Consider the following 57,671-nt stretch of genomic DNA (forward strand, 5'->3'; position numbering starts at 1 on the left):
ACCTGGTCGACGATGAAGGCATTCGGTGCATACAGCACCAGGCTGTCCACGCGCAGATCGGCCTGCAGCGGCTTCAACCAGGTATGAACGTCTTCCGGCGGGAACTCCGCTTCGAGGCGCTCGAGACTACGGGACCAAGCATCCATCAGCAATAATCGTCCGGTGGCCGGGGCGTGGACGCGACAAGGCGCCCAAACACAGGCCGGAAAGGGGGGAAATGGATGGCTCAGACTACCACCGAGCGCCCGCCTTCGGAATGCTTGTCCCCTACTTATTCACAAAAACATCCACAGCTATTGCACAGGGCAGTGAATTGGCGTAGCTGCCAGGGCTTGACTTGGGCCGGGGTACCTCTCTAGAATTTCCGGTTCTTTCCGTCCCATTCATACGAGAGGCCCCCAATGGCCACGAAGCGCACCTACCAGCCCAGCAACCTCAAGCGTAAGCGCGACCACGGCTTCCGTGCCCGTATGAAGACCGCTGACGGCCGCAAGATCCTGTCGCGTCGCCGCGCCAAGGGCCGCAAAGTCCTGAGCGCCTGATTGCCATGCCGCACCTCGCGGCAGACGCAATCCCTTCGACAGTGAATACTGCAGACCCGCGCAAGCGATTCCCTCGCTCTGCGCGGGTTCGCACGCGTGCCGAATACTCAACGGTCTTCAACGGCGCCCGCCGTGTGTCCGATCCGCTGATGACCCTGCACTGGCTGCCGGCTGACCGGCCGGCCAGGCTGGGTCTGGCGGTTTCCCGCAAGGTTGATCCGAACGCCGTCGGGCGTAACCGGATCAAGCGCGTCCTGCGCGACATCCTGCGTCAGACACGTACCGAAATCCAGCCAGGCGACTTCGTCGTCGTGGCTCGTAGTGCTGCGCGTTCTGCCAGCAACGACGAGATCCGCCAGGCCTTCCTGCGCCTGCTGCGTCGCCTGCGTGCATTGCCCACGCCGGGCGTGGACGGCACAATGCCGCCGCCTGATGGCATCGCAACTCCTTCTTTGACCGAGCCGGCATCGCGTCCCGGCCCCGCCGAGCCTGTCCGCTGATGAACCAGACCCGCGTATTCCTCATTTTTGCCTGGCTGATGGTGGCCGTGCTGCTGTGGATGGAGTGGAGCCGTGAAAAGGCTGCTCCGACCCCGGCCCCGACGACCACGTCGGCCCCGGCCGCCGCACAGAGCGTTCCGGGTGCAACCCCGGGCGCCATCCCCAGTGCCCAGGTCCCGGGTGCCCCCGGCCAGGCCGCCGTGCAGGCCCAGGCCAGTGCCACCCCGGCCAGCCAGCGCGTGACCGTCACCACCGACGTGCTGCGCCTGGTGCTCGATGGGGGCCGCGTGCTCGATGCCGAGCTGCTGCAGTTCCCGCAGACCAAGGACGAAGGCAGCCCGCCGGTGCGCCTGCTGACCGAAGATCCCGCGCATCCGTACAGCGCGATCAGCGGCTGGGCCAGCGAGGACAAGAACACCCCGGTCCCGGGCGCTGACGGCTTCAAGCTGGTCGGTGACACCAACGACTTCGTGCTGGCCAAGGGCCAGAACGAGCTGCAGATCCCGTTCGTGTGGACCGCCGACAACGGCGTGACCATCAAGCGCACCCTGACCGTCTCGCGCAACGAGTACGCCGTGCGCTTCAAGGACGAAGTCAGCAACACCGGCACCGCGCCGTGGAACGGTTACGTCTACCGCACCCTGGACCGCACCCCGACGATCCTGTCGCGGAGCATGACCAACCCGGACTCCTTCAGCTTCAACGGCGCCACTTGGTACGACAACGACAAGAAGTACCAGCGTCGTGCGTTCAAGGACTACCTGGAAGACGGCACGCTGAACCAGAACATCACCGGCGGCTGGCTGGCGATGCTGCAGCACCATTTCTTCACCGCCTGGATCCCGCAGAAGGACCAGACCGCACACTACGTGCTGTCGCAGGTGGCCGGTCGTGACCTGATCGAAGCGCGCGGCCCGGCCTTCACCGTGGCGCCGGGCCAGTCCACCAGCACCGAGGCCCGCCTGTGGGTCGGCCCGAAGCTGGTCAACCTGATCGCCAAGGAAGACGTGCCGGGCCTGGACCGCGTGGTCGACTACAGCCGCTTCTCGATGATGGCGGTGATCGGCCAGGGCCTGTTCTGGGTGCTGAACCAGGTGCACAAGCTGGTCGGCAACTGGGGCTGGGCGATTGTCGGCCTGGTGGTGCTGCTGAAGCTGGTGCTGTATCCGTTGTCGGCCGTACAGTACAAGAGCGGCGCCAAGATGCGTCGCTTCCAGCCGCGCATCGCGCAGCTGAAGGAACGCTATGGCGACGACCGCCAGAAGTTCCAGACCGCGATGATGGAGCTGTACAAGAAGGAAAAGATCAATCCGATGGGCGGCTGCCTGCCGATCCTCATCCAGATGCCGATCTTCTTCGCCCTGTACTGGGTGCTGGTCGAGTCGGTCGAGCTGCGCCAGGCGCCGTGGCTGGGCTGGATCCAGGACCTGACCGCACGCGACCCGTACTTCATCCTGCCGGTCATCAACGTGGCGGTGATGTGGTTCACCCAGAAGCTGACCCCGGCACCGGGCATGGACCCGATGCAGCAGAAGATGATGCAGTTCATGCCGCTGGTGTTCGGCGTCATGATGGCCTTCATGCCGTCCGGCCTGGTGCTGTACTGGGTGGTCAACGGCGGCCTGGGCCTGCTGCAGCAGTGGTGGATGACCAAGCGCCATGGCGGCGATCCGGTCCCGGCCACCACTGCCCCGGCCCCGGTCAAGAAGAAGTAACGGGTAGAGCCGGCCGCTGGCCGGCTGACCTCAGCAGAAGCCCGCCGCAAGGCGGGCTTTTCACATGCGGCGTTAGAATTCCCGGCACACCGTTCCTCCCACTTTCGAGTCCACCATGCCGCGTGCGTCGTCGTTCCGCCTGTTCCTGCCCTCGCTGTTGTTGACCCTGGCCGTGGCCGGGTGTGGCGACAAGGATGCGAAGGCACCGGCGGCCACCGTCACCCAGCCCAGCGCGCAGGCCGCGGCCGCCGCTGATCCGGCCGCCGCACCGCTGCTGGCCGCGCTGCAGAAGCAGCTCGACGGCTACCGCCGGATCATCGTGCTGCTGGCCGACGAGGAACAGCAGTCGGCCGCAGACCGCGGTACCTCCACGCGTGTGGGGCAGCAGCTGTTCCACGATGGGCTGGAACAGCGCACGGCCATCGCCGCGCAGTTCGACACCCTGTTGCGCGGTTCCAGCCCCCAGCGCTTCGCCACCCTCGGCACCGTTCTGGACTACATCGAATCGGCACCGGAACTGTTCGACGCCGATCGCCTGGCCTTCCGCGAAGTGCTGCGCGATCTGCACGAACGGGTCGGTACCGATTCGTCGCTACCGGCGGTGAAACTGCACCAGCGCATCGGCGAAGACCTGGAAGCACTCGATGAAATCGAGCGCAACTACAACCAGGAACTGACCCGGATCTTCAGCCGCTTCGAGCGCACCCGTGCCATCGAACTGAAGCGCGAGAAGTGGGACGACTACATCGCCCACCTGCACAAGGACTACAGCCGCGAAGCGATCCTGCGCGACTACGGGGTGATCGAGCCGTACCCGATGTCGATGAAGGACAGCGACCGCGAGATCTTCGGCCGCGACCTGCCGCCGAAGACCGTGGTGCTGACCTTCGACGATGGCCCGCACAAGGCCTACACCGATGAAGTGGTGGCCATCCTCAAGCGCTACGACGTACCGGGCGTGTTCTTCGAGGTGGGTCGCAACCTGGGCAAGGTCGAGAGTGATGGCAAGGTCAGCCTCGGGCCGATGGCCAAGATCAGCCGCAGCCTGATGGAAGAGGGCTATGCGGTGGGCAACCACAGCCTGACCCACGCCCAGCTCTCGCGCACCACCGGCGATGCGCTGCGCCAGCAGGTGCTGGACACCGACACACTGCTGAAGGACGTCGACAGCAAGCGTGCACCGTTGTTCCGCTTCCCCTATGGCGCGCGCAACGCCGAAGGCCTGCAGCTGCTCAACGAAGCGGGCCTGAAGTCGATCATGTGGAACATCGACTCGATGGACTGGGCCGATCCGGTGCCGGAATCGATCGTGCAGCGCGTGCTGGACCAGGTGGACAAGGAACAGCGCGGCATCATCCTGTTCCATGACATCCACGACCGCGCGGTGAAGGCGCTGCCGCAGATCCTCGATCGCCTGATCGCCGACGGCTACCAGTTCGCCGGCTGGAACGGCCGCGACTTCACCGTCGCCCGCGCGCGCAAGGGCGCGGCCAGCGACGCCACCGTCACCACCGGCTACGAGAAGTCGTGGGCGATCGTGGTCGGCATCGACAGTTACGCCAAGTGGCCGAAGCTGGAGTACGCCAGCCACGATGCGCAGGCGGTGGCCGACACGCTGACAGGGCAGTTCGGCTTCCCCTCTTCGCAGGTGATCGTGCTGAAGAATGAGCAGGCCACCCGCAACAACATCCTGGCCGCCTTCCACGACCGCCTGGCCGACGACCGCACCGGCAAGAACGACCGTGTGTTCGTGTTCTTCGCCGGCCATGGTGCGACCCGCCAGCTCGCCTCCGGGCGCGACCTTGGCTACATCATCCCGGTGGATTCGGACCCGAAGGAGTTCGCCACCGACGCGATCGCGATGACCGACATCCAGAACATCGCCGAGAGCATGCAGGCCAAGCACGTGATGTTCGTGATGGATGCCTGCTACAGCGGCCTGGGCCTGACCCGGGGTGGCCCGGCGTCGTCGTCGTTCCTGCGCGAGAACGCACGCCGCAGCGCGCGGCAGATGCTGACCGCTGGCGGTGCCGACCAGCAGGTGGCCGATGCCGGCCCGAACGGCCATTCGGTGTTCACCTGGGTGCTGCTGCAGGCGCTGGCCGGCAAGGGCGACCTCAACGGCGACGGCCTGATCACCGGTACCGAGCTGGCCGCGTACGTGGCGCCGGCGGTGTCGGCGGTTTCGCACCAGACCCCGGCCTTCGGCAGCCTGCCCGGTTCGCAGGGCGGCGAGTTCGTATTCCAGGTGCCGGACAGCCAGGAGTTCCTCAACGCCGGTACGCGCCAGCTGACCGCCGATGCGATCGCGTTGAACAACAAGGTCGATGCGGCCAGCGAAGCCAAGGGCAGCCAGGCGCCGGTGACCGTGGCCGACCTGCAGGGCGGCAAGGCCAGGCTGGTGGTGCCCAGCGCCGGCCCGGCCTCGGACCGCCAGCGCGCGCAGCAGGCCAATGACCGTGGCCTGCAGCTGTATCGCGAGAAGCAGTACGACCAAGCCGCTGCCGAGTTCACCGAAGCGCTGAAGCTGCGCCCGGACTTCGCGCAGGCGGCGAACAACCTCGGCTTCGTCTACTACCGTCAGCAGCGCTATGCGGAAGCGGCGCGCTGGCTGGAGAACACGCTGAAGATCGACCCGTCGCGCGCGGTGGCCCATCTCAACCTGGGCGATGCCTACTTCAACGCAGGCGACAAGGCCAAGGCCAGGCAGGCCTATACCACCTACCTGGCGCTGCAGCCGCAGGGCAGCGGCGCCGCGCAGGCGCGCGCGCAGCTGGAGAAGCTCTGAGCCATGGACACCACGATCCACACGGACACCATCGTAGCCATCGCCAGCGCGCCCGGCGCCGGGGGCGTCGGCCTGCTGCGCCTGTCCGGCCCGCGCGCTGCAGCCATCGCCAACGCACTGGGTGCGCCTGCACTGCGCCCGCGCCATGCGCATTACGCGCGCCTGCGCGACGCCGACGATGAGGTGATCGACGATGGCATCGTGCTGTGGTTCCCGGCGCCGAACAGCTTTACCGGCGAAGAAGTGGTGGAACTGCAGGGACACGGCAGCCCGGTGCTGTTGCAGCTGCTGGTCGCGCGCTGCATCGCGCTGGGTGCGCGCCAGGCGCGGCCGGGTGAGTTCAGCGAACGGGCGTTCCTCAACGGCAAGCTCGACCTGGCCCAGGCCGAGGCCATCGCCGACCTGATCGCCGCCGGTGACAACCGTGCCGCGCGCGCTGCGCGCCGTTCGCTGGACGGAGTGTTCTCGCGCCGCATCGAGGCGGTGGTCGAGCAGCTGGTGCTGCTGCGCATCCACGTGGAAGCGGCCATCGACTTCGCCGACGAACCGCTGGATACGCTCGGAGGCGCGCAGGTGCGGCGCGGGCTGGAACAGGCGCGCAGCGATCTGGCCCTGTTGCGCCGCGACGCCGAGCGCGGCCGTCGCCTGCGCGATGGCCTGCACGCGGTGCTGATCGGGCCACCGAATGCCGGCAAGAGTTCATTGCTCAATGCGCTGGCTGGCAGCGAGCGAGCGATCGTCACCGACATCGCCGGTACCACCCGCGACACCCTGCGCGAAACCATCCGCCTGGATGGCCTGGAGCTGACCCTGGTCGACACCGCCGGCCTGCGCGACGGTGGCGACGCCATCGAGCGCGAAGGCATGCGTCGCGCCCATGTGGAAATCGAGCGCACCGACCTCGCATTGATAGTGCTGGATGCGCGGGACCCCACCGCCGGTGAAGCCGCGCTGGGTGACGCCGTGGCCGCGGTGCCGCACAAGGTCTACATCCACAACAAGTCGGACCTGCTGGATGTGCTGCCGGCGCTGGACGATCCGGACCGCGTGTTCGTCTCGGCCGCCACCGGTGCTGGCCTGGATGACCTGCATGCGCGCCTGCGCTCGATTGCGTCGGCCGGGGCAGGGGAGCAGGTGGACGGCGAGTTCTCCGCGCGCACCCGCCACGTCGATGCGATCGAGCGCGCGCAGGAGCATGCGCAGCGCGCCGACGGTGAGCTGTCCCACGAACACCTGGAACTGGCCGCCGAGGAACTGCGGCTGGCCCACGATGCACTGGGCGAGATCACCGGGCAGATGAGTGCCGATGACCTGCTGGGGCGGATCTTCTCCAGCTTCTGCATCGGCAAGTAACGCTGGTGCCAGATCCCCGAACGGGTTCACGCTCTGGTGGGTGCCAACCTTGGTTGGCACAGGGCATCCGGGGTCATCGACGTCAGCCGGCAGGGCGCCGACCAAGGTCGGCGACTACCGGACGCGTGGCTTCCCCCGCCTGTCACATTGCCGCCGCATACTGACGCCCATCACATACCGCTTGGGGAAGTCGCAGTGAAGTCGTGGGGTTGTGCGTTGCTGTTGTCGCTGGCCGTGGCACCATCGGTGGCCATGAGTGCTGAATCCTCCACCCCGGCCGCACACAAGGTGTCGGTCTATGGCCACCGCGGCGCAAGCGCGCTGCTGCCGGAGCACACCCTGGCCGCCTATGCGCAGGCGATTGCCGATGGCGCCGACTACATCGAACCGGACCTGGTGATGACCAGGGACGGGGTGATGGTGGCCCGCCACGAGAACGAGATCAGCGGCACCACCGACGTGGCCTCGCATCCCGAGTTCGCCAGCCGCCGCACCAGCAAGGTCATCGACGGGCAGAAGGTCGAGGGCTGGTTCACCGAAGACTTCACCCTGGCCGAGCTGAAGACGCTGTACGCGCGTGAGCGCCTGCCAGAACTGCGCAGCACCGCCTACGACGGCCAGTTCCGCATCGCCAGCCTTGACGAGATCCTCGCCTTCCTGGTGCAGCAGGCAGGGCGTGCCAACCGTGGCATCGGCCTGGTGCCGGAGATCAAGCACCCGACCTACTTCCAGTCGATCGGCCTGCCGATGGAAGACAAACTACTGGCGGCGCTGCGCGGCAACGCCTATACCAACGTCGGCCCGGTCACCATCCAGTCGTTCGAGACAGCCAACCTGCGCTACCTGCGCGGCAAGATCCCGCGCGACAGCAACATCCGCCTGCTGCAGCTGCTGTGGAAGGGCGACACCCAGCCGGCCGACATCGCCAAGGCCGGTGGCACGCTGACCTACGCACAGATGATGACCCCGGCCGGCCTGAAGGACATCGCCGTGTACGCCGACAGCATCGGCCCGGAGCTGCGCTCGATCATTCCGCTGGATGACAAGGGCGCGCTGGGCACGCCCACCTCGCTGGTGCGCGATGCGCATGCGGTGGGGCTGATGGTGATTCCGTACACCTTCCGCCCGGAGAACCACTTCCAGGCCAGCAACCTGCGCAAGGGCGCCGACAACGCACGCAACGCCGAGGGTTCGATCGCCGAGATGCGCGCCTACCTGGCCACCGGCATCGATGCCTTCTTCACCGACGACCCGGCACTGGGCAGGCAGGCGGTGGATGGGATGGGTGCGGCGGGGAACTGATTCTCCCCCGGTAGTGCCGGCCGCTGGCCGGCAACCTCATGAACCTTCGGTGGGAATTACCGGGTTGCCGGCCAGCGGCCGGCACTACCACACCTCAGCCGCGCGGATCGTCCGGCCGCCGGAACGGAATCACCACGTAGTCCTGGCCCTCGCGCGGCTGCCACAGCACCGGAACGCGCTGCGGTGACGGCGGCTCCAGCTCGCCGTCGGCCAGCGGTTCGGCCTCATCCTCTTCGTCTTCCCAGCTGTAGCGCTGGCGCGGCGGCAGCGGGTCGGCGTTGCGGAACAGCAGCGCGGCAATGATGCCGGCGAAGGCGCCGCCCATGTGCGACTGCCACGACACGCCGTCGGCGTGCGGCAGGACGGTCATCAGCATGCCACCGTAGAACAGCATGCCGATCAGGCCGGTGGCGATCGCCGCGCGGTCGCGGCGCAGCAGGCCGAGGCTGGCGAGCAGGAACATCAGGCCGTGGGTCACGCCACTGGCGCCCAGGTGCACGCTGCCCGGATTGCCCAGCATCCAGGCACCCAATCCCGAACCCAGCCACAGCAGGGGCAGGGCGCGCACGGTGGCTTTCGGATAGACGCTGCCGGCCAGGGTGCCGAGGATCAGGATGGCGATGCTGTTGGCGACGATGTGCTCTACCGAGGCATGCAGCATCGGGCCACCGACCAGGCCGAGCAGGCCCTTGGCTTCCAGCGGCGCTACCGCCCAGGGGCGCCAGTCGAACGTGCCCTGCAGGGCGAACACGGCCACCAGCACCAGCACGGCGGCCAGGCTGACATTGAACGCCCGCAGGATGCGCGAGCGGTCATTGCGGGGGGCCGGTACGTCGCCGGCGGGCAGGGGCGCGTTGTTGTCCATACCTCAGCAATGGCGGTGGTTGCCGCGAAACCAAGGCCGCCGCGGCGGGAGAGTGGAGACGGCCGGCGGGACAATCCCGCCGGCCGTGCCGTTCAGCGATTCAGGTTCAGGCGTGGCCCGATCCTTCCTTCGGCGGGTACTTCAGGCTCAGCACCACGGTGGCGGCGATGATCACTGCAACCACGCCCAGCGACACCGGGGTCGGGATCTTGAACAGGTCGATGATCATCATCTTGATGCCGATGAAGCCCAGTACGAGCGCCAGGCCATACGGCAGCAGGTGGAAGCGGTCGGCCATGCCGGCCAGCAGGAAGAACATCGCGCGCAGGCCCAGCACCGCGAACACGTTGGAGGTGAGCACGATGAACGGGTCGGTGGTGATCGCGAAGATCGCCGGGATGCTGTCCACGGCGAAGATCACGTCGGTGACCGCGATCAGGATCAGTACCGCGAACAGCGGGGTGAACCAGCGCACGCCATCGCGCTTCACGCTCAGCGCATTGCCGGCGTAGTCCGGCAGCAGGCGCAGGTGCTTGCGCATCCAGCGCAGGGCCGGATTGGTCTCCAGATCGGGCTCCTGGCCGGCGGCGAACCACATCTTCCAGCCGGTGAACAGCAGGAAGGCACCGAACACGTAAAGCAGCCAATGGAACTGGCTGATCAGTACGCTGCCGGCGAAGATCATGATCGTACGCAGCACGATCGCACCCAGGATGCCGATGATCAGCACCTTCTGGCGCTGTTCCTCCGGCACCGCGAAGTAGCTCATGATCATCAGGAAGACAAAGATGTTGTCGACCGCCAGCGCCTTCTCGACCAGGTAGCCGGTCAGGAATTCGAGGCCGACCTTGTTGGCCACGACCTGGCCGGCGGTCTCATTCAGGTAATACCAGAGGCCGGCGTTGAACAGCAGGGCCAGCGCGACCCAGCCGATCGACCACCACAGGGCCTCCTTGAAGGTGACCTTGTGCGGTCCACCATGGCGCATCAACACGAGGTCGACCAGCAGGGCGATGACCACCACCGCTGCGAAGCCGCCCCACAACCACACGTTACCGATCGTCTGCATTGGGAATGTCCGTTGGAAAGATGAATGCCAGGCCGGACGGCGAGGATCTGCAACGGAGGATCGGGAGGGGATCCAGGGACAGAGCTTCGCCAGTACGGCGAAGGTCTCGCTCGCAGTTCCAATGGCTGGAACTGCCGTTGCACCGGAGCCTGCGGGCTCGAATTGACGGCGACAACGTCTGGGAGCTACTCCCCTTCTGGCGCCGATTCTGCCGTCTGCCCGGGCCGCCGTCAATTGCCGCGCCCGTGCTGGATTTCCGGCCCCCGCCGCCCCCCGGCTACAATGGGCGGATGAATACCCCCCTTCCGATTGTCCGCCTCAAGAACGCGTGGCGTTCCAGCCACCCGTGGATCTTCCAGAAACTGGTCGAGAAGCCGACCGTCCGGCCCAAGCCCGGCTCCATCGTCGACGTGGTCGGCATCGATGGCGAGTTCATTGGCCGGGGGTTCTACAACGGGCATTCGCGCATTGCCGTGCGCATCCTTGAAACCGACCCGAACGTGCCGGTCGATGCCGGCTGGTTCTCGCGCAAGATCGCCCAGGCGGTGTCGCTGCGCCGTGAGGTGCTGAAGCTCGATGCGGTGTCCGACGCCTGGCGCGTGGTGCACAGCGAAGGCGACGGCCTGTCCGGCCTGGTGGTCGACCGCTATGGCGACCTGGTGGTGGTCGAATTCTTCGCCGCCGGCATGTTCCGCCACCGCGAGTGGATCTACGACGCGCTGCGCGAGCAGTTCCCGGGCTGCCGCTTCCACAGCTTCGCCGACGAGCACGTGCAGAAGCAGGAAAGCTTCGACTTCCACGGCAATACCACCACCGAAGCAGCGGTGATCACCGAGTACGGCATCAAGTTCCGCGCCGACCCGGCCGGTGCCCACAAGACCGGCTTCTTCGCCGACCAGCGCGAGAACCGCGAGTGGCTGAGCCAGCAGGTGGAAGGCAAGAGCGTGCTCGACCTGTGCTGCAACACCGGCGGTTTCGCGGTGTACGCGGCCGCGCGCGGCGCTTCTGAAGTGGTCGGCATCGACATCGATGAAGACGTCATCCAGATCGCCAAGGGCAATTCGCGCCTGAACAACGTGCGCCCGAAGTTCATCCAGTCCGACATCTTCCCGTGGCTGCGTGATGCCGCCAACCGCGGCGAGCAGTACGACGTGGTGATCCTGGACCCGGCGAAGATGACCCGCGACCGCGACCAGGTGATCACCGCGCTGAAGAAGTACCTGGACATGAACAAGCTGGCGCTGGGCGTGGTCAAGCCCGGTGGCCTGTTCGCCACGTTCTCCTGCACCGGCCTGGTGGCCGAGGACCAGTTCCTCGACATGCTGCGCCGCGCGGCGTATTTCTCCGGCCGCACGATCCAGATCCTGAAGGTGGCCGGCGCCGGTCCGGACCATCCGTTCATGGCCCATGTGCAGGAATCGCGCTACCTGAAGGCGGTGTTCTGCCGCGTGGTGGATTGATTCGCAGGATCCCGGCTACGTTCGGCATCGGGTAGTGCCGGCCGCTGGCCGGCTCATCCTGGTCTCCGACTCTCGCTGAGAGCCGGCCAGCGGCCGGCACTACCGTTTGTTGTCATCTCGGCGCTATGGTCTGACGCTTCCCATCGAGGTGAAGCGTCATGACGTTGCGCAGTCTGTCTTTGCTGGTCTCGCTGGCGCTGTGCGCGCCGCTGTCCGCCCACGCCGTTGAGTTCAGCGCGCAGGAGCTGGCCCGTGCCAAGGCGCTGCAACAGCGCTTGGTCACCCTCGACAGCCATCTGGATACGCCGGCCAACTTCGGTCGCAGCGGCTTCGACATCGAGCAGCGCCACGACCGCAATGCGCTTTCGCAGGTGGACTACCCGCGCATGGTCGAAGGCGCGTTGGACGGCGGCTTCTGGGCGATCTACACCGACCAGGGCGACCGCAGCGCAGCGGCCCACCTGGCCGAGCGTGACCATGGCCTGCAGCGGTTGCTGGAAATCCGCGAGATGCTGGCGGCCAATCCCGAGCGCTTCGCGCTGGCGCTGACCGCCGATGATGCCGCGCGGATCAAGGCCGCCGGCAAGCGCGTGGTCTACATCAGCATGGAAAACGCCAGCCCGCTGGTGGCCGATCCCAGCCTGCTGTCGTTCTATCACCGCGCCGGCCTGCGCCTGCTCAGCACCGTGCACTTTGCCAACAACGAGTTCGCCGATTCGGCCACCGACCCCAAGGGCGCGGAGTGGAAAGGCCTGAGCCCGGCCGGCAAGGAGCTGGTGCGGCAGGCGGTGAAGCTGGGGATCGTGATCGACCAGTCGCATGCCTCCGACGCGGTGTTCGACGACCTGCTGGCGATGATGCCGGTGCCCTTCGTGCTGTCGCACAGCTCGGCCAAGGCGGTCTACGACCACCCGCGCAACCTCGATGACGCACGCCTGCGCAAGCTGGCCAAGGCGGGCGGCGTGATCCAGGTGAATGCCTACGGCGGATACCTGATCGACACCGCCAAGACACCGGAGCGCAAGCAGGCCGAAGAAGCGCTGAGCAAGCAGCTGGGTGGCTGGGAAGGAATGGGCATCGAGCAGGGTGTCGCCCTGCTGAAGGCCGAGCAGGAACTGGACCACGAGCATCCGGTGCGCCATGCCAGCCTGGACGATTTCTTCGCCCACTTCGAGCACATCCTCAAGGTGGTCGGCCCCGAGCATGTGGGGATCGGCCTGGACTGGGATGGCGGCGGCGGCCTGAGCGACCTGCCCGATGTCAGCCAGCTGCCGAAGATCACCGCCTGGCTGCTGCGCAAGGGCTACACCGAGCAGCAGATTGCCGGCATCTGGGGCGGCAACCTGCTGCGGGTGATGCGCCAGGCGCAGGATTACGCGGCAAAACAGGGCGGGTGAAGCGCCCTGCGGTAGTGCCGGCCGCTGGCCGGCATTGCCCGTATCAACAGGCTCCGGGTTGCCGGCCATCGGCCGGCACTACCGGTGATCCATTTATTTCGCGATCAGCGCATGGCGACGGCTGTACAGGAAGTACAGCACCAGGCCGGCCACGTTCCACAGCAGGAAGTACAGCTGGGTGCGGTGCGGCAGGCTGATGAACAGGTAGATGCAGCCCAGCGCCGCCAGCGGGCCGACCACGAAGGCCAGCGGGGTGCGGAAGGTGCGCTCGCGGTTCGGTTCGCGCAGGCGCAGCACCACCAAGCAGATGCCCACCGCGGTGAACGCGGCCAGGGTACCGGCGTTGGCCAGCGCGGCGATCTCGTCCAGGCGCGCCACACCGGCCAGCGCCGACACCACCACCGCGGTGAACAGCGTGGTCGCCACCGGCGTGCCAGTACGGGCGTTGACCTTGGACAGCCCGCGCGGCAGCAGGCCATCGCGGCTCATCACGAAGAAGATGCGGCTCTGGCCGTACAGGAAGGCCAGCAGCACGGTCGGCAGGGCGATGATCGCGATCACGCCGATCACCATCGCTGCGGTCGGGTGGCCCAGCTGGCGCATGATCAGGGCCAGCGGCTCGGCGCTGTGGCCGAACACCGCGTAGCTCATCGCACCGACTGCCGCCAGCGCCACCAGCACGTAGACGATGGTGCAGCCGATCATCGAACCGATGATGCCGATCGACAGGTCGCGGCCCGGGTTCTTGGTTTCCTCGGCGGCGGTGGAGATCGCATCGAAGCCGTAGAAGGCGAAGAAGATGATTGCCGCCGCTGCCATCACGCCGTGCTCGACGCCATCGGGGCCGATCGACTTGGCGAAGCCGTAGGGCATGAACGGCTGCAGGTTGGCGCTGTCGAAGGCGGGCAGGGCGACGGCGACGAAGATGGCCAGCGCGATCAGCTTGAACACCACCAGGATGGCGTTGAGGGTGGCGCTCTCCTTGGTGCCGGCCATCAGCATGCCGGCCACCAGCCAGGTGATGACGATCGCCGGCAGGTTGATCATGCCGCCTTCCACGTGCGGGCCGGCGGCAAGCCAGGCCGGCAGGTGTACGTTCCAGCCGAACTGGGTGTGCACCCATTCCAGGAAGCCGACGAAGTAGCCGGACCAGCCCACTGCCACCGTACTCACCACCAGCGAGTACTCCAGGATCAGGCTCCAGCCCACCACCCAGGCGAACACCTCGCCCAGCGCACTGTAGCTGTAGGTGTAGGCGCTGCCGGCGGCCGGCATCATCGTCGACAGCTCGGCGTAGGACAGCGCCGCGCAGGCGCAGACCGCGCCAGCGATGGCGAAGGAGATCAGCACGGCCGGGCCGGCCAGGTTGGCGCCGACGCCGATCAGCGTGTAGATGCCGGTACCGACGATGGCGCCGATGCCCAGCGCGATCAGGTGTGGCCAGCTGAGCGTGGGGATCAGACGCCTGCCGGCTTCGTGGACGGTGACGGAATCTAGGGACTTGCGCCGGAACAGGGACATGCAGGCCTCGGAAGGGGTGACTAAGAACGACAAGTTCCCGAGTGTGACCGAACGCAGCGCAGCATTACCACTGACGGGGGTCGTGCATGTGTTGAATGCGTCAGCGATGGTGGCTCGCCATCAGCTGAAGTGACGAAATCAGCACAATTGCGGGCAAAAATCGAATTCGTCCGAGGGCCCTCCGGTCGGCAGAGCCGATTCAGCGGGCGGGCGTCCAGCGCAGTGGGGTCAACGGGTCGGCCGGTTCAACCATTCAGCCCCAGGCGGATACCGAACCCCACCAGGAACAGGCCGGCCACGCGGCGCAGTGCATCGCTGATCCGCGGGTGCTGGATCAGGCGGCGACGGGCCAGGTTGCCCACGCCGATCAGCATCGAGCAGTAGGCGATGCTGACCACCAGGATGATGCCGGCCAGTGCCGCGAAGGTGGCGATGCCCTGGTGCGCCTTCGGGTCGATGAACAGCGGCAGGAACGCCATGTAGAACAGGATCGCCTTCGGATTGAGCAGGCTGACCAGGATGGCCTGCTGGAAGTAGCGGCCCGGCTGCATGCGGATCGGCCCGGCGTCCCCCCCTTCGTGCTTCGGGGTTCGCAGCAGGCTGATGCCGACCCACACCAGGTAGGCCGCACCGAGGTACTGCACGGCATGGAACACCAGCGGATTGGCCTTCAGCAGTGCGGCCACGCCGGCCAGGGCCAGCCACATCAGGATCTGGTCGCCGACCAGCAGGCCGGCCAATGCGGTGTAGCCGCCACGCACGCCGCCACGGCCGGTGGCGGTCAGCAGGGTGAAGGTACCGGGGCCGGGCAGGGCGAGGAACACCAGCACGGCGACCAGAAACGTCCACAGGTCCTGGATGCCCATCCACGGCATGGCGGTGTCCTCTTGTTACGGGGGGCCGCCATTGTCGGCCAGCGCCGCGCTTGGCGACAGAGGGCTGGCGGGGCCGCCGGGCATGCCAGACAGCAGCGGTTGCAGGTGCTGGCGCAGCTGCGCGTGCAGCTGCCGCACCGCCGGCGAGAACTGCTTGCGATGCGGGCACACCAGCTGCAGCGGAATGCTGCTGCCAACGCCGTCGAGCAGCAGCTGCAGACGCCCGGCCTGCACATCCTCGCGCAGGTCCAGCCAGGATTTGTAGGTGATGCCTTCGCCGGCCACGGCCCAGCGCCGCACCACATCGGCGTCGTCGCAGACCAGCGGACCGCGCACCGGAATCACGCTGCGGCGCCCTTCGACGTCGAATGACCAGCGATCGTAGGCGCGGCCACTGAGCTGGTAGACCAGGCAATCATGCTCACGCAGGTCCTCCAGACGGCCGGGTGTGCCGCGCCGCTGCAGGTAGTCGGGCGAGGCCGCGAGCACACGCCGGTTGCCTTCCAGCAGGGGCAGCGCGACGTAGCTGGCGTCGTCGAAGTGGCCGATGCGGATCGCTACGTCGACGGGATCGCGGAACACATCAGCGACTTCGTCGGACAGGCGCAGGTGCAGCCGCAGCCGCGGATGCGCGGCGCGGAAGGCGCTCAGCCAGGGCAGCAGCAGGTTGCGGCCGAAGTCCGACGGCGCCGACAGCTGCAGGGTGCCGTGCAGCTCGGTGTCCTCGCCCTGCACACGCGCCTGGCCCTCGCGCAGGGTGGCCAGCACCTCCTGCGCATACGGCAGGTACAGCGCACCCTCGCCGGTCAGGCGCAGGCTGCGGGTGGTGCGCACGAACAGGCGCAGGTCCAGCTCGCGCTCCAGCCGCGCCACGGCGGCCGCGACCTGGCCGGGCAGCAGATCGGCCTCGCGCGCGGCCTGCGAGAAGCTGCCCAGCGCAGCCGTGCGGACGAACAACTGCAGGTCGTCGAAACGGATCATTTTCATTGCCGGAGTGAAAGTGCTGCCCGATTCTGCGCCTTTCTGTGGGAGCGCGCGCGGCGCAACCTGTCGCCTCCTTCCCCACTGGACCGCTGCCATGCGCGCCATTGCCTACACCCAAGCCGGCCTGCCGATCAATGATGCCCAGGCCCTGATCGATATCGAACTGGAGCTGCCGCAGCCCGGCCCGCGTGACCTGCGCGTCGCCGTGCGCGCGGTGGCGGTCAATCCGGTCGACACCAAGGTGCGCCGCGGCGTGGCCACCGATGGCCCGCGCGTGCTCGGTTGGGATGCGGTCGGCATCGTCGACGCGGTGGGCAGCGAGGTGACCCTGTTCCAGCCTGGCGATGCGGTCTACTACGCCGGCGTGATCGACCGCCCCGGCAGCAATGCGGAGTACCAGCTGGTGGACGAGCGCAGCGTCGGCCGCAAGCCGGCCAGTCTCGACGATGCCGCCGCCGCGGCGCTGCCGTTGACCGCGATCACCGCCTGGGAACTGCTGTTCGACCGCCTGCGCATCGCCGAGGGCGGCGGCGAAGGCCAGACCCTGCTGGTGATCGGCGCTGCCGGTGGCGTCGGATCGATCCTGGTGCAGCTGGCGCGGAAGCTGACCAAGCTGACGGTGATCGGCACCGCCTCGCGCCCGGATACCCAGGACTGGGTGTATGCGATGGGGGCGCACCATGTAATCGACCACAGCCTGCCGCTGGCCGAGGGCCTGGCGCGGCTGGGCATCAGCGAGGTACATCACGTGGCCAGCCTGACCCACTCCGATCAGCACTACGCGCAGATCGTCGAGCTGCTGGCGCCGCAGGGCCAGCTGGGGCTGATCGATGATCCCGGCCAGGTCGATGTGATGGCACTCAAGCGCAAGGCGTTGTCGCTGCACTGGGAATCGATGTTCACCCGCCCGCTGTACAAGACCGCGGACATGCAGCGCCAGCACGACCTGTTGAACCGGGTGGCCGAGCTGATCGACGCCGGCGTGTTGCAGACCACGCTGGGCGAGCACTTCGGGCGCATCGACGCGGCCAACCTGCGGCGCGCGCATGCGCTGCTGGAGAGCCATCGCGCCAAGGGCAAGATCGTGCTGGAAGGCTGGTAAGGCCGGGTCGTTCCCGCGCCCTTGGGGTCAGATCCCTGCCTCAGGCCACGCCGTTGTCGACGTGTTCGGCAAAACCGGGTTGCTGGCGCAGGCGTTCGAACCAGGCCCCCACGTTCGGCAGCGCAGGCGTGCTGCCGGGCGTGCTGCGCCAGCGCTGGGTCGACAGGCCCAGCACGACATCGGCGAGGGTGAAGGTGTTGCCCGCCACGTAGCTGTCCGTAGCGGCGAGCTGCGCATCAAGCACGCCCATCAATCGATTCCACTGCACCAGGCTGGCCTCGGCGCGGGCATCATCCGGGTAGTCCGGGTGTTGCCGCACCCGGGCCATGAACACGTGGCGCCAGGCGCTGTTGAGGTCGCTGGCCTGCCAGTCCATCCACTGCTCGACGCGGGCCCGCGCCTGAGTGGTGGCGGGCAGCAGGTCGTCGCGCCCGGCGCGTGTGGCCAGGTAACGGCAGATGCTGTTGGACTCCCACAGCACGAAGCCGCCGTCGCGCAGTACCGGTACCTGCCGGTTGGGGTTCAGCGTGGCCAGCAGGTCCGGCGGCGGCGCCGGTTCGTGGTGCAGCGGCAGGTCGAGCCCGGCGCACAGCCACAGCACCTTGCGGACATTGATCGAGGTGGGCTTTCCGTACAGAGCGAGCATGGTCCTGACGCAGCGGCTGAGACTCGGCCAGCCTACACTTGGCCCATGCAAACCGAATATCTGCTCATCGGCGGCCTTCTATTGGCCGTGCTCATCCTGCAGCTGGTCGCCCTGCTGCGCCGCCCACCGCACGACCGCCTGGAACAGGCGGTACGCGAGGAGGCCCGCTCCGGGCGCAGCGAACTGCGCGAGCAGCTCGATGGCTTCGCCCGCGCGCTGACCGACCTGTCGACCCGCACCGACCAGCGCCTGGACCTGCTGCGCGAAGCGCTCGGCGAAGACGCCCGCAAGGCGCGTGCCGAGGCCGCCGACAGCCAGCAGCGTGGCGCGGCGCTGATGGGGCAGCGCCTGCAGGAACTGCGCGGCCAGCTGGAAACCTTTGGCCAGCAGCAGGAGGCACGCATCCACGCCTTCGGCCAGCAGTTGCAGGAGCTCACCGCGCGCACCGATACCCAGCTCGGTGCACTGCGCCAGACCCTGGTGGACGACGCGCGCAAGGGCCGCGAGGAAGGCGCGCAGTCGCAGCAGCGCCTGACCGAGAGCCTGGGCCTGCGCCTGCAGGAACTGACCCAGCGCAACGAGCAGCGCATCGCCGAGATGCGCACCACGCTGGAAGAACAGCTGCGCGCGCTGCAGAACGACAACGCGCAGAAGCTGGAGCAGATGCGCCACACCGTCGATGAGAAGCTGCAGTCGACGCTGGAAACGCGGCTGGGCAATTCCTTCAAGCTGGTCTCCGAGCGCCTTGAGCAGGTGCAGCGTGGTCTTGGCGAGATGCAGCAGCTGGCCACCGGCGTGGGCGACCTCAAGCGCGTGCTCACCAACGTCAAGAACCGCGGCAGCTGGGGCGAAGTGCAGCTGGAGAACATCCTCGAGCAGACCCTGACCCAGGAGCAGTACGCGCGTGCGGTGAAAGTGCGTCCGGACAGCGGTGAAATGGTCGACATCGCGGTGCGCCTGCCGGGGCGCAGCAGCGACGACACGCCGGTGTGGCTGCCGATCGACTCCAAGTTCCCGCGCGAGGACTACGAACGCCTGCTCGATGCGCAGGAGCAGGGCGATGCCGAGGGCGTGCGGCTGCAGGGCATCCAGCTTGAGCGCGCGGTACGCGTGCAGGCCAAGTCGATCTGCGACAAATACATCGCGCCGCCGCACACCACCGACTTCGCAGTGATGTTCCTTCCCACCGAAGGCTTGTATGCCGAGGTGATCCGGCGCCCAGGCCTGGTCGACCTGCTGCAGCGCGAGCATCGCGTGGTGGTGGCCGGGCCGACCACGGTCACCGCGCTGCTCAACAGCCTGCAGATGGGTTTCCGCACGCTGGCCATCGAACAGCGCTCCAGCGAGGTGTGGAGCCTGCTGGGCGCGGTGAAGAGCGAGTTCGGCAAGTTCGCCGGCATCCTCGAGAAGGCCGAAAAGCAGATCACCACCGTCGGCCGCAGCATCGGCGAGGCCAGCCGCAAGACGCGCACCATCGAGCGCCGCCTGCGCGGCGTGGAATCGCTGGCTGCCGAACAGGCGCAGTCGCTGCTGGGCGACCTGGCCGAGGGGGACGCCACGGGAGAGGCCGAGGACGAGGGCAGCGACGGCGAGGAGGCCTGAGCCGCACTGACACGCCGCCTGCATCGTCGATGCGTATGCTGGCGGCCTGTCCGTTTCGATCAGGTATCGCCATGCGCCTGCGCTTCTATACCAGTCTTGTCCTGACCGTGCTGCTTGCCGCCTGCAGCAGCGCGCCACCGGCCGTGGCCACGGCGGGGCAGGCCGGCGTGGCCGCCACGCCCGAAGCCACCGAGGCCTACCGCGAAGCACGCGACGTCGACTGCCAGGCCGCCGGCGGCACCCTGCAGCGGCTGGGCCGCCTGCAGCGCGAGCAGTGCGTGATTCCCTATGCCGATGCCGGCAAGGCCTGCAGCGGCAAGAGCGACTGCACCGGCCAGTGCCTGGCCGGGGGTGAGGTGGCCGCTGGCAGCACCACCACCGGTACCTGCCAGCGTGATGCCAGCCAGAACTTTGGTTGCCGCCAGCGAATAGAGGACGGCAAGGCGCAGGGCACGATCTGCGTGGACTGACGGAACTGCCGGCCAGCGGCCGGCACTACCGGCATCGTGCGGCGCTATGCTGGTGGGCCATTCCCCGCTGTAGCCGGAGCCCCCGCGTGAGCACTTCGATCCAGGACATTTCCCTCACCACCATCGACGGCCAGCCGTCCTCGCTTGCCGACTACCGGGGCAAGGTGCTGCTGCTGGTCAACGTCGCCTCCAAGTGCGGCCTGACCCCGCAGTACGAAGGCCTGCAGGCGCTGTATGCGGAAAAGCACGCGCAGGGCCTGGAAGTGCTGGGCTTCCCCGCCAACAACTTCCTCGGCCAGGAACCGGGCAGCGATGCCGAGATCCAGCAGTTCTGCCAGCTCACCTACGATGTCAGCTTCCCGATGTTCTCCAAGATCAGCGTGGCCGGTGAGGACACCCACCCGCTGTACCAGCAGCTGACCGCCGCGCAGCCGCAGTCGATCGGTGAAGGCCCGTTGCGCGAGCGCCTGGCCAGCAAGGAAATCCCGATCCATCCGGCACCGGCGGTGCTGTGGAACTTCGAGAAGTTCCTGGTCGGCCGCGACGGCAAGGTGATCGCGCGCTTCGCCCCGGACGTGGCTGCCGACGATGCGCGGATGCGCGAGGCCATCGAGGCGGCGCTGGCGGCTTGAGGAAAGCGTGCCAACCAAGGTTGGCACCCACCGGAAAGAAACGCCTGCAGGCGCGTATCGCGCCTGCACTTCCGCTTGCGCGGGCACTACGCAGCGGCGAGGATGTCACCGCCGCGCTGCTCGCGGCATGCCGACAGGGGACGCGGCTTGGATCTGCTTACGCTTGAACACTTTGCCGGCTGCGTGGATGAAACCTTCGCCGCCGATCTGGATGGCATGCGGGTTGATTTCGTGCTGGTCGAGGCGCGTGCGCTGCCGGGGGCGCGCGCCGACGCACCACGAGCACCGTTCTCACTTCTGTTCCGCAACGCCGCGCCCATCCTGTTCCCGCAGCAGACCTTTCCCATGCGGCACGCACGGGTGGGCGAGGTCGGCATTTTCCTGGTGCCGATCGCTCAGGAGCGCGCAGGCTTCCTCTACCAGGCCGTGTTCACCTGATGCCGGCGTGGGCCGGCTACGCCAACGGATTCCAGCGCATCGCAACATGAAGGCTGCTGCCTGACGCATCACTTGCGATGAATCCCAGGCGCTCGTAAAGCCGGCGTGCCCCGGGGTTGTGAATCTGCACGTGCAGGCACAGCGCGCGCCGGCGTGCCGCCGATGCCTGCTGCAGGCAACGGATCATCGCGCTGCCGAGTCCGTTGCCCTGGCAGTGCGGCAGCAGGCTGATGTCGATCAGCAGATCATCGGCGCCGGTCGGGTCCAGGTAGACCCGACCGATCGCCTGCTCGTCCTTCTCGACCGCGAGGTAGTGCGCCTGCGGGTGGTGCTGCAGATAGTGCTGGTGCTGGGCCGCGAACTGCTGCGCCAGGAACTGCTGCTTGGCCAGGTCCGGCCATGGCACAGCCTGCAGTTCCTCCTGGCGGGTGCTGGCATACAGCGCCTGCAACCACGGCAGGTCGGCATCGCCGAGCGCACGCCAGCGCCATGCCGCTGGCGTGGGTGCTTCGACGCATGGGCGGAGCCGTTCCGTCGGGAACGGCGCCAATGCCCGCACCGGGATCATTCGAACTGCGGGAAGTTGCCGTGCAGGGCGATGCAGAAGTTCACCGCCAGATACGGTTGCCGGTTCTCATGCGGCTGCCCGCCGCCGGCAGGGCCGAGCAGGGTCGGTGACATCGGCGTGGCCGGTGGCTCTGCGCTGAAAGGCTTGATCGCGTTTGATCCGGGCATCGACAGCGCACCGTTGGCAACGGGCGTGGCGGTGCGCTTGGCGGCGGGCTGGGCGTAGGCCACCAGGTCGTGGCGGTGTGCCGGCAGCATGGCCGTGGTGAGCGAGACCGCAGCCTGGCCGAAGGTTTCGCCAGCGACGCGCGGGGTCAGGCCGGGCCCCGCGCCCTGGTGGGTGGCGCCGCGCGCGACCAGGTTCGGCAACTGGAACGTGTTTACGCCATCGCCGCCATACTGGGTGCCCAGCAGCGAGTACAGCGCAGGGTTCTGCCGGATGGGAATCAGTGCTCCGTTGCAGAACGCCCAGTCTGCCGGACTGTAGTTGAAGGCGAACATCTGGATTTCGCCGTAGAAGGGGTCGGTCATGATCGGGTCTCCGCCGGTTGCGAAAGGAAGGTCAGCCGCGTGACGGGAAAATGCCCGACCAGGCGATGCAGTACTGAACGGTCAGGGTCGGCATGCAGTTCTCGTGCGGCAGGCTGCTGCCGGTGGCGGAGACTGCAGCCGAATCCAGCACCATTGCGGTGGCGCCGTTGGTGTCGGTGACGTAGTAGGGTTCGCCGCTGGCCGAGCCCGGGACGGCGGTAGCCGAAGGTACGTCCGCCGTGGCGGCGGCGCTGGTGAGGTTCAGTGGGTGGTTGTGCGCTGGCAGCTGCGGCAGGGTCAGGGTTACCGATTCGGTGCCGCCGGATTGACCGATCACGCGCTGGGTCAATCCCAATCCCTGGCCCTGGTGAACGGGCAGGCGACCACGCAGGTCGGGCAGGCCGAAGGTGTTCTGGCCATCCCCGCCGTAGGTGGTACCGATCAGAGTAAACAGGGCTTCCTGCCCGGCGACCGGCACAAGGCGGCCGTCGCAGGGAAACCAGCCAACCGGCAGGCGGCTGAATCCGAACATGCGGATCTCGCCGACAAAAGGCGTACTCATCTGTGCGTGCTCCTGGAAAGTAGGGCGGAACGGAGTGCGTTGGTGCCGGCGCGATCAGTCGCGCGGCGGGTACAGTCCGCCCTGGATGCAGATGAAGAAGTTGATGACTCCGAAGGGCTGCATGTTCGCGTGTGCCTGGTTGCTGCCGGACACGCCCACCGACCCGCCGGCCTGCGGCACGGCCGGGCTGGCTTGGGTGGCATACATCTTCGGGTTGCTGGCGGTGCCGGCGAAGGTGGCACCGGTGGGGTTGCGCACGGTGCCGGCGCTGGTCACGCCCAGCACCCCGTGCGTATGCGGCGGGATGTTGCCGACCAGCAGGGTGATCGACTCGGCGCCGGCGGCTGTGCCTACCGGCTGCGCCGGCGGCTGCCAGGCGGAGTCCACCGAGATGCCGGCCGATACCGGCACGCGGCCGCGCAGGTCGGGCAAGGCGAAGGTGGTGCGGCCATCACCGCCATACTGGACCCCCAGCAGAGCGAACAGGGCCTGGTTGGTCTGGACCGGCATCAACTGGCCGTCGCACAAGGCGAAGCCCCTGGGTGCAAAAGGAAAACCGGCCATGATGATCTGGCCGAGATAGACATCGCTCATCGAAATCCCCCTTGGATGCTGAGCGCGGGGCGCCGGACTGGCGCCCGCGTACTCTGAAGGCCATTCAGGTTGTGTACAAGTCCCTGCCCCTGCCGGCGCATCGCCAGACCCTATCTTCTGGTCGGGGACTCTGTTCCAATGGCGCCACGGAGGGGCGTGGATGGCCTACCGCTGGCACCGCCGGGGATTGGCAGGGGAGAACCTCCCCGGAAGCACCGCCAGCTGGAACGCGCACCTCGATGTTGTTCCACATCCAGGTGGGATTCTTCTAAGGGGGAAGAGTCATGGCGTTCCTTTCCGGTACCGCGCGTTCCGCGCGTGCGTTCGCGTTCGTCCTGCTGCTGTCCTGCCTGGCCCTGCTATGGCCCGGGCTGGCCTCCGCCGCCAATACGTCCACCCTCTGCGGCCCCTTCTCGGTGCACGTGCCGAGCGGGGGCAGCGTGCCGATCAACGTCACGGCCTGCGCCAGGAACATCAACTTCGCCGGTGATGGTCCCGTCGATGGACCCGCGCTCCCGCAGCGTGGCAGTGCCATCCTGCGCATCGCCGGCAGCAGCTGGTTCGTCGATTACAGCCACAACGGGCTCAATACCGTCGGCGATGTCTTCGAGTTCTCCGACACCGACGGCAATACGGTCACGGTGACGATGATCATCGACCCGCCGGCGTCGTCGATCGTGGTCAGTCCTGCGGTCCTCGACCCGATGACGGCCGGCACGTCCTTCAGCCAGACCTTGAGTGCTACAGGCGGTGCTTCGCCATATACCTACGCAATCAACGGCGGTCAGTTGCCACAGGGGCTGGCCCTGAACAGCAACGGCACGCTCTCGGGTACCCCGACCCGGCGTGGCGCCGTCAGCTTCACCGTGCGCGCCACCGACAACCTGGGGGCCGTGGTCGACAAGGCGTACGCGCTGACGGTGCAGAATCCGTCCCTGTCGATCACGCCGACCGCCGCGACGGCAGTGATCGGCAATGCGTTCTCGCTGGCCCTGAATGGCAGTGGCGGCGTTGCGCCGTACACCTATGCGGTGGAATCGGGCGCCTTGCCGCCAGGCATCACGTTCAACGGCGTGGACACCTTCAGCGGTACGCCCAGTGGCCCTGCGCAGGCCTATCCACTGACCCTGCGGATCACCGACAACAGTGCAGGCGCGGCGCCCTACTACGAACTGAAGTCTTTCACCCTCACGGTCAGCAACGCGCCCACCGTCAGCATCAATGTATCGCCGAGCAGCGTCGCCGAGGACAGTGGCACGCCGCTGGTGTACACGGTAACGCGCAGCGCCAGCCAACCGACCGCGATGCTGGTGAACCTGACGCTTTCCGGGACGGCGACCAGCGGCACCGACTACACCGGTGCGGTGTCCAGCGTGACCATCCCGGCCAACGCCACCAGTGCCACGTTCAACATCGTTCCCGTCGCCGATACTCAGGTCGAATCCGATGAAACGGTGATCTTCACCGTGGCCGCGGGCGCCGGTTACACGGTGGGTGCACCGGCCAGTGCCACCGGCACCATCGTCAACGACGACTTCCCGGTGGCCACGGTCAGCGTCTCGCCGGCAACCGTCAACGAGAATGGCGGTGTGCCGCTGGTCTACACCATCTCCCTTGATCGGCCCAACCCGGTGCCGTTGTCGATTGCCTTCACCCTGGGCGGCACCGGAGCCAGCGGTACCGACTACACCGCAGTCAGTTCGCCGCTGGTGATCGGCGCAGGTGCCACCAGCGCGACCGTGAGCATCGCGCCCATCCCGGACGCGATTCCCGAACCTGACAAGACCGTGGTGTTGACCCTCGCCCCCGGCGCCGGGCATCAGATCGGCGCGCCGGCCAGTGCCACCGGTACCTTGCGCGACGATGACCTGCCGGGGCTGAGCATCAACGACGTCAGCGCCAACGAAGGCGACAGTGGCACCACCGGTTTCACCTTCACGGTATCGCTGAACGCGCCTGCGCCCGCCGGCGGGGTCAGCTTCGACATTGCCACTGCCAATGGCACTGCCACTGCGGGCTCGGACTACGTCGCACGCAGTCTGGTCGCACAGACCATTCCTGCCGGAAGCCAGACCTACAGTTTCGTCGTGCAGGTCAATGGCGACACACTGCATGAGTTGAACGAGGACTTCTTCGTCAATGTGACCAATGTCAGCGGCGCGACGCTGACCGACGGCCAAGGCCGGGGCACGATCATCAATGATGACGCGGCACCCTCATTGTCCATCGCCGACATCAACGTCACCGAGGGCAACAGCGGCACCACGCCGGCGGTGTTGACCGTGACACTGTCAGCGGCAAGCGCGCTGCCGGTCCAGGTCCAGTACGCCACGGCCAATGTCACCGCCGTTGCGCCGACCGATTACACGGCTGCCAGCGGCACGCTCAGCTTCCCGCCCGGCACGACCACGCAGACGATCACCGTGCTGGTCAACGGCGATACCACGGTGGAGCCCGACGAGACCTTCCAGGTCAATCTGAGCAACCCGGTCAACGCCAGCGTGGCCGACGGCTCGGCCGTGGTCACCATCGTCTCCGATGACGCACCGGTGGTGGTGGGGCCGACGGTGCTGCCGCCGGCGAAGGCAGGCGTTGCCTACAGCCAGACGTTCTCGGCTACCGGCGGCACCGGGTCCTACACCTACGCGCTGTCGGGCACGCTGCCCACCGGCCTGACGTTCAACACCAGCACCGGGACACTGTCTGGCACGCCGACCCAGGCGGGCACGTTCTCGTTCAGCGTGAGTGCCACCGACAGCAGCCCGACACCGAACATGGGGACGGCGTTCTACGGGCTGATTGTGTCCGGGCCGACCCTGGCCCTGCCAGGCGCTGCGCTGCCAGCAGCCGTGCGTGGCCAGCCGTTCAGCAGCAATCGTGGCCCGGTCAGTGGTGGCAATGCGCCCTATACCTTCAGTGTCACAGGCGTACTGCCGACAGGATTGGCGATCAGCCCCAACGGGGTGATCAGCGGCACGCCGACCGCGGTGGGCACGTTCAACTTCACGGTCGTCGCCCGTGACAGCACCAGTGGCACAGGTGCGCCCTTCGACGTTACCGAGAACCTGACCATCACCGTCGCGGAGTCACTACCGCTGGCAGGCAACAGTACGTTGAGCGTGGGCTTCAATGCTCCGGCGGCGAACGTAGCACTGATCCTGAGTGGCGGCCCCGCCACCTCGCTGACGCTGGCGGCGGCGCCCACCCATGGCACGGCACTGGTGACCGGCCCGACCACGATCAGTTACCAGCCGGCAACCGGTTATGCCGGGTCGGACAGCTTCTCCTATACCGCGACCGGACCGGGCGGAACGTCCACACCGGCGACGGTGACGGTCACGGTCGCCGATCCGACCATCACCATCGGTGCCAGCGGCGGTTTCACCGCTGTGGCCGGTATGCCATACAGCCAGACGTTCACCTGGTCCGGCGGCAGCGCGCCCTTTAGTGGTTACCAGGTGTCCAACCTGCCGGCCGGACTGTCGGTCACCGCGACTACCGCCAACAGCGCAACCGTCAGCGGCACGCCGACGGCCTCGGGTACCTTCAACATCAACGCATCAGCCAGGGACAGCAGTACCGGCAACGGCCCGTATACGGTCGGCCAGCTGTTCAGCCTGGTGGTGGCGGGTCCGAGCCTGTCGGCGACACCGGCCGTGCTGCCGACCGCAACGGCGGGCAATCCCTATCAGCAGGCGATCACCGCGACGGGTGGCATCGCGCCGTACCAGGTGGCACTGACCGGTACGTTGCCGGTTGGCATGAGCTTCAACGCCGCCAGCGGCACGTTGTCGGGTACGCCGACGCAGTCGGGCACGTTCGCGCTCAGTGCGACGATCACCGACAGCACCGGCGGTACGCCGGCCAGCATCACCCAGAGCTACAGCCTGGTGGTGGCCAGCCCGAGCCTGTCGGCGACACCGGCCGTACTGCCGGCCGCAACGGCGGGCAATCCCTATCAGCAGGTGATCACTGCGACGGGCGGCATCGCGCCGTATCACGTGGTGCTCAGTGGTTCGCTGCCGGCCGGTATGACCTTCGATGCGGCCAGCGGCACGTTGTCGGGTACGCCGACACAGTCGGGCACATTCGCGCTGAGTGCGACGATCACCGACAGTACCGGCGGTACGCCGGCCAGCCTCACCCAGAGCTACAGCCTGGTGGTGGCCAGTCCGGTGCTGGTGGCGACCCCGGGCACGCTGGCGGGCGGCACCGCAGGCAGCCCTTACCAGATGGTGTTCACCGCCAGCGGCGGCATCGCGCCGTATCACGTAGCGTTGTCGGGCACGCTGCCCGCCGGGTTGTCGTTCGATGCCGCCAGCGCCACCTTGTCCGGTACGCCAACGCAGTCGGGCAGCTTCACCGTCAGCGCGACGATCACCGACAGCACCACTGGCACACCGGCCCGTCTGGTACAGGCCTATACGCTGACGATCGCCGCGCCTGCCCTGTCGCTGACTCCGGTCGCCGGCGCGTTGCCGGCCTCGACGGCCGGCAGCAGCTACACGCTGGCTTTCGCGACCACCGGCGGTCTGGCGCCTTATCGCTACACGCTGGCCAGTGGTGCGTTGCCAGCGGGCCTGGTGCTGGATGCCAGCACCGGACGCGTCGCGGGTACCCCGAGCGTGGCGGGCAGCTTCGGCTTCAGCGTCGCTGTCAGTGATGCCACCACTGGTGGCGCAGGTTCGGCCACCCAGGCCTACACGTTGAATGTGTCGGCACCCGTACTGACCCTGACCCCGTCTGCCCTGCCGGCGGGACTGTTTGGCCACCGCTACGAGCAGCGCCTGGCCGCTGCTGGTGGCACCGCACCCTATCGCTATGTCCTCAGCGCCGGTGCACTACCGGATGGAGTGACGCTGGAACCGGCCGGTGGCCTGGCCGGCACGCCGACCGCCGCGGGTGCGTTCGCCTTCACTATCACTGCGACCGACGCGCTGGGCTTCAGCGGAAGCCACGACTACGTCGTGCAGATCGCGCCGCGGCCCGATCCGAGCCGGGATCCGGAAGTACGTGGCCTGCTGTCGGCACAGCGCGATGCGGCCCGTCGATTCGCCAATTCGCAGATCGAAAACCTGCAGCAGCGCATGCAGCGGCTGCATGGCGCCAGCCGCAGCAACGGCTTCAGCAACAACCTGAGCTTGTCGTACGCGCCACGACGCTGTGAACCGATGGTGGGCAACGTGCCGGGCCCGGACTGCGATGCGCAGCGTCGCCAGCCGTTCGATCGCGAACCGGCGCCGGCGGTGTCCGATCCGGCAGCAAACTCGCAGGCACCGTTGGGCCTGTGGGTGGGCGGCACGATCCGCTCCGGGCGCAACGAGGGCGGCCAGCGCAGCGGAGTCGACTTCGAGACCGATGGTGTCACCATCGGTGCCGACCGCCGGCTCAGTGACACCCTCGCGGTGGGTGCCGCGCTGGGGTATGGACGCGATCGCAGCGATGTTGGCGAGCGTGGCAGCCGCAGCGATGGCCAGGCCTACAGCATGGCGTTGTATGCGAGCTACAGCCTGGGCCGCAGCCTGTTCGTGGATGCGCTGGTCGGCCACCAGCTGCTGGACTACACCCTGCGTCGCTACGTGACCGCAGATGGCAGCTTCGCGCATGCACGCCGCAACGGCAGCCAATGGTTCGGTTCGCTGGCCTTCGGCGCCGACCTGGCCCGCGGCGACTGGCAGTTCACGCCATATGCGCGCCTGGATGCCTCGCAGGGCTCGCTGGACCGTTATGCCGAACAGGGCAGCGATCTGTTCGCGCTGCGCTATGGCAGCCAGGATGTCGATGCCACCACCGGCAACGCCGGCCTGCGCGTCGAAGTACGGCGGGTTGCACGGTGGGGCGCGTGGACGCCGCAGCTGAGGGTGGAATACCAGCATGATTTCAGCGGCAGCGGTGTGGCCACCCTGCAATATGCCGACCTCGGCGAGCTGCCGTTCTACCGCACCACGCTGGATGGCTTCGACCGTAACCGATGGGTGCTCGGCGCCGGAGTGATGTTCGACTTCGGCCGCAACTGGGGCCTGAAAGTGGACTATCGCGGCCTGGTCGGCAGCGGCGACGACCGCGACCATGGGGTGCAGATCAGCCTGGACAAGCAGTTGTAGCCCATCACCACTGGCGGCAGTGGCTGCGGTGAGGCTCCCGCCTGGATTCAGGGCGGGAGCCCCGGACTGCAATCGAAGGCAAAGAAAAACCCCGCCGAGGCGGGGTTTTTCATGCAGCGATGAAACGACTCAGTGGGTCCACTGCGGCATCGGCATCGCATCGACGGGAATCGGCGAATTGGCATCGTCATGGCCGCGCTCGCGCTTGCTGCGCAGATCGTTCTCGATCTGGTAGTTGCGGCGCTGCATCCACGCATCGCGGACCAGCGAGTACTCGTCCACCGCGGTGTCGCGCAGGTCGTCGATCGCCAGCAGCTGCGCGCGGGTATCGACCAGCTGCAGGCCCTGCAGGCCGATGCGGACCTTGTCTTCTTCGATGCGGCGGATCGGCGACAGCGGGATGTCACCGGCCAGGCCGAACACATCACGCACGGTACGCGGGCCGAAGAACGGCAGTTCCACGTAGCGCGAGCGACGCCAGCCCCACACGCCCAGGGTCTGGCCGAAGTCTTCATTGCGACGCGGCACCATCGCCTTGCTGGCCGGATCGAACAGGCCACCGATACCCAGCGTGCTGTTCATCAGGAAGCGGCCGAGGCTGTCCCACGCATCGGCCCCGCGGCCCTGCAGCAGCTGGTTGGTGATGGTCACCGGCGCACGCAGGTTGCTGAAGAAGTTGCTGACGCCGGTACGGGCGAAGCGCGGCACCACATGGGTATAGGCGGTCGCCAGCGGACGGGCGATGCCGCGGTCGACCGCGTTGTTGAAGGTATGCACCTTGCGGTTGAACGGTTCCCACGGATCGTAGGCCGCCGCGTTGGTGGTATTGCCGGCGCCGCCATAGAGGGCGTCGAAATCATCGTCGCCGCCGGGTGCGGTGGCTGCTGCGGTGTTCGCTGCATTGCCATCAACGGGCGCTGCCGGAGTGGCCGGCGATGGGGCCGTGGCAACCGGCGCCTGCGCCGCCGGAGCGGCCACGGCAGGGTCGACCGTTCCGCCATCGGCAACTGCAGAGGGGGCTTCGGCAGCGGCATTGGCCGGAACCACGGTGCTGGCCACCGGTGCATCGCTGCGTGCGGGCTTGCCGGCGCAGGCGGTCAGGGCGGTGGCCAGGACGATCAGGGGGAGAGTGCGTACGACGTTCATGTCAGCTCGCAGCAGAAGTAGCGTTGAAATCCAGGTCGGGCGACAGCCGGTAGGCCGCGCTCAGCTCGTTGTAGCCGGCCGGCGCGCCGGAGATCGCCAGCGGGTGGCCGGCCTTGCGTGCACGTGCCGCCAGTTCGGCCAGCAGGGCAAGGCCGGCGCTGTCCACGCGCTCGACCTCGCCCAGCTCCAGCCGTGCCAGCTGGGCGGGCAGCGCCTGCAGCTGCGGCCACAGTGCGATCACTGCGGCACGATCCAGCACTCCGCGCAGGCGCAGGGTGTCGCCTTCCAGCAGTGCCAGTGCGTTACTTGCCATTGCCCGCGGGCCCGGCCTGCATGCTGCCGCTGTGCAGCTCGCCGGCCACCTGCTTGATGCCCTTCTGGCGCAGCGGGGTGTCGAACTGGTTGCGGAAGGTCTGCACGTAGGAGATGCCTTCGATGTTGACGTCGAAGATCTTCCACTGGCCGTTGACGTTGCGCATCCAGTACTCGACCGGGGTCGGCTCGCTGCCGGCACGCACCAGTTCGGTGCTGACGCGCACGCCGCGGTTGCCCGGCAGCGGGCTCTCGCCCTTCAGGCGGAAGCTCGGCTTGCCCTGGATGTTGAGCAGGGTCGAGCCGTAACGCTGCATCAGGCTGTCGGCCATGGCATCGGCGAACAGCTTGATGTCGGCATCCGAAGCGCCGCGGGCGTGCGGGCCCAGCACCAGGCGCGCGGCATAGTCGCGGTCGAAGGTGCGGTTCAGTTCGCTGTCGATGTAGCTGCGCAGGCTGGCCGGGTTGCTGCTGAACTCGCTCCGGCGCTGCTGCAGGGTGGTGAGGATGCGCGTACTGGCATCGATCACCACCTTGCCGGCCTGGCCCTGCGTCGCGGCTGCGGCGGGGGCGGCGGCCTGGGCCTGGGCGAGGAACGGAGTAGCTGCCAGCAGCGCCGAAGCGAGCAGGGCCGGGATCAGTTTCATCTTCATGGTTGCGGTTCCGTTGCAGGCGCCTGCGCGCCATCGTTGGGCTTCTGGCCAGCGCCGCCACCGGCGCCGCCACTGAACATGTACTTGCCGACCAGCTGGATCAGGTCCACGGCCGGCTGGGTGAAGACGATCTCGTCGCCGGCCTTCAGCACGTCCGGATCACCGCCCGGCTGCAGACCGATATAGCTCTCGCCGAGCAAACCACTGGTGAAGATGCCGGCCGAGGTGTCTGCCGGCAGGTCCTTGACCTTGCTGTCCATGCGCAGGGTCACGATCGATTCGAACTTCACCGGGTCCAGGTCGATCGAGGCGACCTGGCCGACGGTCACGCCGCCGATCTTCACCGGGGCCTGCTTGCGCAGCTGGCCGACCTGGGAGAAGCGTGCTTTCAGCTCGTAGCCCTGGCTTCCCCAGCTCCAGCGCTGGTTGGTCGAGGCCACGGCCAGCACCATCAGCGAGGCCAGGGCCAGCAGCAGGAAGGCGCCGACGGAGAATTCGAGTCTGGGACCGCGGATGGCCATGTGGATTACCTGATCGAGTCGTAGTGGCCGCGCGCGCCTGCGCACCGCCGGTGGAGGGGTTAGGTGAACAACATTGCCGACAACACGAAGTTGAACATCAGCACCAGCAGCGAGGCGTTGACCACCGCACGGGTGGTCGCCACCGAGGTGCCCTCGATGGTCGGCTCGGCGTGGAAACCAACGTAGGCGGCGACCAGCGCGGCGGTGCCGCCGAAGATCGCCGACTTCAGCATCGCCACGCCGAAGTCATCCCAGAAATCGACGCTGTTGCGCAGCGCCGACCAGAACACGCCGTTGTCCAGGCCCAGCACATGCACCGCTTCGAAGTAGCTGGCACTGATCGCCAGCGAGCAGAAGATGCCGGTCAGCAGCGGCACGGTCAGCACCGCCGCCCAGAAGCGCGGCGCCACCGCCTTGGCCACCGGATCGATCGCCATCAGTTCCAGCGCCTTGATCTGGTCGGTGGCTCGCATCAGGCCCAGTTCGGCGGCGATGGAACTGCCGGCGCGACCGATGAACAGCAGCGCGGTCAGCACCGGCGCCAGTTCGCGGTACAGCGACAGGCCGAGCAGGGTCGACAGCGCGTCGGCCGCACCGAAGGTGGTCAGCGTGCGGTAACCCTGCAGGGTCAGCACCAGGCCGACGAAAGCGCCGCCGACGGCGATGATCGGCAGCGAGCGCGCGCCGATCTTGTAGATCTCGCGGGTCAGCTCGGCCAGGAAATCACGCGTGGGCAGCGAACCGCGCAGCACGGTCAGCGAGAACAGGCCGGCGCGGCCCAGCGAACGGGTGGCTTGCACGAACGGCATCAGGCAACCCTCGCGCGCGGCGCGGCATCGAACGGAATGGGGCCATCGGGCTGGCCATGCAGGAACTGCCGCAGCAGCGGGTCCTGGCTGGACTGCAGCGCCTCGGGCGTGCCCTGGAACACGATGCCGCCATTGGCGATGGCGATCACCTGGTCGCAGATCGGCAGGGTCTCGTGCACGTGGTGGCTGACGATGATGCTGGTCAGGCCCAGGCTGTGGTTGAGGCGCTGGATCAGGCTCATGATCACCCCCGAGGCGATCGGGTCGAGCCCGGTCAGCGGCTCGTCGTAGATCATCAGCGGCGGGTCCAGGGCCAGCGCGCGGGCCAGTGCCACGCGGCGCGCCATGCCGCCGGACAGCTCGCGCGGCCACGCATCGGCGGCGGCGAGCAGGCCCACCGCATGCAGCTTCATCTGCACCAGTTGGCGCAGTACGGCGGTCGGCAGGCGGGTGTGCGTGCGCAGCGGCAGCGCCACGTTCTCGGCCACGGTGAGGTCGGTCAGCAGGCCATTGCCCTGCAGCAGCACGCCCACGCTCTTGCGCATTTCCAGCAGCGCGCTGCTGTCGTGCGGGATCGGCCTGCCGAACAGGGTGACGTCGCCGGCGACCGGGCGCAGTTCGCCGGTCAGTGCCGCCAGCAGGGTCGACTTGCCGCTGCCGGACGGACCCAGTACGGCGGTGATGCTGCCCTTGGGCACCTGCAGCGACACATCGCGCAGGATCGTGCGCCCGCTCCGGTCGATGCGGACGTTGGATAACTGCACCAGACTGGAGGCGGAAGCCGACATGGGCACCATTAACGTTTTTTAGACATCGAAGGATCGGGCCCGTCGGCTGAACATAAGCAGACTGGACGGTGCAGTATTGTTGCACGACAAGGCTTGGCGCAGGCCGGGACAATCGGCGCCTGCCCCGGAACAATCCGTACCGGTGACGGGCCAACCATTGAATACTGCCTGCCGTCCTGCACACTGTGCATGATGAGTGACCCAGGCAGCGATTTCCGCCTCTACCATTCCAATTCCCTGGACGTGCTGGCCGCACTGCTGGCGCGTAACGTGCGCGCGCCGGTCGCGGGCCAGCCGCTGTTGGCACCGGAAGTGGTGCTGATCCCGCAGGTGGCGATGCGGCGCTGGCTGCAAGCGACACTGGCCGCCGAGTTCGGTGTTGCCGCCAACCTCGAATTCCTCACCCCGGGCGAGTTCGTGGCCCGCGCGCTGAAGGCCAACGTCAGCGGCGAGCAGGACGACCTGGACGCGGCCGGCCTGCACTGGAAGCTGTACCAGGCACTGCGCGATCCGGCGCTGCTGGCACAGCCACCGATGCGCGCGCTGCAGTCCTACCTTGCCGGTGGCGACGCATTGAAGCCGTGGGCGCTGGCCGGCGAACTGGCCTCGGTGTTCGAGAAGTACCAGGCCTGGCGCCGCGACTGGCTGCTGCGCTGGGCGGCCGGTGCCGATCCGGCCGATCCGCAGGCGATCCTGTGGCGCACCATCACCCATGGCCACGACTACCGCGCGCGCCGCATCCAGGAATACCTGGACCGCTTCGAAGGGGCGGGCCAGCCGTTGCCGAAGGGCTTGCCGCTGCGCATGTCCGCGTTCGCGACGCTCAACATCTCCCCCGACGTGCTGCGGGTGATGGCCACCCAGGCACGGGTGGGCGAGCTGCATTTCTATATGCCCACGCCCGTGCAGTCGTACTGGGGCGACCTGCAGACCCTGGCCGAGCGCCTGCGCAGCGGCGCGCCGGATCCGTTCGGGGAAGCGGCCGGCGAGAACCGCCTGCTCGAAGCGTGGGGCGCCGCGGGCCGCGACTTCATGGCGGTGCTGGGCAGCTACGAGGTGGTGCATCCGGCCGGCGAGATCGCCGCCTATTCCGACCCGGAAGAAGACACCCGGCCGGCCCTGGACGAAGGCGGCCTGTCCGACAGCCTGCTGCATCGCCTGCAGCGTGACCTGTTCCATCGTCGTGCGCTGCCTTCGGGCGAGCTGCGCGATGGGCTGCGCAGCGACGACCCCAGCCTGCAGGTGCATGCCTGCCATACCCGCCTGCGCGAGTTGCAGGTGCTGCACGACCAGCTGCGCAGCCTGCTGCAGGACGCGCGTTTCGACCCGCCGCTGCAGGCACGCGAGATCGCGGTGCTGGCGCCGGACATCGATCCCTACGTGCCGTACCTGGAAGCCGTGTTCGGCGGTCGTGGTGGTGAGGAAGAGCACATTCCCTACGCGCTGGCCGACAGCAGCCCGCTGGCCGGCGAGCCGCTGGCCGATGTGTTCGTGCACCTGTTGGGCCTGCCGGTCTCGCGCTTTGGCCTGAACGAGGTGCTGGACCTGCTGGCCAGCGCACCGCTGGCCGAAGCGGCCGGCCTGGAAGCGGTGGACTTCGACCGCCTGCATGGTTGGCTGCAGCAGGCGGGTGCGCGTTGGGGCCTGGACGCGAAGCATCGCGACCAGCACCAGGCACCGGCCGACGATGCCTACACCTGGCAGTTCGCGCTGGACCGGCTGGTGCTTGGCCATGCCACCGGCAGCGAGGCCGACCTGGCCGGTGTCGGTGTGGCGCCGTGGATCGAGCTGGAGGGCGGTGCGTTGGAAGCGCTGGACCGGCTGCTGCGCCTGTTGCGCGTTCTGGCGGTCTACCAGCGTCGACTCGGCGAACTGCTGACCCCGGCGCAATGGCGGCAGCGCCTGCTGTCGCTGCTGGACGCGCTGCTGCCGACCGCGCCCAGTTCGCCCAACAGCCAGCGCGCGCTGGAGCGCCTGCGCAAGCTGCTCAACCAGTTCGCCGAGGACGCTGCCAAGGCCGGTTTCAACGAAGGCGTGCCACCGGAGGTGGTGCGTGCGCACTTTGCCGGTGCACTGGGCGAGGCCGATACGCGCGCACCGTTGCTGACCGGTGGCATCAGCTTCGGCCGCATGGTGCCGATGCGCCTGCTGCCGTTCCGGGTGATCTGCGTGCTGGGCCTGAATGACGGCGATTTCCCGCGCCGCGACCCGGCTGCCGGTCTCAACCAGCTAACTGCCGAACTGGACACGCCGCGTCGCCGACCCGGCGACCGCTCTACCCGCGAAGACGACCGTTTCCTGTTCCTGCAGCTGTTTGCCGCGGCGCAGGAGGTGTTCTACCTGAGCTACCTGGGTGCCGATCCACGCGATGGCAGTGTGCGCGAGCCATCGGTGCTGGTCAGTGAACTGATCGATGCCGCCGCTGCCTATCACCTGGATCCGACGATGGCGGTGCGCGACTTCACCGTGCGCCATGCCTTGCAGCCGTTCTCGCCCGCTGCGTTCGGCGATGGCGATCCGCGCCGTTTCAGCTATCGGAGGCAATGGCATCCGGCGGCCGGCCGCCTCACCGGCCAGCGTGGCGGCCTGCTGCCCTGGTTCGACGCACCGTTGCCGCCGCCGCTCGACGATGCCGTGGAAGACGAGGTCGCACTCGATACCCTGCGCCGCTTCCTGTGCGATCCGGCCGGGCAGTTCCTGGCGCAGTCGCTGGGCCTGCGCCTGGCCGACGAGGTCGAAGAGGTGGATGACCTGGAGCCGCTGGTGCTGTCGTCGCGCGGCCCGGAAAAGCGCAGCGTGCAGGCAGCGGTGGTACGTGCCACGCTCAATGGCGATACCGAGCCGCTGTATCCACGCCTGCGCGCGCGTGGGCTGTTGCCGTCCGGTGCACTGGGTGAGCGCCAGTTCGAAGTGGAGCAGCTGAAGACCCGTCCGTATGCCAGCGCGCTGCTGGGGTGGATGCAGGGCGAACCGCTGGAAAGCCGCCGGTATGAAGTCGATATCGACGGCGTGCGGCTGCATGGGCGGGTGACCGATCGGCATCCCGAAGGGCTGGTGCGCCTGCGCGCCGGCACCCTCAACGGCAATGCGGTGATCCGCCAGGGCCTGGACTGGCTGTTGGCCAACGCCGCCGGCGATGCCCTGCCGTTGGTGCAGTTCCACGATGGCGGCGATGCCGGCCCGGGCCCGCATGTGCTGCCAGCGTTGAGCGTGCCCGCTGCACGCGCCGCACTGCGCGCGCTGCTGCAGCTGCGCCAGCGTGGCCTGCGTGAACCGCTGCGCTTCGCCCCCTATACCGGCTGGGTGCTGTACAACACGGCCGGCGAGAAACAGCGCAGCGAAGGCTGGAAGCAGTGGCACGGCAGCGACCGCAGCTGGGGTGAATCCAGCAGCGACGCCTGGCAGCTGCTGCTGCGCGGTGCCGACCCGTTCGCCACCGATGCCGGCTATGCCGATCTGCTGCGCAACAGCCAGGTGGTCTTCAGTGCTGTGCGCGAAGGCCGCACCCTGGGCGCTGAGGCAGGCCAGGAGGGCCGCGCATGAACAGCACCATCGCCGACGAGGGCATCGACGCCACCGGTCACGACCCCTATCTGGCCCTGCCGCTGGAGGGCATCCGCCTGATCGAGGCCAGCGCCGGTACCGGCAAGACCTTCACCTTGGCCACGCTGTTCACCCGCCTGGTGGTGGAGCAGGGGCTGCGCATCGGCCAGATCCTGGCGGTGACCTTCACCGACGCCGCCACCCAGGAATTGCGCAAGCGTATCCGCGAGCGGCTGGCGCTGGCCGCGCGCCTGGTCGATCTGGAACCGGCCGAGGGCGAGGCGCCGGATGTGCGCTTGACGCGCGAAGTGCTGCAGCGCCATCTGCAGGGTGACACCGAGAGCGCCGCTGCGCTGAAGCGTCGCCTGCAGGTCGCCGCCGACGAGATCGATCTGGCTTCGATCTTCACCATCCACGGCTTCTGCATCCGCGTGCTGCGCGAGCATGCGCTGGAAAGCGGCCATACCTTCGACCCGCCCGAGTTGCTGGCCAGTGACCGCGAGCTGCTGGAGGAACTCGCCGCCGATCTGTGGCGCGTGCACGCCAATGATCCGGCCACGCTGGAGCCGCTGACCTGGCTGTGGTCCACCCCGGACGCCCTGGCGGCCGATCTGCGCGCGCTGCTGGCCGCGCCGCCCCTGCACCCGTTGCCACGGCCGGTGACGCTGGCCGATCCACACCCGGCATTGCAGGCCAACGCCGCCGAACTGCAGCGGGCGCTGCGCGAGCATGGCGAGCAGTTCTTCATCGACCTCTGCGATGCGGTCGACAACAAGTGGATCAACGGCGTGTCCTACAAGCTGGGCTGGCTGCACCCGCTGGGCCGGCAGATGCTGGCCTGGGCCGAGCGCGCCGATCCGCGCGAGCTCCTGGCCAGCGAACGCCTGCCGGCACTGCTGCCGGACGTGTTGGCCGACAAGACCAACAAGAAGTTCCCCGGCCGCACGCCGTCGTCACCATTGCAGGCGCCGTTGTCGCGCCATGTGGCGCTGCTGGCCGAGCGTGATGCCTGGCTGCGTGCCACCGCGCTGAACTTCCTGCACCGCCTGCGCGACGAAGCCACGCAGCGCCTGCACGCGCTGAAGCGCACGCGACGGGTGCAGACCTACGACGACCTTATCGATGGCGTGGCACTGGCCCTGGAAGGGCCGCAGCGCATGGCGCTGGTCAGGCAGCTGCGCGCGCAGTACCGCATCGCGCTGGTCGATGAGTTCCAGGATACCGACGACCGCCAGTGGGGCATCTTCCACACCGTGTTCGGCGATTCGCCGGAGGTGCGCGAGCTGGGCCTGGCGCCGGCGCTGTTCCTGATCGGCGATCCCAAGCAGGCGATCTACGGTTTCCGCGGTGGCGACATCCATACCTACCTGACGGCCAAGCAGGTGGCGCAGCAGGCGCCGGTGCTGGACCAGAACTTCCGTTCACGCCCGGCCGTGCTGCGTGCCCTGCAGGCGCTGTACGACAACGGCGGCGAAGACGCGTTCCTCGAGCGCGACATCCAGTTCGAACCGGTGCGCCCCGGTGGCGTGCGCATCGACGCGGACTACCTGCGCGACGGCCGCGCCGCCGTGGCACTGACCCTGCGCGTGCTGCGCAGTGGCGGCGACAAGGCGATGAGTGCCGACGCCTCGCGTGATGCAGCGACCCAGGCCTGCGTGGCCGCGATCCACCAGACCCTGGTCGATGCGCGCGCCGGTAACGCCGTGTTGCGCGGGCGCCCCGTGCAGCCGGGCGACATCGCGGTACTGGTGCGCTCGCATCGCGAGGCCACCCTTGTACAGCGCGCGCTGGCAGCGGTCGGTATTCCTGCCGTGGCGGCGGGCAAGCAGAGCCTGTTCGCCACCAGCGAGGCACGTGATCTGCGCGCACTGCTGCTGGCACTGCTGCAACCGGCCGATGAAGGACGCCTGCGTGCGGCGCTGGCGTCCGTGCTGATTGGCCAGCGGGCGAGTGCGATCGCGGCGATGGAACGCGAGGGCGACCTGCAACGTGGGTTCCAGGCGCAACTGTTGCACTGGCGCGAGCGCTGGCAGCGCGGTGGACCGTTCGCGGTGATCGCCGATGTCTGTGCCGAACAGGGCGAACGCCTGCTGGCGCTGATCGATGGCGAGCGTCGCCTGACCAACTACCTGCAGCTGGGCGAACTGCTGCAGGAAGCCTCGGCGCAGGCGCTGGGCATGCATGGCCTGCTGGACTGGCTGCAGGGCCAGATGGCCAGCGCCGACCAGGATGACGAGCAGCAGCTGCTGCGCCTGGAATCGGATGCACGCCGCGTGCAGATCATCACCCTGCACAAGAGCAAGGGCCTGGAATACCCGCTGGTGTTCCTGCCGTTCGTCGGCATCGACGGCGGCGCACCGAACACCGCTTCGCACTGTACCGTGCACGTGGGTGGGCAGCGCCAGCTGCACTGGAAGCTGGACAAGGATGAGGCCTGGGAAACGGCCAGCGCCCAGCGCGAGCGCGAACAGCGCGCCGAGGACGCGCGCCTGCTGTATGTCGGCCTGACCCGCGCCGAGCATGCGCTGTGGATTGCGGTGGGCGATCTGGCCGGGCTGGCAAAGACGCGGCTCGCGCCGCTGCTGGGTGACCTGCAGGCGCTGCGCGCGCATGCCGATGTGCACATCGATGACAGTGAGGCACCGGCCGCACTGCCGCAGCTGGCGGCCGAAGTGGAAGGTGAGCTGCCGGCCGTGCGTGCACTGACCCGGCGCGTGCCGCACGACTGGTGGGTGTACAGCTTCACCCAGCTGGCCCATGCAGACGCTGGCGCGGGCAGTGACATCGAAGCCGCCGCCACCGAGCTGCCGGCGCCCGCCGCCGACGAACCCGCGGGGCCGGAACTACCGCTGGAGCCCGCGCTGCCGGAACCCGCTGCGGCCGCCGAGGACAGCGCAGCGGTCGACCCGCGCTTCATGGGCAGTCGCTTCGGTAACGTGCTGCACGAAGCGATGGAGAACGTCGACTTCGCTGCCTGGGGTGGCTGGCGACCGGGCCTGGAAGCCCCTGAAGGCCAGGCTGAGGTACTGCGCAAGGCGCTGCACGACGAGGGCTACGCTGACGCCGACCTTGGGGATGGCGTGGCCGTACTGGTGCCGCTGGTCGGTCACACGCTGACCGTGCCGCTGCCGGAGGGCGGTGCGCTGCACAGCCTGGATGAAGGCGAGCGCCGTGCGGAAATCGACTTCCATTTCGCCATCGAACCGACCACGGTACCGGCGCTGCTGCAGGTGCTGCATGCACATGGGGTTTCCAGTACGCGTCGCGGCTTCGGCCAGCGCCGCCGCCTGGAAGGGCTGATGACCGGCATGATCGACCTGACCTACGTGCGCGACGGGCGCTGGTACGTGCTCGACTACAAGTCCAACCGCCTGCCCGGTTACACCCCGGACCTGCTGGCCATTGCCATGCGCCACAGCGAGTACGACCTGCAGGCGCTGATCTATACGGTGGCGCTGCATCGCTGGCTGCGTTTCCGGCTGGGTGCGGCCTACGACTACGAGCGCGACATGGGCGGCATCCGCTACCTGTTCTGCCGCGGCCTGGATGCCGCCGGCAATGGCGTGCACGTGGACCGCTTCCCGTTGGCGCTGGTCGATGCCCTCGACGCGTTGTTCGCCGGTGGCGAGCAGGCCCAGGCCGAGCTGGCCGCACGTGCCCGTGGAGCCAGCGCATGAGCCTGCTGAAGGAACTGCACCAGAAGGGCCTGCTGCGCACCCTCGACCACGCACTGGCGACCAGCTTGCAGCGATTGCGCGACGACACTCCGGACAGCGTGGCGCTGGCCGCCGCGCTGGCGTCGCTGGCGGTCTCGCAAGGCCATGCCGCGTTCGATCCGGCGCAACCACAGCGGTTGCTGGAAGGCGTGCCCGAATGGCCCGCCGCGCAGGACTGGCTGACACAGCTGCGCGCATCACCCTGGGTGGCGACGCCGGAGCAGGCCGATGCCATCGCCGAGGATGCGCCGCTGGTGCTGGAAAACGGATTGCTCTACCTGCGCCGCTACCGCGAGTACGAACGCCAGTTGGTCGCCGGCCTGCAACGCATTGGCCGGCATCCGCTGCCGGCGCCGGACATGGCAGCGCTGGCACCACTGTTCGCGCATCTGTTCCCGCAGGCGTCCGGCAGCGAAGATCACCAGGCGCGCGCGGCCGGCGTGACCCTGCGACATCCGCTGGCGCTGGTCACAGGCGGCCCCGGTACCGGCAAGACCACCACCATCGCGCGCCTGTTGCTGCTGCTGGCCGCACAGGCCCGGCAGGCCGGCCAGCCGGCGCCCGAGGTCGCGCTGGCCGCGCCCACCGGTCGCGCCGCCGAGCGCATGGCCGAGAGCCTGCGCGTCGCCGTGCAACGCCTGCAGGAACAAGGGCTGGACCCGGCGCTGTGCGCGGCACTGCCCAGCACCGGCACCACCCTGCATCGCCTGCTGGGGGTGATTCCCGATTCACCGCGCTTCCGCCACCACGCCGACAATCCGCTGCCGGTGGACGTGGTGGTGGTCGACGAAGCCTCGATGATCGATCTGCCGATGATGGCCAAGCTGGTCGATGCGATCGCCAGTGGCACCCGGTTGATCCTGCTTGGCGACCCCGACCAGCTGCCGTCGGTGGAAGCCGGCGACGTGCTCAGCGCGATCCTGCGTGCCAGCGGCGATGGCATCGGCACCCGTGCCGACGATGCGCAGGCCTTGCATGGCCTGCTGGCGCCGGCCACGTTGCAGCCGCAGGCCACACCACGCGCTTTTGCCGGGCGCCGCGTGCAGCTGCAGCGCGGTTACCGGCAGAGTGATGCACTGGACCTGGCACCGCTGGCGCATGCCGTGCGCGAAGGCAACAGCAGCGCCGCATTGCAGCTGCTGCGCAGCGGTGAACTGGCGGGCGTGCGTTTCCATGAAGGCGAGGCCGACCCGTTGCGTGGCCAGCGCGAGCACCTGCTGGGCCACTGGCGCGCACTGGCCGACGCCGCCGATCCGGTACTCGCCCTGCAGCAGGCCGGACGCCTGCGCGTGCTGACCGCACTGCGCGAAGGCCCGCAGGGCGCACGCGGGCTCAACAGCCGCATCGAACAACTGCTGGCCGGCAATACACCGGGCTATTTCCAGGGCCGGCTGCTGCTGGTCACCGAGAACAGCTACCGTCATCGCCTGTTCAATGGCGATATCGGCATCTGCCTGCGCGATGGCAGCGGCGCGATGGTGGCCTGGTTCCCCGGCGACACCGTCGACCAGCCACGCGCCTTCCACCCGGCCGCACTGCCCGCGCACGAAAGCGCCTTCGCGATGACCGTGCACAAGGCGCAGGGTTCGGAGTTCGACGAAGTATGGTTGCAGCTGCCGCGCCAGGACAGCCGCGTGCTGTCGCGCGAACTGGTCTACACCGGCCTGACCCGTGCCCGCCAGGTCCTGCACGTGGCCGGCAGCGCCGAGGTGCTGCAGGGCGCTTTGAAGCGTCACGCCAGCCGGTTGGGCGGGTTGGCCTGGCGACTGGGTGCGGAAGAGGTGGCCGAACAACCAACGCGCATCGAACAGCCCACGGTGCAGGGCACGCTGTTCTGACGTGGGCGCGATGCGCTTCCTGTAGAGCCGAGCCATGCTCGGCTGATGGACCCCGGAGTCGAGCATGGCTCGACTCTACAGAAGCGCGCTTCGATCGTTTCGGCGTGGATCTACGCGATCAGTACCAGGCCATCGGGGAACACGATCGCCGCTTCATCGGCGCTCACATCGAAGAAGCCCACGCCGTGCTTCTCGGCCAGGTCCTGCACGCGGCCATGCGCATGCTCTGCCACCGAGTAGGCAAACGCACCGTAGATCACCTGGCGGCCGATGCTGTACTCGGTCACTTCGGCACGGTCGTCATCGCCATTGCCCAGCGGCCCGTTCATCGGCGGGAACTCCTGCGCCATCTCGGCAAACCAGGCCTGCAGCGCCGGGCTGCTGACCGCCGGGTCGTCGTACTCGTGGTTCTCGCCCCATTGGGCCTGCTTCTCGAACCAGGCGATGAAGGCTGCCACCTCGCGCGGGGCGGCGCTCGCCTCGAACACCATCATGTCGTAACTCATTGAACCGTCCTGTTGCCATGGCGAAAGGCCGCCGGGAATGGCCCGGCGCTGCCGAGCATTATCAGGCCGATGCAACGCCGGCGTCCGCCCACCCTGGCGCCAATGCCTTCGCCTCCGGGAACAGCGCGAAGCGCAGGCCGATCAGGCCCATCAGCGCCTCGTCGCGCGCCTTGCAGGCCGCCACGCTGCCGACCCGGCCCAGCGAGGTGTCCAGCCGCTCGCGCAGCGCTTCGGCGGCCACGATCGGTTTGCGCGCGGCAATCTGCCGCCGATAGTGCGCGGCGATCTCCTCCAGGATGTGCTCGACCGCTTCGCGGCTGCGCTCGGGCAGTTCCAGGCGGGCGCGGCGCAGCTGCAGGATGTTCAGGCCGATGCGTGCCTCGTTGAGCATGTCCACCGACGCGATGTCGCTGCCCTCCGGTGTCGCCGCCAGGCGCGGTGCGAGCAGGCCCAGCAGGTCGAGCATGCGCGCGGCAAAGCGCTGGCGGTCCTGCTGGCCGCGGCCTTCGGCGGCTTCGGCCAGCGTAGTCCAGCCCTGCCGCACCAGCCGGCGTGCGGTCCACTCGGCACCCACCGAACGGAACAGGCGGGTCATCACCACCGCAAAGCCAATGCCGATGAACATCGCGATCGACGAATTGAGGAAGGTCTGGATGTTGGCGCTGTAGGTGTTCTGCAGGCTCAGCAGCGCGGCCAGGTTCACCGTCAGCGGCAGTGCGAACAGCGCGCTCTTCGGGTGATGCAGCATCAGCCCCAGTGGCAGGAACACCGCCGCCAGCACCAGCGCCAGCAGGCCGAAGTCATGTACGGCCGGGAACACGCCGAACAGGTACACGCCGGCCACCACCGAAGCGACCATCGCCCACACCAGGAACGACACCATGCTCGGCGCCGGATCATCCTGCGCGGCGAAGAACGCGGCGGTCACCGCGGCCATCATTGCGCCGTTGCCGCCGCCTTCCCAGCCCAGTGCGATCCACAGCACGCAGTAGCTCATCAGCGCCACGCCGGCACTGAGCGCGGAGAACAGCGCCATGCCGTAGTCGACGTGCTTGTCGGCGGCCACCCGTTCGGTGCGGATGCGGTAGTGCGCGCGGTCCAGCGGTGCGGTGCCGTGGTCGATCGCCTGCTGCAGCGTGCGGCAGTCCTGCCACAGGTCCACCAGTTCCTCCAGGCGCAGCAGCAGGCTGGCCAGCTGCAGGTGCTGCAGATCGCGGTCCACCTGCGGTTTCAGCGCACTGATGCGCGCGCGCAGGCGGGCGTACTCGCTGGCGCTGGTCGGCCCGTCCAGCCAGTCGTGGAGGTCGTCGATCAGTTCCGGCAGGCCCTCCGGCAGCGCCTGGCCTTCGCTGCGCAGCGCACTCAACCGATCGGCGATCGACGACAGCACCGGCAACAGCAGCAGCATGCGCTCACGCAGGCGCTCCATCGACACCCCCGAACCGGCATGGCGCGGATCATCGCGGCGCAGGAATTCAATCAACGCCTCGAACTGCACCAGGTCGGCGGCCAACCGGTTGCGTGGCGCGTGCGCGCGGCCGCGTTCAAGAATCTGCCGGCACCACTGCGCGGCGTCCTCCATCCAGGTGCCGATGCGTGCACGCAGCATCGGCCGCACCGAGGCCGGGAACAGCAGCGAAGCAAACAGCACTGCCACCACCGTGCCGAGGATGATCTCCTCGCTGCGCGCCACCACGGTGTCGAAGATGGTCTCCGGCGAGGTCACTGCCGGGAAGCCGATGAAGGCGGTGGTGTAGCCAGCCAGCAGGAACGCGTAGCCGCGCGGGCCGCGGTTGAGCAGCGCCATGAACAGGCAGCCGGCCAGCCAGATCGACATCGCCGCGCTCAGCACCAGCGGAGTCTCCACCAGCGCCGGCAGCACCAGCAGGGTGGCCAGGCCGGCCACCAGCGTGCCGACGATGCGATACACGCCCTTGGCCCGGGTCGGGCCCAGCAGCGGCTGGCTGACGATGTACACCGTGCCCATCGCCCAGTACGGGCGCGACAGGTTGCCGGCCATGGCGATGTACAGCGCGGCCACCGCGGCCAGGTAGGTCTTGATCGAGAACAGCCAGGCCTGGCGGTCGGTCAGCGCGTTCATGGCTTACTTCGCGGCAGTCGTGGTGGCGGCCGGGGTGGCACTGGCCTGCCAACCGCCACCCAGCACCAGGAACAGGTGGATCTGGTCGCGCGACACCTGCGCTTCGGCCGCGGCCAGGGTGGCATCGCTGGTGGCCAGGCTGCGGTCGGCATCCAGGCTGGACAGGTACGGCGTGCGGCCGCCCTGGTACAGCCGGCGGTTCTGTTCGGCGGCCAGCGCGGCCTGTTCCTGCGCGGTGCGCAGCGACTGCAGCCGGCGCAGGTCCTGCGCGTAGCGGTCCAGTGCGGTCTGGGTCTCGCGCAGCGCCTGCAGCACGGTGTGGTCGAACTCGGCCAGCGCCGCATCGGCACCGGCTTCGGCGGCATGGATGCGTGCGTGGGTGCCGGACGATGGCAACGTCCACGAGATCAGCGGGCCGATCGACCACTGCTGGGTCATCGGCGTGCCGAAGTCCTCCAGCAGGCCGGCGGCACCGAGCGAGGCACCGAGGCGGATGTCCGGGTACAGCTCGGCGGTGGTCACGCCAATCCGCGCGGTGGCCGAGGCCAGCTTGCGCTCGGCCTGGCGCACGTCCGGGCGACGCTGCAGCAGCGCACGACCATCGCCCACCGGCAACGGCTGGGCCAGGGCGGGGGCGTGCGCGCAGTCGATCACGCCGGCCGGCAGCTGGCCGGGGGTCTGGCCAAGCAGGGCGGCCAGCGAATAGGCCGCGGCCGAACGCTGCGCGCGCAGCGGCGGCAGCGCGGCTTCCAGCAGGGCCACCTGCGCGTTGGCGCGGGCCAGCTCCGGCGGCGTGCCGCGGCCGGCCTGGATCAGGCGCTGGGTGACCGAGCGGCTGCGCTGCTGCAGCTGCAGGGAATGCTCGGCCACGTGCAGTTCGTGGTTGGCATGGCAGATTTCCAGGTAGCTGTCGGCCACCTCGGCCACCACGCTCACCTGGGCCAGGTCGCGTGCGGCGGCCACCGACTGTTCGTCGGCGTGGGCGGCTTCGGCACCGCGCTTGAGCTTGCCGAACAGGTCGAACTGGTAGCTGGCGGCGAACTTGCCGTCGGCCAGGTTGATCACCGGCAGTTCGTGCTCCTGCAGGAAGGCCTCGGCCGACAGCTGCGCGCGGCTGACGCCGGCTTCGGCCTCGTACTCGAAGCCACCGGCATCCATCGCCTGTTCGTACACGGCTGCGGCGCGGCGCAGGTGCGCATCGGCGGCCTTCAGTTCGACGTTGTCACGCAGCGCCTGGGTGATCAGGCCGTCCAGCACCGGGTCGTTGTACAGCGACCACCAGCGGTCGGGCAGCGCCTGGTTGGCGGCCACCTGCGGGTTCTGGGTGTCAATGAAGGCCGCATTGGCCTGCGGGCGCTTGAACGCCGAGTCTTCCGGCAGGGCGTAGTCGGGGCCGACGGTCCTGCACGCGGCCAGGCTGGCCAGCGCGACGATCAGGCCGAGACGGGGCAGGGTGGTGTTCACAGGCCCGCCTGTGTCGGCGCGATGCCGGCCTTGCCTGCGTGCTTCGTGCTGCTGGTCTGGACGGTCACCGTGGCGGTGCGGCCGGCGATCAGTTCCACGCCCTTGGGCACCTCGTCGATGCTGATGCGCACCGGGATACGCTGCGCCAGCCGCACCCAGTCGAAGGCCGGGGTCACGTTCGGCAGCAGGCTGCTGCCGTTGCTGCGGTAGCGGTCCTCGATGCCGGCAGCGATGCTCTCGACATGGCCGCGCAGCGGCACCGATTCGCCCATCAGGCGGATGTCGACGCTCTGCCCCGGCGCCACGCCGCGCAGGCGGGTTTCCTCGAAATAGCCATCGATGCGGAACGAACCGGTATCCAGCAGCGCCAGTACCGGCTTGCCGGCCACCACGTAGTCGCCCACGCGCAGGGTGCGGTCGTTGACCCGGCCATCGGCCGGTGCGCGCACCTCGGTGCGGCCCAGGTTGAGTTCGGCCAGGTCGACTGCGGCCTGTGCGGTGGCCAGCGCGGCCTGTGCAGCCTGCAGCTTGGCGCGGCGCACTTCGGCGTCCTCGGCGGCGACCAGGTCCTGCAGGCTGCGGTCGCGACCGATCTCGCGGCGCAGCTGCGCCACCGAGGCCTGGCGCTCGGCCAGGCTGGCCTTGGCCTGCTCCAGTGCGATGCGGTAGCGCGCGCGGTCGACCACGAACAACAGGTCGCCCTTCTTCACTGCCTGGTTGTCGGCCACGTCCACCGTTTCCACCAGCCCGGACACATCCGGCGCCATCTGCACCACGTCGGCGCCGACATGGGCGTCGCGGGTCCACGGCTCATCCATGTAATAGACCCACAGCTGGCGCAGCACCAGCAGGGCCACGATCACGGCTGCGCTGGTGAGCAGCACCGGCAGGGTCTTCTTCACGATCTTGTTCACGATTGCATCCAACGCAGGAGGTGGAACAGCAGGCCAAGCACGATCCCGTACAGCGCCAGGTTGAACAGCGCCGGGTGCCATACATGGCGGTAGGCGCCGGCACGCTGCAGCAGCGCGTGCAGGCCGCTGTTGACCAGATAGGCCAACACCATCAACCCGAGCAGGGTCGGGACGAACACTCCGTGGAGACTGAATTCACCGGGCATCGATAGGGGCGGGGGCGAGGTTGGGGGAGGGGAGGGACAACGAAACAACAGCAACGGGCAAAAGCCGCTGGCGTGTGCACGGCAGCGGCGGGGTTCGGGGGCAGCGGTCTTACGTAATGCGGTCGGCGGCCTCGGCCAGCAGGCGCCATGCCTTCAGCACGGCGTGCAGTTCATCCATGGAAAGCTCGCCGAACACGTCCTGGCGCAGGCCGATCAACTGGTCTTCCAGCTCGCTGACCAGGGCCTGGCCGGCGTCGGTCAGCCACAGCAGGTTGGCGCGGCGGTCGCTGGCGTCGCTCTCGCGGCGGACCAGGTCGCTGGCGCACAGCTTGTCCAGCAGGCGCACCAGCGAAGGCCCCTCCATGCCCAGCTGCTGGGCCAGCGCCACCTGCCGGATGCCGCCGCCGGAGCGGCCGATCATCAACAGAGGCATGGTGCACGCGGTGGAGATCCCGTAGCTGCCGAGCCGGCTGTCGGCCAGGCGCTGCCACTGCCGCCCTGCGTACAGCAGGCCGGAGCTGAGCTGCATCTGCAGCACGGTGCGCTCGTCGAGGGGTCGGTCCATAAGAGATAGATAGGATACTACTAATTTCATTCCTATCAATGGGTTTTTCTGAATGGGCGGGGGTGTAGTGAGGAAAAGCGTTGCGCCACGTTGCTACGGTGGGGCAGCGGGGGTCGGACGGGGCAGGACACGCCGTAAACCCCCCTCCGGGGTCCGGCCCAGCCGCTGGCGGCTGTGCGTTCGGGCGCTTGCGAGGCATGCCTCGCGGGCAAAGCGCCCTCACCCCTGGGGGCTCGGCCGCGGCATCCATGCCGCGGACGGTCCTGCCCCGCCCGGCCCCCGCCACCCTCCCATCACCCCGCGGGCGCGGTGGGTTGGCTCTTTAAAGGCAAGGGCAGAAGCAGTGCGGACCAAGGTCCGCACCCACCAAAGCAGAAAACACCACGGCAGCAGCCGGCGCACTTTCCGAAGCCATGAACCCCAGCGTTTGACCCCGCTTTCGGGCGGTCTGGCCGCGCCCGCAGGAAATTGTCGGGGAGGGGGAGGGGCAGGCCGGGCAGGACCGTCCACGGCATGGATGCCGTGGCCGAGCCTACAGGGACGTACTTGCGGCGTGTCCTGCCTGGCCTGCCCCTCCCCCTCTCGCTCAGCTGCAACGAGGCGCCGGAAGAACCGCCCGATGAACCGTCCCAACAGGACGACCCACCCCCCGGTCGGGTACGATGCTCGCCCCCCGTTCGGGACGCTGTACGCAATGAGCAAGAACAACGAAAAGGCCGCCCCGCAGGGCGACGTGACCCAGGACCAGGCCGAGGATGCCGTGCGCACCCTGCTGCGCTGGGCCGGTGAGGACCCGTCCCGTGAAGGCCTGCTGGATACCCCCCGCCGCGTCGCCGAAGCCTATGGCGACTGGTTCAGCGGTTACCGCGACGACCCGCGCGCCTACATGGAGCGGACCTTCGAGGAAGTGGCCGGCTATGACGAACTGATCGTCCTGCGTGACATCGAGTACGAAAGCCACTGCGAACACCACATGGCGCCGATCATCGGCCGCGTGCACGTCGGCTACCTGCCGGCCGGCAAGGTGGTGGGCATCAGCAAGCTGGCCCGCGTCGTCGAAGCCTACGCCCGCCGATTCCAGGTGCAGGAGAAGATGACCGCGCAGATCGCGCAGTGCATCCAGGATGTGCTGCAGCCGATCGGTGTCGGCGTGGTCGTCGAAGGCGCCCACGAGTGCATGACCACCCGCGGCATCCACAAGCGCGGTGTCAGCATGGTCACCTCCAAGATGCTGGGCAGCTTCCGCGACGACGCGCGTACCCGCGCCGAGTTCCTGCGCTTCATCGAAGTGGGCGGCAAGCGCTGAGCCGCTTGCCCGCACCCCGCCGGCCCCTGCGGGCCGGCATGCCCACGGCTGCCCGCGCGGCAGCCGTGCGTGGCGGCTCGTCCCTGTCAGCCCTACAGACCTCTTTCGCTGCATGAAGCATCGCGAACGCATCTCCCGTTACCGTCATCTGCGCGAACAGCCCCAATGGAAGCTGCTCGCTGCCGACCACGCCCCGGAAATCATCGGCCTGCTGCAGGGGCTGCTGATGGACGGCGAGCGTACGCTGTCGTCGTCGGTGCTCAACGAGCGCCTGCAACGCGCGCTGGACCAGCTCAACGGCGACGAACTGTCGCGCGACCTGCCGCGTACCGCGCAGGCCTACATCGCGCACTGGCTGGCCCAGGGCTGGCTGGAACGCCGCCTGCCCGAGGGTGCCGACCAGGAACAGTACGAACTGTCGACCGCGGCGCTGCAGGCGATCCGCTTCGCCGATGGCCTCGAGCAGGCCCGCGTGGCGGCCACCGAAAGCCGCCTGGCGCTGGTCATCGAACAGCTCTCGCAGCTGGCAGCGCAGACCGAATCCGATCCGGACGCGCGCCTGTCGGCGCTGCGCGACGAGCGTGACCGCATCGATGCCGAGATCGCCCGCGTCGGTGCTGGCCGCGTGATCGCGCTGGATGGCAAGCGCGCGCTGGAACGTGCGCGCCAGATCATCGGCCTGGCCGACGAACTGACCGAAGACTTCCGCCGCGTGCGCGACGATTTCGAGCAGCTCAACCGTGATTTCCGCGAACGCATCATCGACGATGAAGGCGAGCGCGGTGACGTCCTGTCGCAGCTGTTCGAAGGCGTGGACGTGATCGGCGAGAGCGATGCCGGGCGCAGTTTCCAGGCCTTCTGGCGCCTGCTCAACGACGCCGAACAGAGCGCCCAGCTCGATGCCGCGCTGGAAGCAGTGCTGGCGCGTGGCTTTGCGCGCCGCCTGGACCGCAACGAACGCAACTTCCTGCGTGGCTTCACCAGCACCATGCTGGAACGCGGCGGCCAGGTGCACGATGTGCTGCAGAACTTCGCGCGCAGCCTGCGCGGTTTCGTGCAGAGCCGTGGCTACCTGGAACAGCGCCGCCTCAACCAGCTGCTGAAGCAGGCGCAGTCCGAAGCGCTGGCGCTGCGCGACGAGTTCCCCGCACAGCGCGGCATCGGCCGTGACCTGCAGCTGACCACCAGCCGCCTGCGCTCGTGGTCGCAGTGGAAGCTGCATGATCCGCGCAGTGCCCAGGTCGATGGCAACGTCGAGTACAACGACGCCGCCGCGATCAGCCTGGAGAGCGTCGGCGACCTGGTCGCTTCGTCCGAAATCGACTTCCGCACCCTGCGCCGCGACCTGCACGACCTGCTCGATGCACAGCCGCGGCTGAGCATCGCCCAGGCCCTGTCGCAGCGCGAGGCGCCGCAGGGTCTTGGCAGTGTCATCGGCTACCTGTCGCTGGGCACGCGCTTCGGCAACGTGGTCGCCGGCGAGCAGGAGCTTGCGCAATGGCGTGGTGGCGACGGCCAGGTCCGTCGCGCCCGCATCCCGCTGGTTTGGTTCACCCAGGAGAGACGCCATGAGCTGGCATGAAGATCCCATCGACGCACCGCAGGCCGACGTGGCGGAAGACGCCTACGAGGCCGAGCCGGTGGCGAGCGTGGCGCAGCCCCGCCGTGGCAACGACGTGTACTACCTGGGCGACACCGGGCGCCTGCCGCTGGATGCGCGCCGCGCGCTGTGCCAGCTGCTGATCGGCCCCAGCATCGACCAGCTGCGCCACGCCAAGCTGTGGCCGGCGCTGATCCGCAGTGAAGCCGCCATTCGCTCCGCGCTGGCCGATCTGTTCCTGGAACTGGTGCTGGACCGCGACAGCGGCGTGGCCTTCACCCGCCAGGCCGACACCGAAGACGTTGATGCACCGGTACTGCTGCGCACCTCGCCGCTGACCTTCATCGACTCGGTGCTGCTGCTGTACCTGCGCCAGCAGCTGGCCGAGGCCGATGCGCGCGGCAACCGCGCGGTGGTCGCCGACGCCGAGATGGCCGAAGCGCTGGCCATCTACGAAAAGAACCTGTCCACCGACCGCGCCGGCTTCAACCGCCGCGTCGCTTCGGCGGTGCAGAAGATGAAGGACAACCACATCCTGACCCGCCTCAGCGGCCAGGAAGACCGCCACGAAGTCTCGCCGGCGCTGAAGCTGCTGTTCTCCGCCGAAGACGTGTCCCAGCTTTCGGCGGTCTACCGCCAGCTGCGCGAAACCCCGGCCGCCGAGGCCTGAGAGACCCGACCATCGCATGGCTATCTCCAAGCACACTCCCGCCCTGTTCAACGAAGGCCTGCCGGACCCGCGCCTGCAGCAGTTCCGCATGCGCCGCCTGCAGGTGCACAACTGGGGCACCTTCAACGGCCTGACCGAGGTACCGATCGCCGAGCGCGGCTTCCTGTTCGTCGGCCGCTCCGGCTCGGGCAAGTCGACCCTGCTCGATGCCATGTCCGCGCTGCTGACGCCGCCGGCCATCGTCGACTTCAACGCCGCCGCGCGTGAAGCCGAGCGCAGTGGCCGCGACCGCAACCTGGTGTCCTACGTGCGTGGCGCGTGGGCCGACCAGCAGGACAGCGGCACCGGCGAAATCGCCACCCAGTACCTGCGCAAGGGCGCGACCTGGACCGCGCTGGTGCTGGAGTACCGCGCCGGCGATGGCCGCGTGGTCAGCCTGGTGCGCCTGCTGTGGATCTCCGGCAACGGCACCTCGGCCGGCGACGTGCGCAAGCACTACATGATCGCCGAGCGTCCGTTCGACATCGCCAAGGATCTCGGTGGGTTCGACCTGGACCTGCGCAAGCTCAAGCAGAAGCTGTCCGACCTGCACCACTTCGACACCTTCTCCGGCTACGCCGAGCGCTTCCGCGACCTGCTCGGCATCGACAACGAGATGGCACTGCGCCTGCTGCACAAGACGCAGTCGGCGAAGAACCTGGGCGACCTCAACGTCTTCCTGCGCGACTTCATGCTCGACACGCCGAAGACCTTCGACGCCGCCGAGCGCCTGGTCAGCGACTTTGCCGAGCTCGATGGCGCGCACCAGGCGGTGGTCACCGCGCGCCGCCAGGTGGAAACCCTGCTGCCGGCGCGCGCCTACTACAACGATCTGAAGGAAATGCACCGCCAGCGCGGCGACGACGAAGCGCTGAAGCTTGGCGTTGACAGCTTCCGTGAAAGCCGCCGCCAGGCGCTGATCGAAGCGCGCCTGCGCGAGATGGATGTGCGTGACCGTGGCCTGCTGGGCGAGGAAGCCCAGCGCCGCGCCGCGCTGGACAACCACACCGAGCGCCTGGCCGAACTGGAACTGCAGCGCCGCCAGCAGGGCGGTGAGCGCATCGAGGAACTGGAACGCGAGCAGGGCCGCGCCGAAGCCGAGCGCGACCGCCGCCAGGCCAAGCGTGACCAGGCCCAGGAAGCGGCTCAGCAATTGCAGGCCGAACTGCCCGGCGATGCCCACGGTTTCGCAGAGCTGGTCGAGCGTGCGCAGAACGAACTGCAGGACCGCCAGCGTGCCTCGGCGGCACTGGATGATGCGATCAGCGATCGCCTCGGTGGCAAGCGCGATGACGAGCGCCGCTTCGGCGAAGTGCGCAGCGAGCTGGAGGCGATGCAGCGCACGCCGTCCAACATCCCGGCGCCGATGCAGAAGCTGCGCGCGCGCCTGGCCGAGGAAACCGGCATTGCCGAAGCGGCGCTGCCGTTCGTCGGCGAGCTGATTCAGGTCCGCTCGGAAGAGCAGGGCTGGCAGGGCGCCATCGAGCGCGTGCTGGGCGGCTTCGCGCTGTCGCTGCTGGTCGATGACAAGCACTACAACGACGTCGCCGAGTGGGTGAACCGTACCCACCTGGGCATGCGCTTCACCTACTACCGCGTGCGCCGCAACGATGATGCGTTTGCTCGAGAGCCGTCGGCGAAGTCGCTGCTGCACAAGCTGGAACTGCGCGAGCACGTGTTCGAAAGCTGGCTGCGCCGCGAGCTGGGCAAGCGCTTCGACTACGAATGCGTGGACGCCAAGCAGCTGCGCAACGTCGACCGCGGCATCACCCGCGAAGGCCAGGTCAAGCATCCGGGCGATCGTTTCGAGAAGGACGATCGCAGCGCCGTCGGCGATCGCCGCCGCTGGATCCTCGGCTTCAACAACCACGACAAGGTGGGTGCCTTCGAGCGTGAAGCCCAGGAACTGGCCAAGCGCATCGCCAGCTGCGAAACCGATATCGCGCGCCTGCGCGGCCAGCGTGACCGCGACAACGAGCGTCGCCTGGCCTGCCACGAACTGGTGAGCATCAGCTGGAACGAGATCGACATCGCCGCCCCGCAGCAGCGCCTGAGCGATATCGAGGCCACCCTGCGCGACCTGCGCGAAGGCAACGCCGACCTCGCCAAGCTGGCCAACCAGATCGACGCCGTGCGCGCCGACATCGAGCAGTCCCGCCGTACCTATGAAGACGTCCGCGTCGAGCGTGGCCAGCTGGTAAAGGAACGTGACCGCCTCGACCGCGCGCGCCAGCAGAGCCGTGCACTGGTGCTGCCGAGCCTGGCTCAGGAGCAGGAGGCCGGCCTGGCCGAGCGCCTGCAGGAGCAGGGCCCGCTCAGCCTGGAAACGCTGGAAGCGCACATGCGCCAGGTCAGCAATGCGCTGAATGAACAGTTGTCGTCGTCGCAGCAGGACCTGAACCGCATCGAGAACCAGCTGATCGGCTGCTTCCGTCGCTTCATCCAGCAGTGGCCGGAGGAGTCGGGTGACTTCACCGTGTCGGTGGCCTCGGCCGAGGATTTCCTCGCCCGTCTCGAACGGCTGGAGCGTGATGGACTTCCGCAGCACGAAGAACGCTTCTTCGACCTGCTGCAGAACCAGAGCAAGAACAACCTGCTGGCCCTGCAGCGGCACAGTGCAGAGGCCCGCAAGTCGATCGGCCAGCGCCTGGACGAAGTGAATGCCAGCCTGGAACAGGTGCCGTTCAACCGCGGCACGCTGCTGACCATCGAGCTGAGCGACCGCCGCCTGCCGGAAGTCGGCGAGTTCCACCTGCAGCTGCGCGAAGTGCTGTCGCAACAGCAGACCGAGCAGCGCGAGCTGGCCGAATCGCAGTTCACCGTGCTGCGCCAGCTGGTCAACCGCCTGGGCTCGCAGGAAGGCGAGGACAAGCGCTGGCGCGAGCTGGTGCTGGACGTGCGCATGCACGTGGAGTTCATCGGCGTCGAACTGGATGCGGAAACGCGCCAGCAGGTCGAGATCTACCGCAGCGGCGCCGGCAAGTCCGGTGGCCAGCGCCAGAAACTGGCCACCACCTGCCTGGCCGCAGCACTGCGCTACCAGCTCGGCGGCGCCGACAGCCAGCTGCCGAGCTACGCCGCGGTGGTGCTCGACGAGGCCTTCGACAAGGCCGACAACGAGTTCACCGCACTGGCGATGAACATCTTCGACAATTTCGGCTTCCAGATGGTGGTGGCCACCCCGCTGAAGTCGGTGATGACGCTGGAACCGTTCATCGGTGGCGCCTGCTTCGTCGAGATCAGCGGTCGCCACGACTCCGGCGTGTTGCTGATCGAGTACGACGAAGAAGGCAAGCGGCTGAAGCTGCCGGAGCGCAGCCGCCAGCAGGCCAACGAACCGGAAGAAGCCGAGGCCTGACCCGGCCGGTTGAATGGGAATGCCGGCCAGCGGCCGGCACTACCGGGTCATGAACCCGCCCATGGTAGTGCCGGCCGCTGGCCGGCAACCGCATTCACGCACCGCGGAACGTATCCCACGCCATCCGTGCGATCAGCACCACCACCAACCCCACGAACAGCTTGCGGATGAACGGCGTGCCGCCCTTCAGCGCCAATCGCGTGCCGACCACCGAGCCGATGATGTTGGCCGCCGCCATCGGCAGCGCGAACAGCCACAGGATGTTGCCGGTGGGCACGAAGAACGAGATTGCCGCCACATTGGTCGCCAGGTTCACCACCTTCGACGCGGCGGATGCACGCAGGAAATCCAGCCCGAAGAAGCGCACGAACAGGAAGATCAGGAAACTGCCGGTGCCCGGCCCGAAGAATCCATCGTAGAAACCGATCGCCGCACCGATCGCCAGCGCGATCACCAGCTCGCGGCGGCCGATCTCCTGCGGCCGGTGCAGCGCACCGAAGTCCTTCTTCCACAGCGTGTAGGCCAGCATCGCGATCAGCAGCACCAGCACCAGCGGGCGCACCGCATCCTTGGGCAGCAGGCTCACCGCCGTGGCCCCGGCGAACGAGAAGATGAAGGCGGTACCGGCCGCGAACAGCACCGGCTTCCACGGGAAGCGCACGTTGCGCGCATAGCGCCAGGCCGCCGCACCGGTGCCGAACATCGAACTGAATTTGTTGGTACCGAACAGCATTGCCGGCGTCTGCTGCGGCAGCACCGTGAACAGGCCGGGCAGCTGCACCAGGCCACCGCCACCGACGGCGGCATCCACCAGGCCGGCGATGAAGGCGATCACCACCAGCCACCACAACTCAGGGGGAACCAGTTCCAGCACGGCGGTCATTCAAGGTGGGGGCGCGACAGCATACGCCTGTCCTGCTGCAACTGACCTGTGCCGCGCGTGGATCAATCCGTGCAACCCGGCGACAATGACGGCATGAGCCGACAACCCGCCGATCCCTGTCCCTGTGGCCTGGCCGCCGACTACGCCGCCTGCTGTGGACGCTTCCATGCCGGCGAAGCCGCACCGGACGCCGAGCGCCTGATGCGTTCGCGCTACAGCGCGTACGTGCGTGGCCTTGCCGATTACCTGCGCCAGACCTGGCACCCGGATACCCGCCCGGCCGAGCTGGTGCTGGAGGAGGCGCCGGGCCAGCGCACGCATTGGCTGGGCCTGACCGTGCACGAGCACACGCCCACCGGTGCGGACAGCGCCGAGGTGCGCTTCACCGCGCGCTACCGCATCGGCGGCGGCAGTGCGGTGAAAATGACCGAGCACAGCCGCTTCCTGCGCATCGACGGCCGCTGGTACTACCTCGACGCGGTCTGAGCCTCAGCCGCCGCGCACGGCCAGCACGCGCTGGCCGGCGTGCGCGCGGACCTGGTTGCGGCCGCCGTCCTTGGCCCTGTACAGCGCCTGGTCGGCCGCCTTGATCACCGCTGCCGGCCGTGGATCCTCACGGCTGTCGGCCAGGCCGATACTCACTGTCACCTGCACCACCTGGCCGTTGCCGCCGCGTCCGCGCTGCTGGCGGCCGGCTTCGTCATCACGGCTGCGGGTGCTGCGGTCGCGCAGCTGCATGCGGGTGGCCTCGATGCTCTGCCGCAATGCTTCCACGGCATCGACACAGGCCGCCGCCGGACGGTCCAGGAACACCACGACGAACTCCTCGCCGCCATAGCGGAACGCGCGGCCACCGTCGCCTACCCGCGACAGCCGCGAGGCCACCAGGCGCAGCACATCGTCACCGGTATCGTGGCCATGGGTGTCGTTGAAGGACTTGAAGTGATCCACGTCCACCATTGCGATGCTGTAGGTGCCGCGTGCCCGCTGCACGGTCTCGTTGAACGCGCGGCGCCCCGGCAGGCCGGTCAGTTCATCGCGGAAGGCCATGTGGAAGGACTCCTGCAGCATCGCACCCAGCATCAGCAGCAGGGCAGCACTGCTCAGTGCTGGC

The 57,671-nt window shown here is 68.1% G+C and carries 46 protein-coding genes and 1 pseudogene (2 of these 47 running past the window's edge); 22 read left to right on the forward strand and 25 right to left on the reverse strand.

Annotated elements, in window-relative coordinates:
• Positions 1-146 carry the start of a chromosomal replication initiator protein DnaA gene (gene dnaA, locus N5C18_RS05675; RefSeq protein ID WP_005411730.1) on the reverse strand. Its footprint begins 1,186 nt before the window's first position, so the window shows 146 of its 1,332 coding nt (coding positions 1-146); its start codon is at positions 144-146; the stop codon falls past the left edge of the window.
• 255 nt (positions 147-401) lie between these two features.
• On the opposite strand from dnaA, the gene rpmH reads away from it, so the two are divergent.
• The 6 genes from rpmH to N5C18_RS05705 all read left to right on the forward strand — a co-directional run bounded on the left by rpmH (position 402) and on the right by N5C18_RS05705 (position 8,200).
• Positions 402-542 (forward strand): 50S ribosomal protein L34, encoded by a 141-nt coding sequence (gene rpmH / locus N5C18_RS05680; RefSeq protein ID WP_005411729.1) that lies wholly within the window; start codon positions 402-404, stop codon positions 540-542.
• A 5-nt stretch (positions 543-547) separates the two neighbouring features.
• Positions 548-1,042 (forward strand): ribonuclease P protein component, encoded by a 495-nt coding sequence (gene rnpA / locus N5C18_RS05685; RefSeq protein WP_006479316.1) that lies wholly within the window; start codon positions 548-550, stop codon positions 1,040-1,042.
• Complete coding sequence (gene yidC, locus N5C18_RS05690; RefSeq protein ID WP_053451218.1) at positions 1,042-2,757, forward strand: membrane protein insertase YidC; 1,716 nt, start codon at positions 1,042-1,044, stop codon at positions 2,755-2,757. Before rnpA ends, yidC begins: the two co-directional genes overlap by 1 nt.
• Positions 2,758-2,872: 115 nt before the next feature.
• Positions 2,873-5,545 (forward strand): polysaccharide deacetylase family protein, encoded by a 2,673-nt coding sequence (locus N5C18_RS05695; protein ID WP_279944027.1) that lies wholly within the window; start codon positions 2,873-2,875, stop codon positions 5,543-5,545.
• 3 nt (positions 5,546-5,548) lie between these two features.
• Positions 5,549-6,898 (forward strand): tRNA uridine-5-carboxymethylaminomethyl(34) synthesis GTPase MnmE, encoded by a 1,350-nt coding sequence (gene mnmE / locus N5C18_RS05700; RefSeq protein WP_164086810.1) that lies wholly within the window; start codon positions 5,549-5,551, stop codon positions 6,896-6,898.
• 195 nt (positions 6,899-7,093) lie between these two features.
• Positions 7,094-8,200, forward strand: a complete 1,107-nt coding sequence (locus N5C18_RS05705; protein ID WP_279944028.1) for a glycerophosphodiester phosphodiesterase — start codon at positions 7,094-7,096, stop codon at positions 8,198-8,200.
• A gap of 94 nt (positions 8,201-8,294) precedes the next feature.
• Here N5C18_RS05705 and N5C18_RS05710 read toward each other — a convergent pair whose 3' ends face one another.
• Positions 8,295-9,065 carry a rhomboid family intramembrane serine protease gene (locus N5C18_RS05710; RefSeq protein WP_053508143.1) on the reverse strand — a complete coding sequence of 257 codons (771 nt, stop codon included), beginning with the start codon at positions 9,063-9,065 and terminating at the stop codon, positions 8,295-8,297.
• Positions 9,066-9,171: 106 nt separating this feature from the next.
• Positions 9,172-10,134: a TerC family protein gene (locus N5C18_RS05715; protein WP_005411722.1), complete on the reverse strand. Its 963-nt coding sequence runs from the start codon at positions 10,132-10,134 to the stop codon at positions 9,172-9,174.
• Between the two features lie 290 nt (positions 10,135-10,424).
• Here N5C18_RS05715 and N5C18_RS05720 point away from each other — a divergent pair, with 290 nt between their 5' ends.
• Positions 10,425-11,594 carry a class I SAM-dependent rRNA methyltransferase gene (locus N5C18_RS05720; RefSeq protein ID WP_049457813.1) on the forward strand — a complete coding sequence of 390 codons (1,170 nt, stop codon included), beginning with the start codon at positions 10,425-10,427 and terminating at the stop codon, positions 11,592-11,594.
• A 158-nt stretch (positions 11,595-11,752) separates the two neighbouring features.
• A complete protein-coding gene (locus N5C18_RS05725) occupies positions 11,753-12,991 on the forward strand; it encodes a dipeptidase (RefSeq protein ID WP_053508146.1) in 1,239 nt (412 codons plus the stop codon).
• Between the two features lie 93 nt (positions 12,992-13,084).
• Here N5C18_RS05725 and N5C18_RS05730 read toward each other — a convergent pair whose 3' ends face one another.
• The 3 genes from N5C18_RS05730 to N5C18_RS05740 form a co-directional block, all read right to left on the reverse strand.
• Positions 13,085-14,512 carry an amino acid permease gene (locus tag N5C18_RS05730; protein ID WP_053451211.1) on the reverse strand — a complete coding sequence of 476 codons (1,428 nt, stop codon included), beginning with the start codon at positions 14,510-14,512 and terminating at the stop codon, positions 13,085-13,087.
• Positions 14,513-14,757: 245 nt separating this feature from the next.
• The gene (gene leuE / locus N5C18_RS05735; RefSeq protein ID WP_005411716.1) at positions 14,758-15,387 is read right to left on the reverse strand and encodes a leucine efflux protein LeuE; all 630 of its coding nucleotides are present in this window, start codon (positions 15,385-15,387) and stop codon (positions 14,758-14,760) included.
• Positions 15,388-15,402: 15 nt separating this feature from the next.
• Positions 15,403-16,374, reverse strand: a complete 972-nt coding sequence (locus N5C18_RS05740; protein WP_080374989.1) for a LysR family transcriptional regulator — start codon at positions 16,372-16,374, stop codon at positions 15,403-15,405.
• Positions 16,375-16,465: 91 nt separating this feature from the next.
• Here N5C18_RS05740 and N5C18_RS05745 point away from each other — a divergent pair, with 91 nt between their 5' ends.
• A complete protein-coding gene (locus tag N5C18_RS05745) occupies positions 16,466-17,473 on the forward strand; it encodes a zinc-binding alcohol dehydrogenase family protein (protein WP_279944030.1) in 1,008 nt (335 codons plus the stop codon).
• Between the two features lie 40 nt (positions 17,474-17,513).
• Here the strand turns inward: N5C18_RS05745 and N5C18_RS05750 are convergent, their stop codons facing one another.
• On the reverse strand, positions 17,514-18,119 hold the full coding sequence (locus N5C18_RS05750; protein WP_053508163.1) for a glutathione S-transferase N-terminal domain-containing protein: 606 nt from the start codon (positions 18,117-18,119) through the stop codon (positions 17,514-17,516).
• 45 nt (positions 18,120-18,164) lie between these two features.
• Between N5C18_RS05750 and rmuC the strand changes: the two genes are divergently transcribed.
• The 4 genes from rmuC (at position 18,165) to N5C18_RS05770 (ending at position 21,261) form a co-directional block, all read left to right on the forward strand.
• Positions 18,165-19,721 (forward strand): DNA recombination protein RmuC, encoded by a 1,557-nt coding sequence (gene rmuC, locus N5C18_RS05755; RefSeq protein WP_279934984.1) that lies wholly within the window; start codon positions 18,165-18,167, stop codon positions 19,719-19,721.
• A 71-nt stretch (positions 19,722-19,792) separates the two neighbouring features.
• Positions 19,793-20,191 (forward strand): hypothetical protein, encoded by a 399-nt coding sequence (locus N5C18_RS05760; RefSeq protein WP_053508167.1) that lies wholly within the window; start codon positions 19,793-19,795, stop codon positions 20,189-20,191.
• 86 nt (positions 20,192-20,277) lie between these two features.
• Positions 20,278-20,823: a glutathione peroxidase gene (locus tag N5C18_RS05765; RefSeq protein WP_279944031.1), complete on the forward strand. Its 546-nt coding sequence runs from the start codon at positions 20,278-20,280 to the stop codon at positions 20,821-20,823.
• Between the two features lie 147 nt (positions 20,824-20,970).
• Positions 20,971-21,261 carry a hypothetical protein gene (locus N5C18_RS05770; RefSeq protein WP_006478849.1) on the forward strand — a complete coding sequence of 97 codons (291 nt, stop codon included), beginning with the start codon at positions 20,971-20,973 and terminating at the stop codon, positions 21,259-21,261.
• Between the two features lie 16 nt (positions 21,262-21,277).
• Here the strand turns inward: N5C18_RS05770 and N5C18_RS05775 are convergent, their stop codons facing one another.
• Genes N5C18_RS05775 through N5C18_RS05790 form a run of 4 tightly spaced genes read right to left on the reverse strand, consistent with a single transcriptional unit; the run spans position 21,278 to position 23,515 of the window.
• A complete protein-coding gene (locus tag N5C18_RS05775; RefSeq protein WP_164240915.1) occupies positions 21,278-21,829 on the reverse strand; it encodes a GNAT family N-acetyltransferase in 552 nt (183 codons plus the stop codon).
• A complete protein-coding gene (locus N5C18_RS05780; protein WP_006478789.1) occupies positions 21,826-22,359 on the reverse strand; it encodes a tail fiber protein in 534 nt (177 codons plus the stop codon). The genes N5C18_RS05775 and N5C18_RS05780 overlap by 4 nt, the downstream gene beginning before the upstream one ends.
• A gap of 31 nt (positions 22,360-22,390) precedes the next feature.
• Positions 22,391-22,921 (reverse strand): tail fiber protein, encoded by a 531-nt coding sequence (locus tag N5C18_RS05785; protein WP_164240914.1) that lies wholly within the window; start codon positions 22,919-22,921, stop codon positions 22,391-22,393.
• 54 nt (positions 22,922-22,975) lie between these two features.
• Positions 22,976-23,515, reverse strand: a complete 540-nt coding sequence (locus tag N5C18_RS05790; protein WP_053508172.1) for a tail fiber protein — start codon at positions 23,513-23,515, stop codon at positions 22,976-22,978.
• Between the two features lie 284 nt (positions 23,516-23,799).
• Between N5C18_RS05790 and N5C18_RS05795 the strand changes: the two genes are divergently transcribed.
• The gene (locus tag N5C18_RS05795; protein WP_279944032.1) at positions 23,800-29,619 is read left to right on the forward strand and encodes a putative Ig domain-containing protein; all 5,820 of its coding nucleotides are present in this window, start codon (positions 23,800-23,802) and stop codon (positions 29,617-29,619) included.
• 129 nt (positions 29,620-29,748) lie between these two features.
• Here N5C18_RS05795 and N5C18_RS05800 read toward each other — a convergent pair whose 3' ends face one another.
• The 6 genes and pseudogenes from N5C18_RS05800 to N5C18_RS05825 all read right to left on the reverse strand — a co-directional run bounded on the left by N5C18_RS05800 (position 29,749) and on the right by N5C18_RS05825 (position 33,848).
• Entirely contained in the window at positions 29,749-30,765 is a 1,017-nt protein-coding gene (locus N5C18_RS05800; RefSeq protein ID WP_164240911.1) for a VacJ family lipoprotein, read from the reverse strand.
• 1 nt (position 30,766) lies between these two features.
• On the reverse strand, positions 30,767-31,078 hold the full coding sequence (locus N5C18_RS05805) for an STAS domain-containing protein (protein WP_008266246.1): 312 nt from the start codon (positions 31,076-31,078) through the stop codon (positions 30,767-30,769).
• Positions 31,068-31,730: an ABC transporter substrate-binding protein gene (locus N5C18_RS05810; protein ID WP_164240909.1), complete on the reverse strand. Its 663-nt coding sequence runs from the start codon at positions 31,728-31,730 to the stop codon at positions 31,068-31,070. The genes N5C18_RS05805 and N5C18_RS05810 overlap by 11 nt, the downstream gene beginning before the upstream one ends.
• Before the next feature lie 56 nt (positions 31,731-31,786).
• A pseudogene (gene mlaD / locus N5C18_RS05815) lies at positions 31,787-32,251 on the reverse strand (outer membrane lipid asymmetry maintenance protein MlaD); the annotation flags it as partial.
• Between the two features lie 59 nt (positions 32,252-32,310).
• Positions 32,311-33,060 carry an MlaE family lipid ABC transporter permease subunit gene (locus N5C18_RS05820; protein WP_005414955.1) on the reverse strand — a complete coding sequence of 250 codons (750 nt, stop codon included), beginning with the start codon at positions 33,058-33,060 and terminating at the stop codon, positions 32,311-32,313.
• On the reverse strand, positions 33,060-33,848 hold the full coding sequence (locus tag N5C18_RS05825) for an ATP-binding cassette domain-containing protein (RefSeq protein ID WP_279944033.1): 789 nt from the start codon (positions 33,846-33,848) through the stop codon (positions 33,060-33,062). The genes N5C18_RS05820 and N5C18_RS05825 overlap by 1 nt, the downstream gene beginning before the upstream one ends.
• Positions 33,849-34,037: 189 nt before the next feature.
• Here N5C18_RS05825 and recC point away from each other — a divergent pair, with 189 nt between their 5' ends.
• The 3 genes from recC to recD are packed head-to-tail and all read left to right on the forward strand — an operon-like array spanning position 34,038 to position 42,945.
• Positions 34,038-37,391: an exodeoxyribonuclease V subunit gamma gene (gene recC, locus N5C18_RS05830; protein ID WP_279944034.1), complete on the forward strand. Its 3,354-nt coding sequence runs from the start codon at positions 34,038-34,040 to the stop codon at positions 37,389-37,391.
• On the forward strand, positions 37,388-41,068 hold the full coding sequence (gene recB, locus N5C18_RS05835; protein WP_279944035.1) for an exodeoxyribonuclease V subunit beta: 3,681 nt from the start codon (positions 37,388-37,390) through the stop codon (positions 41,066-41,068). The genes recC and recB overlap by 4 nt, the downstream gene beginning before the upstream one ends.
• The gene (gene recD / locus N5C18_RS05840) at positions 41,065-42,945 is read left to right on the forward strand and encodes an exodeoxyribonuclease V subunit alpha (RefSeq protein ID WP_279944036.1); all 1,881 of its coding nucleotides are present in this window, start codon (positions 41,065-41,067) and stop codon (positions 42,943-42,945) included. Before recB ends, recD begins: the two co-directional genes overlap by 4 nt.
• Before the next feature lie 110 nt (positions 42,946-43,055).
• Here the strand turns inward: recD and N5C18_RS05845 are convergent, their stop codons facing one another.
• From N5C18_RS05845 to N5C18_RS05870, 6 genes are all read right to left on the reverse strand, one after another.
• The gene (locus N5C18_RS05845; protein WP_279944037.1) at positions 43,056-43,451 is read right to left on the reverse strand and encodes a hypothetical protein; all 396 of its coding nucleotides are present in this window, start codon (positions 43,449-43,451) and stop codon (positions 43,056-43,058) included.
• A gap of 61 nt (positions 43,452-43,512) precedes the next feature.
• Complete coding sequence (locus tag N5C18_RS05850) at positions 43,513-45,552, reverse strand: FUSC family protein (protein WP_279944038.1); 2,040 nt, start codon at positions 45,550-45,552, stop codon at positions 43,513-43,515.
• A gap of 3 nt (positions 45,553-45,555) precedes the next feature.
• Positions 45,556-47,016 carry an efflux transporter outer membrane subunit gene (locus N5C18_RS05855; protein WP_279944039.1) on the reverse strand — a complete coding sequence of 487 codons (1,461 nt, stop codon included), beginning with the start codon at positions 47,014-47,016 and terminating at the stop codon, positions 45,556-45,558.
• A complete protein-coding gene (locus N5C18_RS05860) occupies positions 47,013-47,930 on the reverse strand; it encodes an HlyD family secretion protein (RefSeq protein WP_279944040.1) in 918 nt (305 codons plus the stop codon). The genes N5C18_RS05855 and N5C18_RS05860 overlap by 4 nt, the downstream gene beginning before the upstream one ends.
• The gene (locus tag N5C18_RS05865) at positions 47,927-48,136 is read right to left on the reverse strand and encodes a DUF1656 domain-containing protein (protein WP_025875651.1); all 210 of its coding nucleotides are present in this window, start codon (positions 48,134-48,136) and stop codon (positions 47,927-47,929) included. The genes N5C18_RS05860 and N5C18_RS05865 overlap by 4 nt, the downstream gene beginning before the upstream one ends.
• A 109-nt stretch (positions 48,137-48,245) precedes the next feature.
• Positions 48,246-48,701 carry a MarR family transcriptional regulator gene (locus N5C18_RS05870; protein WP_008265191.1) on the reverse strand — a complete coding sequence of 152 codons (456 nt, stop codon included), beginning with the start codon at positions 48,699-48,701 and terminating at the stop codon, positions 48,246-48,248.
• Between the two features lie 694 nt (positions 48,702-49,395).
• Here N5C18_RS05870 and folE point away from each other — a divergent pair.
• From folE to N5C18_RS05890, 4 genes are all read left to right on the forward strand, one after another.
• Positions 49,396-50,007: a GTP cyclohydrolase I FolE gene (gene folE / locus N5C18_RS05875; RefSeq protein ID WP_004141296.1), complete on the forward strand. Its 612-nt coding sequence runs from the start codon at positions 49,396-49,398 to the stop codon at positions 50,005-50,007.
• 112 nt (positions 50,008-50,119) lie between these two features.
• Positions 50,120-51,589 carry a DUF3375 domain-containing protein gene (locus tag N5C18_RS05880; protein WP_014039010.1) on the forward strand — a complete coding sequence of 490 codons (1,470 nt, stop codon included), beginning with the start codon at positions 50,120-50,122 and terminating at the stop codon, positions 51,587-51,589.
• On the forward strand, positions 51,576-52,277 hold the full coding sequence (locus tag N5C18_RS05885) for a DUF4194 domain-containing protein (protein ID WP_053512058.1): 702 nt from the start codon (positions 51,576-51,578) through the stop codon (positions 52,275-52,277). The genes N5C18_RS05880 and N5C18_RS05885 overlap by 14 nt, the downstream gene beginning before the upstream one ends.
• A gap of 16 nt (positions 52,278-52,293) precedes the next feature.
• The gene (locus N5C18_RS05890; RefSeq protein ID WP_279944042.1) at positions 52,294-55,674 is read left to right on the forward strand and encodes an SbcC/MukB-like Walker B domain-containing protein; all 3,381 of its coding nucleotides are present in this window, start codon (positions 52,294-52,296) and stop codon (positions 55,672-55,674) included.
• A gap of 94 nt (positions 55,675-55,768) precedes the next feature.
• Here the strand turns inward: N5C18_RS05890 and N5C18_RS05895 are convergent, their stop codons facing one another.
• Positions 55,769-56,557: a TSUP family transporter gene (locus N5C18_RS05895; RefSeq protein ID WP_219626123.1), complete on the reverse strand. Its 789-nt coding sequence runs from the start codon at positions 56,555-56,557 to the stop codon at positions 55,769-55,771.
• 93 nt (positions 56,558-56,650) lie between these two features.
• Between N5C18_RS05895 and N5C18_RS05900 the strand changes: the two genes are divergently transcribed.
• Positions 56,651-57,043, forward strand: coding sequence for a YchJ family protein (locus tag N5C18_RS05900; RefSeq protein ID WP_053451406.1), 393 nt, complete (start codon positions 56,651-56,653; stop codon positions 57,041-57,043).
• A 3-nt stretch (positions 57,044-57,046) separates the two neighbouring features.
• On the opposite strand, the gene N5C18_RS05905 is transcribed toward N5C18_RS05900, so the two are convergent.
• Positions 57,047-57,671 carry the 3' end of a GGDEF domain-containing protein gene (locus tag N5C18_RS05905; RefSeq protein ID WP_279944043.1) on the reverse strand. It continues 656 nt past the right edge of the window, so the window shows 625 of its 1,281 coding nt (coding positions 657-1,281); its start codon lies beyond the right edge, outside the window; its stop codon occupies positions 57,047-57,049.

It is taken from the genome of Stenotrophomonas sp. GD03930, assembly GCF_029839665.1.
Taxonomy (GTDB): Bacteria; Pseudomonadota; Gammaproteobacteria; order Xanthomonadales; family Xanthomonadaceae; genus Stenotrophomonas; species Stenotrophomonas forensis.

Coding starts and splice junctions, on each gene's coding strand:
- rpmH (WP_005411729.1), top strand. CDS start 402: ATGGCCACGAAGCGCACCTACCAGCCCAGCAACCTCAAGCGTAAGCGC.
- rnpA (WP_006479316.1), top strand. CDS start 548: ATGCCGCACCTCGCGGCAGACGCAATCCCTTCGACAGTGAATACTGCA.
- yidC (WP_053451218.1), top strand. CDS start 1,042: ATGAACCAGACCCGCGTATTCCTCATTTTTGCCTGGCTGATGGTGGCC.
- N5C18_RS05695 (WP_279944027.1), top strand. CDS start 2,873: ATGCCGCGTGCGTCGTCGTTCCGCCTGTTCCTGCCCTCGCTGTTGTTG.
- mnmE (WP_164086810.1), top strand. CDS start 5,549: ATGGACACCACGATCCACACGGACACCATCGTAGCCATCGCCAGCGCG.
- N5C18_RS05710 (WP_053508143.1), bottom strand. CDS start 9,065: ATGGACAACAACGCGCCCCTGCCCGCCGGCGACGTACCGGCCCCCCGC.
- N5C18_RS05715 (WP_005411722.1), bottom strand. CDS start 10,134: ATGCAGACGATCGGTAACGTGTGGTTGTGGGGCGGCTTCGCAGCGGTG.
- N5C18_RS05720 (WP_049457813.1), top strand. CDS start 10,425: ATGAATACCCCCCTTCCGATTGTCCGCCTCAAGAACGCGTGGCGTTCC.
- N5C18_RS05725 (WP_053508146.1), top strand. CDS start 11,753: ATGACGTTGCGCAGTCTGTCTTTGCTGGTCTCGCTGGCGCTGTGCGCG.
- N5C18_RS05730 (WP_053451211.1), bottom strand. CDS start 14,512: ATGTCCCTGTTCCGGCGCAAGTCCCTAGATTCCGTCACCGTCCACGAA.
- leuE (WP_005411716.1), bottom strand. CDS start 15,387: ATGCCGTGGATGGGCATCCAGGACCTGTGGACGTTTCTGGTCGCCGTG.
- N5C18_RS05740 (WP_080374989.1), bottom strand. CDS start 16,374: ATGAAAATGATCCGTTTCGACGACCTGCAGTTGTTCGTCCGCACGGCT.
- N5C18_RS05745 (WP_279944030.1), top strand. CDS start 16,466: ATGCGCGCCATTGCCTACACCCAAGCCGGCCTGCCGATCAATGATGCC.
- N5C18_RS05750 (WP_053508163.1), bottom strand. CDS start 18,119: ATGCTCGCTCTGTACGGAAAGCCCACCTCGATCAATGTCCGCAAGGTG.
- rmuC (WP_279934984.1), top strand. CDS start 18,165: ATGCAAACCGAATATCTGCTCATCGGCGGCCTTCTATTGGCCGTGCTC.
- N5C18_RS05760 (WP_053508167.1), top strand. CDS start 19,793: ATGCGCCTGCGCTTCTATACCAGTCTTGTCCTGACCGTGCTGCTTGCC.
- N5C18_RS05775 (WP_164240915.1), bottom strand. CDS start 21,829: ATGATCCCGGTGCGGGCATTGGCGCCGTTCCCGACGGAACGGCTCCGC.
- N5C18_RS05780 (WP_006478789.1), bottom strand. CDS start 22,359: ATGACCGACCCCTTCTACGGCGAAATCCAGATGTTCGCCTTCAACTAC.
- N5C18_RS05785 (WP_164240914.1), bottom strand. CDS start 22,921: ATGAGTACGCCTTTTGTCGGCGAGATCCGCATGTTCGGATTCAGCCGC.
- N5C18_RS05790 (WP_053508172.1), bottom strand. CDS start 23,515: ATGAGCGATGTCTATCTCGGCCAGATCATCATGGCCGGTTTTCCTTTT.
- N5C18_RS05795 (WP_279944032.1), top strand. CDS start 23,800: ATGGCGTTCCTTTCCGGTACCGCGCGTTCCGCGCGTGCGTTCGCGTTC.
- N5C18_RS05800 (WP_164240911.1), bottom strand. CDS start 30,765: ATGAACGTCGTACGCACTCTCCCCCTGATCGTCCTGGCCACCGCCCTG.
- N5C18_RS05805 (WP_008266246.1), bottom strand. CDS start 31,078: ATGGCAAGTAACGCACTGGCACTGCTGGAAGGCGACACCCTGCGCCTG.
- N5C18_RS05810 (WP_164240909.1), bottom strand. CDS start 31,730: ATGAAGATGAAACTGATCCCGGCCCTGCTCGCTTCGGCGCTGCTGGCA.
- N5C18_RS05820 (WP_005414955.1), bottom strand. CDS start 33,060: ATGCCGTTCGTGCAAGCCACCCGTTCGCTGGGCCGCGCCGGCCTGTTC.
- N5C18_RS05825 (WP_279944033.1), bottom strand. CDS start 33,848: ATGTCGGCTTCCGCCTCCAGTCTGGTGCAGTTATCCAACGTCCGCATC.
- recC (WP_279944034.1), top strand. CDS start 34,038: ATGATGAGTGACCCAGGCAGCGATTTCCGCCTCTACCATTCCAATTCC.
- recB (WP_279944035.1), top strand. CDS start 37,388: ATGAACAGCACCATCGCCGACGAGGGCATCGACGCCACCGGTCACGAC.
- recD (WP_279944036.1), top strand. CDS start 41,065: ATGAGCCTGCTGAAGGAACTGCACCAGAAGGGCCTGCTGCGCACCCTC.
- N5C18_RS05845 (WP_279944037.1), bottom strand. CDS start 43,451: ATGAGTTACGACATGATGGTGTTCGAGGCGAGCGCCGCCCCGCGCGAG.
- N5C18_RS05850 (WP_279944038.1), bottom strand. CDS start 45,552: ATGAACGCGCTGACCGACCGCCAGGCCTGGCTGTTCTCGATCAAGACC.
- N5C18_RS05865 (WP_025875651.1), bottom strand. CDS start 48,136: ATGCCCGGTGAATTCAGTCTCCACGGAGTGTTCGTCCCGACCCTGCTC.
- N5C18_RS05870 (WP_008265191.1), bottom strand. CDS start 48,701: ATGGACCGACCCCTCGACGAGCGCACCGTGCTGCAGATGCAGCTCAGC.
- folE (WP_004141296.1), top strand. CDS start 49,396: ATGAGCAAGAACAACGAAAAGGCCGCCCCGCAGGGCGACGTGACCCAG.
- N5C18_RS05880 (WP_014039010.1), top strand. CDS start 50,120: ATGAAGCATCGCGAACGCATCTCCCGTTACCGTCATCTGCGCGAACAG.
- N5C18_RS05885 (WP_053512058.1), top strand. CDS start 51,576: ATGAGCTGGCATGAAGATCCCATCGACGCACCGCAGGCCGACGTGGCG.
- N5C18_RS05890 (WP_279944042.1), top strand. CDS start 52,294: ATGGCTATCTCCAAGCACACTCCCGCCCTGTTCAACGAAGGCCTGCCG.
- N5C18_RS05895 (WP_219626123.1), bottom strand. CDS start 56,557: ATGACCGCCGTGCTGGAACTGGTTCCCCCTGAGTTGTGGTGGCTGGTG.
- N5C18_RS05900 (WP_053451406.1), top strand. CDS start 56,651: ATGAGCCGACAACCCGCCGATCCCTGTCCCTGTGGCCTGGCCGCCGAC.